The following is a 56,045-nucleotide window of genomic DNA, read 5'->3' on the forward strand; positions in this document are numbered from 1 at the left end:
GGAAGCTAAGCCTCACAGCGCCGATGGTACTGCAGGGGGGACCCTGTGGGAGAGTAGGACGCCGCCGAACAATCATTCAGAAAAGCCCCTGATCCCTACGGATCAGGGGCTTTTCGCATTTCCGTTGACGTATTGTCAGGGCATGGACGATCAGACAGCGGTCATTGCGAGCAACGTGCTCCGCCCCGAGCAGCGCGACGGCGCCCTGCGTGTTCTGGCGGAGGCCCAGGCGGTCGACGGCCGGGCCGCGGTCTCCGAGCAGGGCCGGCTGCGGTTGCGGAACGCCGAGACGCCCCGGCCGGGCGTCACCCACCTGATCCTCGACGAGACCGAGACCGAGACCGAGACCGAGACCGAGACCGGCACCAGCACCGGGAGCGCGACCGTGGTCGGCTACGGCCAGGTCGAGGTGCCGGAGGCCGCGACCGCGAACCCGTCCGCCGAGCTGGTGGTCGACCCGGCCGCCCGCGGCCGCGGCCTGGCCCGCCCGCTGGTGGACGCCGTCCTGGAGCAGGCCCACCTGGCCGGCCGGGACGCGGTGGACTTCTGGGTGCACGGCGGTCACCCGGCGGCCCGGCACCTGGCCGAGGCCTACGGCGCTGAGCTGGTCCGGGAGCTGCGGCAGATGCGCCGCAGCGGTCCGCAGACCGAGGCCGTGGCCGTGCCCGAGGGCATCGAGTTCCGCACCTTCCGCCCGGGCGAGGACGACGCCGAGTGGCTGCGGCTGAACGCCCTGGCCTTCGCCCACCACCCCGAGCAGGGCTCCTGGACGGAGCAGGACCTGGCGGAGCGGATCGCCGAGCCCTGGTTCGACCCGGCGGGCTTCTTCCTCGCGACCCGGGACGGCCAGGTCGTCGGCTTCCACTGGACCAAGGTGCACCCGGCCACCGCCACCGAGCCGGAGCTCGGCGAGGTGTACGTCGTCGGGGTGGACCCGGCCGAGCAGGGCAGCGGCCTCGGCCGCGCGCTGACCGCAGCCGGTCTGCGTCACCTGACCGGGTCAGGAGCCGGCGAGCGTGGACTGGAGACGGTCCTCCTCTACGTCGACGCCGACAACCCGGCCGCCGTCCGGGTCTACGAGCGACTGGGATTCACTGTCCACGAGGTGGACCTCATGTACCGCGCCCGGTACCAGGCGGTCCGGGCAGCCGACCGGTAGGCCGAGACGGAGCGGTCGAGGGCGGTCGTGGGCGGGGGCGGCGAGGCCCGCCGCCCCTTGCTCCGACCGACTCAGCTTTCCTCCTGGCCATGCGGTGTTTACCGTGGATTCAATTGCTGCCGCGAAGATCACAGGATGAAGTCCGTAGTGTCTCGCTCGTGCAGAGTCGACCGCCAATCCCCGGCCGGTCCTGTACGGACCGCGCCCGGTGGGTGGGCGCTGTCCCCGGGGGCGACCCGGGGCGAGGACGACGGCCCGCAGAGCCATTCGCGTCCGGACGCCGTCCTGCTGGAGGAGCTGGAACCCATGAGCATCCCCCGCCCCGTCCCTGCCCCGCTGGCGCCCACGGCGCGGATGTCCAGTGCGCTGGGCGTCCCGCCGGAGCTGCCGGCCACGGACGAGCAGGAGTTCGAAGCACTGCCGCAGGGCCGCTTCCTGGACCGTGAGCGGAGCTGGCTCGCGTTCAACGAACGCGTCCTGGAGCTGGCCGAGGACCCGGGGATCCCGCTGCTGGAGCGGGCGAAGTTCCTGGCGATCTTCGCGAGCAACCTGGACGAGTTCTTCATGGTCCGGGTCGCCGGCCTCAAGCGCCGGATCGCCACCGGCGTGGCCCAGCGCAGCGCGTCCGGCCTCCAGCCGCGCGAGGTGCTGGACCTGATCTGGACCCGCTCGCGCGAGCTGATGGCCCGTCACGCCGCCGCCTTCCAGCAGGAGGTGCTGCCGGACCTCGCCGCCGAGGGCATCGAGGTGGTCCGCTGGCCGGAGCTGGCCGAGAAGGAGCAGGCCCGGCTGCACACCCTGTTCCGGCAGCGGATCTTCCCGGTGCTGACCCCGCTGGCGGTCGACCCGGCGCACCCCTTCCCCTACATATCGGGGCTGTCGCTCAACCTCGCCGTGGTGGTCCGCAACCCGGTGTCCGGCCACAAGCACTTCGCCCGGGTGAAGGTGCCGCAGTCGCTGGCCCGGTTCCTGGAGGCCTCGCCCCAGCGGTACGTCCCGCTGGAGGACGTCATGGGCGCGCACCTGGAGGAGCTCTTCCCGGGGATGGAGGTGCTGGCCCACCACGCCTTCCGGGTCACTCGCAACGAGGACCTGGAGGTGGAGGAGGACGACACCGAGAACATCCTCAAGGCCCTGGAGAAGGAGCTGATGCGGCGGCGCTTCGGCCCGCCGGTCCGGCTGGAGGTCGAGGAGTCGATCGACCCCTACATCCTGGACCTGCTGGTGCGGGAGCTGAACATCACCGAGGCGGAGGTCTTCCCGCTGCCCGGTCCGCTGGACCTGACCGGCCTGTTCGGCATCGCCGAGCTGGACCGGCCGGAGCTCAAGTACCCGAAGTTCGTGGCCGGTACGGCCCGCGGGCTGACCGACGTCGAGTCCGCCTCGCAGCCGGACATCTTCGCCGCGATGCGCGAGCGCGACGTGCTGCTGCACCACCCGTACGACAGCTTCTCCACCTCGGTGCAGGCCTTCCTGGAGCAGGCCGCCGCCGACCCGGACGTGCTGGCGATCAAGCAGACCCTGTACCGCACCTCCGGCGACTCGCCGATCGTGGACGCGCTGATCGACGCCGCCGAGTCCGGCAAGCAGGTGCTGGTGCTGGTCGAGATCAAGGCGCGCTTCGACGAGCAGGCCAACATCAAGTGGGCGCGCAAGCTGGAGGAGGCCGGCTGTCACGTGGTCTACGGCCTGGTCGGGCTCAAGACCCACTGCAAGCTGTCGCTGGTGGTCCGCGAGGAGGGCGACACCCTGCGCCGCTACTCGCACGTCGGCACCGGCAACTACCACCCGAAGACCGCCCGGCTGTACGAGGACCTCGGCCTGCTCACCTCCGACCCGCAGGTCGGCGCGGACCTCTCGGACCTCTTCAACCGGCTGTCCGGCTACTCGCGCCGGGAGTCCTACCGCCGGCTGCTGACCGCCCCGCGCGGCCTGCGCGACGGGCTGGTCTCCCGGATCCACAACGAGATCGCCCACCACCGGGCCGGCCGGCCCGCGTACGTGAAGATCAAGGTCAACTCGATCGTCGACGAGGCCCTGATCGACGCGCTCTACCGGGCCTCGCAGGCCGGGGTGCCGGTGGACGTCTGGGTCCGCGGCATCTGCGCGGTCCGTCCGGGAGTGCCCGGGCTGAGCGAGAACATCCGGGTGCGCAGCATCCTGGGGCGCTTCCTGGAGCACTCCCGGATCTTCGTGTTCGGCAACAACGGCGATCCCGAAGTGTGGATCGGCAGCGCCGACATGATGCACCGCAACCTGGACCGCCGGATCGAGGCGCTGCTCAGGATCACCGATCCGGCGCACCGGGCCGAGCTGTCCGGGCTGATCGACCTCGGGGTGTCGGACGAGACCGAGTCCTGGCACCTGGGCCCGGACGGTGCCTGGGAACGCCGTTCGCAGGACGCCGAGGGCAAGCCGCTGCGGCACGTCCAGGACCTGCTCATCGACTCGCGCCAGCGCCGCCGGGCCGCCACCTCGCGCTGACGCGTCCACTGATGCGAGCCGCCGGAGCAGTCGGGGCCCCCGGGGCCCCGGGGGGAGCTGCTCCGGCGGTCGGCCACCAGCCCCGGGGAAGGGCCCCGGGGGAACGGGGATCTACCACGCCATGACCGAAGCGCCGATGACGGCCCAGGCGGCCTCCACAGCGACCGCCGGGGACATCCTTTCCCGCCAACTCACCGCCCAGGCCGGCGCGTTCCTGCGCGCCCTGCCGCTCGCGGTGGGCGAGGTCGGCGCCAGACCGGGGTCGGCCGCGGCCGTTCCGGCGAGCGGCACCGCCGACCTGCTGCGGGCCGTGCGGCGGATCGGCGGGCTGCTGCACACCTTCGGGGCCGTGTTCGAGCAGTCCTGGGCGCAGGAGTCGCGCACCGAACTGCGCTGGCTGCTCAACCTGTTGGCGCTGGAGCCCGGTTACGTCCGCCGCTCGGCCCGGCTGCTGGACGCGGTGGACTCGCTGAGCGGCACCGACCCGGAGGGGACGGGCATGCTGGCCGGGCACGCGGGCGCCCCCAAGGCGCGGGCGCTGCTGGACCGGCAGCTGACCCTGGCCCGGACCAGGGCGCACTCCACGGTGCTCCAGGAGCTCCGCTCGGCCCGGCTGCACGCGCTGGCGGACCGGATGACCCTGCTGGTCGGCGAGGCGCCGCTGCTGGAGGCGGCCGGGGGCCGGGCGTCGGCGGTGCTGCGGCCGCAGGCGGCGGCCGCGTTCACCGCGCTGGCGGTGAGCGCCCAGCAGCTGCCGCTCCAGCGGGCCGCGACCCCGTACGGCGGGGACGGACTGCGCCGACTGGGCGCGGTGCCGGCGGCGCGCGGGGTGGCGGACGCGGACGCCGCGCTGGCGGCCGACGACGCGCCCTGGTCGCGGCTGCGGATCCTGGTGAAGCGGGCCCGGTACGCGCTGGAGGTGTGCGGTCGGCCGTCCCCCGAGCTGGACGAGCTGGACGCGGTGCTGGCCCGGCACCAGGAGGCCGCGGACGCCGCGATGACCGCCGCGACCGCGGCGCGCACCCCGCGGATCACCCCCGCGACCGCCTATGTGCTGGGCGTGGTGCATGCTGATCAACGACTGGAGGTCGAGGCGGCGCGGTACGCCTTCGGCCGCCGGTGGCCCGAGCTCCCGCCGTCCCCGGACGGCTGGCTGGAGCTCCCCCCTGCCGAGGGCTGGGGGCATTCCCCCGCACCACGGACGGCTTGAATTGCACGATCGCCTGAGCACCGGCCGGGCAGCGGACCCGGCGGTGAACCCGCCGGCGTCTCCCGCAGTGCGCCCTGCGGTGAACCCCGCGGTGGGCCCGGCGGCGGCCGCACCGGTCCGCGGCCCGGTGATCATGGCGGCGGGCGCGGTGCTCTGGCTGCCCGGCCGGCCGAAGCCCAGCGGCCGACTGGGGCGGCCGCGGATCGCGGTGATCCACCGTCCGAAGTACGACGACTGGAGCCTGCCGAAGGGCAAGCTCGACCCGGGCGAGGGCGTGATCGAGGCGGCGCTGCGCGAGGTGCGGGAGGAGACCGGCTTCGACTGCCTGCTCGGCCCGGAGCTGCCGACCCAGCACTACCCGGCGCAGGGCCGCCCCAAGGAGGTCCGGTACTGGGCCGCGGTGCCGACCGCCGGGGCCTTCCGGCCGAACCGCGAGGTCGACCGCCTGGACTGGCTGCCGGCGGGCAAGGCCCGGGCACGGCTGACCCATGACCGCGACCGGTTGCTGATCGACGCGCTGCTGGTGATCCTGGGGGCGAAGCCCGTCCGGACGGGCGGGTCGGCGCCGGTGGAGGAGCGGCGGAGGTGATCTCCCCGCGCCCGCGCCGTGACGCAACCGTTACTACGTGACGTAGTTTCCTGTCATCCGTTCGAGGTTCACTTCCCGTTCACTTGTGACCGGCTGTCGTGTCACCTACCCGGCCTAACTTCGGGACTACCGGCGGGCCGAACGGGCCCCGGACCACAGCAAAACCCATGCTCAGCCGTACTCCTACGGCCTGCGCAGCGGGCAATGCCACAGAAAGGGACACCCCTGTGAAGCTCCAGCGGAACGGCCGCTCCAAGGCCCTCGCCATCGGTGCCATGGCGCTCGTCAGCTCGCTGTCGCTCGCCGCATGCGGGTCGGACAACAACAACACGGCGTCCAGCGGTTCCAGCGGCTCCTCCGCGGCCGGTGCCGCGATCAACTGTGGCAAGGCCGGCACGCTCCTGGGCGCCGGTTCGACCGCGCAGGCCCCGGCGATCGACGTGTGGAAGACCAACTTCGGCGCCGCCTGCTCCGGCACCACGATCAACTACAGCGGCGGCGGCTCCGGTGCCGGCGTCCAGCAGTTCACCCAGGGCAAGGTCGCCTTCGCCGGCACCGACTTCGCCCTCAAGCCGGCCGACGTCGACGCCTCCAAGGCCGTCTGCACCGGCGGCAAGGCGATCGACCTGCCGATGGTGGCCGGTCTGGTCTCGCTGGTCTACAACATCGAGGGCGTCGACAACCTGGTCCTGGACGGCCCGACCGCCGCCAAGATCTTCGACTCGCAGATCACCAAGTGGAACGACCCGGCCATCGTCGCCCTGAACCCGAGCGCCAAGCTGCCGGACGCCGAGATCCAGAGCTTCCACCGCTCGGACGACTCCGGCACCACCTTCAACCTGACCTCCTACTTCGCCAAGACCGGTGGCGGCGCCTGGACCGCCGAGCCGAGCAAGGCGTGGAAGGGCAAGCTCGGCCAGTCCGCGAACGGCAGCGCCGGCGTCGCGGCCCAGATCAAGCAGGTCAAGAACTCGATCGGCTACGCCGAGCTGTCCTACGCCCAGACCAACAACCTCAAGAGCGCCCAGATCGCCACCGGTGCCGCCAAGCCGGTCGAGGCGACCGCCGCCAACGCCGCGCTCACCATCGCCTCCTCCACGGTCACGGGCACCGACGGCGACCTCGCCCTCGCCCTGGACTACGGCACCAAGGCCGACAACGCCTACCCGATCGTCCTGGTGACCTACGAGATCGCCTGCGACAAGGGCAACAAGGCCGAGACGCTGGACACCCTCAAGTCCTTCCTGAACTACACCATCAGCGACGCCGCCCAGAAGTCGATCGGCGACAAGGGCTACGTCCCGATGCCGGCCGCGATCGGCGACAAGGTGAAGGCCGCGGTCGGCACCCTCGCCTGACCCGACAGAACCCCCGGTGGGACGGCCCCGTGAGCGAGGGGGGCCGGGGCCGTCCCGCCGGAACGCACCAACCCAGCACCAACGTCCGGGGCACCGCCGCCATGGTGCCGACCCCCTACCGGGGCGGCACCACCAGACCGGAGTAGACCAATGACTTCATCCTCCCCTGCCGCCCCGCGAGGCAGGGAAAGCCGACGGCGCGACAGCCGCGTCGGCGACAAGATCTTCATGAACCTCGCCCGCGGTGCGGGCGTCCTGCTGCTGGTCATCATGGCCGCGATCGCCGGCTTCCTGGCCTGGCGCTCGGTCTTGGCCCTCGGCAACAACCACGGCAACTTCCTCACCACCTTCGAGTGGACGCCGGACGCCCCGAAGCCGGTCTTCGGCATCGCCGTGCTGGCCTTCGGCACCATCGTCAGCGCCGTCATCGCGATGGCGATCGCCGTCCCGGTGGCCATCGGGATCGCGCTGTTCATCTCGCACTACGCGCCGCGCCGGATCGCCCAGCCGTTCGCCTACCTGGTCGACCTGCTCGCCGCCGTCCCCAGCATCGTCTACGGCCTCTGGGGCGCGCTGTTCCTCGTCCCGCACATGGACGGGCTGACCAGCTGGCTCAACCAGTACCTGGGCTGGACGTACATCTTCGACCAGACCAGGACCGGCACCCCGCGCAACCTGTTCACCGTCGGCATCCTGCTGGCGATCATGATCCTGCCGATCATCACCGCGGTCTCCCGCGAGGTGTTCCGCCAGGTGCCGCGGATGCACGAGGAGGCGGCGCTCGCCCTCGGCGCGACCCGCTGGGAGATGATCCGCACCGCGGTGCTGCCGTTCGGCCGCCCCGGCATCATCTCGGCCTCGATGCTCGGCCTCGGCCGGGCGCTCGGCGAGACCATCGCGGTCGCGGTGGTGCTCTCCGCCAACAGCATCCTGTCGCTGCACATCCTGGACGCCGGCGGCGGCACCTTCGCGCAGAACATCGCGCTGAAGTTCGCCGAGGCCGGCAACAACGGCCGCGACGCCCTGATGGCCTCCGGCCTCGTCCTGTTCGTGATCACCCTGCTGGTGAACGGTGCCGCGCGACTGATCATCGCCCGCCGCAAGGAGTACTCGGGGGCCAACGCATGACCACCGTCACCGTCCCCGAGGACGCCCGGCCGCAGGTCGGCCCGAAGCTCACCGCCAACCGGCTGCCCAAGTGGATGCCGCCCGTCGTCGCCGTCGGCGCGATCGCGGTCGGCTGCGGGATCGGCGCCGCCGCCGGCCTGGAGAGCCACCTCCAGTGGGGCCTGCTCTCCGCCCTGCTGTTCCTGGCCGGCAGCTACCTGATCTCGGCCCAGGTCGAGGGCCGCCGGCAGGCCAAGGACCGCTTCGCCACCTCGGTGGTCTGGGTCGCCTTCATCCTGGCCGTCGTCCCGCTGGCCTCGCTGACCATCTACACGATCCAGCAGGGCATCGGCGTGGTGAACGGGAACTTCCTGAGCCACTCGATGAAGGGCGTGATCCAGAGCGGCCCCGGCGGCGGCATCTACCACGCGCTGCTCGGCACCCTCCAGCAGGTCGGCCTGGCCACCCTGATGGCCGCCCCGCTCGGTCTGCTGACCGCCGTCTACCTGGTGGAGTACGGCCGCGGCCGGCTCGCCAAGGCGGTCACCTTCTTCGTCGACGTCATGACGGGCGTCCCGTCGATCGTCGCCGGTCTGTTCATCCTCTCGCTCTGGAACCTCGCCCTGGGGTTCAGCTACTCCGGCTTCTCGGGCAGCCTCGCGCTGGCGATCCTGATGATCCCGGTCGTGGTCCGGTCGACCGAGGAGATGCTCAAGCTCGTCCCGAACGAGCTGCGCGAGGCCTCGTACGCCCTGGGCGTGCCGAAGTGGAAGACCATCCTGCGGATCGTCATCCCCACCGCGATCGGCGGTATCACCACCGGTGTGATGCTCGCGGTCGCCCGCATCACGGGCGAGACCGCCCCGGTGATGATGCTGGTGTTCGGCGCCGACTACATCAACAGCAACCCGTTCGACGGACCGCAGCAGTCCCTGCCGATGTACATCTGGCAGCAGTACTCGGTGGTCAACAACGACTTCGGCTACGCCCGCGCCTGGGGCGCCGCGCTGGTGCTGATCGCCTTCGTGATGGGGCTCAACCTCATCGCCAGGGGCATCGCACGCTGGCGCTCGCCCAAGGCCGGACACTGAGCGACCGACTGACGTACGAAGACAGACGAGAGAAGCAAACGATCATGGCCAAGCGCATCGACGTCAGCGGACTGTCGGCCTACTACGGCACCACCAAGGCCATCGAGGACATCTCGATGAGCATCGAGCCCCGCTCGGTGACCGCCTTCATCGGCCCCTCCGGCTGCGGCAAGTCCACCTTCCTGCGCACCCTCAACCGGATGCACGAGGTGATCCCCGGCGCCCGGGTCGAGGGCAAGGTCCTCCTGGACGACGAGAACCTGTACGCCTCCAACGTCGACCCGGTCGCCGTGCGCCGCTCGATCGGCATGGTCTTCCAGCGCCCGAACCCGTTCCCGACCATGTCGATCTACGACAACGTGGTCGCCGGGCTCAAGCTCGCCGGCGTGAAGAAGAAGGCCGTCCTGGACGAGGTGGTGGAGCGCTCGTTGAAGGGCGCCAACCTCTGGAACGAGGTCCACACCCGGCTGAACAAGCCGGGCGCCGGCCTCTCCGGCGGTCAGCAGCAGCGCCTGTGCATCGCCCGCGCGATCGCGGTCGAGCCGCAGGTCCTGCTGATGGACGAGCCCTGCTCCGCGCTCGACCCGATCTCCACCCTCGCCATCGAGGACCTGATCGGCGAGCTGAAGTCGCAGTTCACCATCGTCATCGTGACCCACAACATGCAGCAGGCGGCCCGCGTCAGCGACCGCACCGCCTTCTTCAACCTGGCCGGCGTCGGCCAGCCGGGCAAGCTGATCGAGCTGGACGACACCCAGCGGATCTTCTCCAACCCGTCGGTGCAGGCGACCGAGGACTACATCTCCGGCCGCTTCGGCTAGACCGACCCCAGCTGTCCCGTGGTGCTGCATGGCGGTGCCGCCGCGGGACATGAAGAAGGGCCCGCCCCCGAGATGTGGGGGCGGGCCCTGCTTGTTGTTACTCGCCCGCTCGCTGGTACTCGCCCGCTCGCCTCCGGGGCGCTCGGACCCGGCGCCGACGGTGGGCGCTCCGGCGCTCAGGCCGTGGCCGTTCGGGGATCAGCCCCAGAAGAGGTGGACGAACCAGTACATCAGCGCTGCGACGACGGCGGCCGCCGGCATCGTGATGAACCAGCCGAGCACGATGTTCTTGGCGACGCCCCAGCGCACCGCGCGGATCCGCTTGGTGGCCCCCGCGCCCATGATCGCCGCGGTGATCACGTGGGTGGTGGAGATCGGCGCCTTGAAGACGAACGACGTGATGTACATGATCACCGAGGAGGTGGCCTCGGCCGCGAAGCCCTGCGGCGGGTCCAGCTCGATGATCTTGCGGCCGAGGGTCCGCATGATCCGCCAGCCGCCCGCGTAGGTGCCCAGCGAGAGCATGGTCGCGCAGGAGATCTTCACCCAGACCGGGATGTCACCGGTGGTCTGGTGGCCGGAGATGGTGAGCGCCATGACCACGATGCCCATGGTCTTCTGGGCGTCCTGCAGGCCGTGGGCCAGCGCCATCGCGGCGGCCGAGGCGGTCTGGGCGACCCGGAAGTTGCGCTTGGCCTTGTGCGGGTTGGCCCGGCGGAAGATCCACAGGATCGCCAGCATCACGATGAAGCCGCCGACCAGGCCGACCACCGGCGAGACGATCATCGGGACGACGATCTTGTCGATCACGCCGCTCCAGATCACCTCGGTGCCGCCGGCCAGGGCCGCACCCACCAGGCCGCCGAACAGCGCGTGCGAGGAGGAGGACGGCAGACCGAAGTACCAGGTGACCAGGTTCCAGGCGATCGCCCCGACCAGGGCCGCGAACAGGATCGCCATCCCCTGGTTGCCGTGGGGGGTCTCGATGATCCCCTTCGAGACGGTGTGCGCCACCCCGCTGCCCAGGAAGGCACCGGCCAGGTTCATCACGGCGGCCATCGCGAGCGCGGCCTTCGGGGTCAGCGCCCGGGTGGAGACCGACGTGGCGATCGCGTTCGCCGAGTCGTGGAAGCCGTTGGTGTACGTGAAGAAGAACGCAACGCCGATGACGGCGATGAGTGCAGCCATGTCCACGAGGGTCAGGACTCCTTGACGGCGATGGTCTCCACCGTGTTGGCGACGTGCTCGAACGCGTCCGCCGCCTCCTCAAGGACGTCCACGACCTGCTTGAGCTTGAGGACCTCGATGGCGTCGTACTGACCGGAGAACAGGTGGGCGAGCAGCTTGCGGTGGATCTGGTCGGCCTGGTTCTCCAGCCGGTTGACCTCGATCCAGTACTCGGTCAGGTTCGACATGCTGCGCAGGTTCGGCATCGCCTCGGCGGTGAGCTCCGCGGCGCGCGCCAGCACCTCGATCTGCTGCTCGATGCCCTTCGGCAGGGTCTGGATGTCGTAGAGGACGACCAGGTCGACGGCCTCCTCCATGAAGTCCATGATGTCGTCCAGCGACGAGGCGAGGCTGTAGATGTCCTCGCGGTCGAAGGGCGTGATGAAGGAGGAGTTCAGCTGGTGGAAGACGGCATGGGTGGTGTCGTCCCCGGCGTGCTCGGCGGCGCGCATGCGCTCGACGATCTCCGCGCGGGCCGACACGTCTGATCCCAGCAGTTCCAGCAGGAGCTTCGATCCGACGACCAGGTTCTCCGCGGCGGCGGCGAACATGTCGTAGAAACTCGTCTCCTTCGGGGTCAGGCTAAAACGCACGGAATTCTCCGATGTGCGGGGTACGGACTGAACGATGCTAGGTGCAACCGAGCGCGATCGCGCAAACGGGGTGGTGACCGGGGAGGCGGAACCTCCCCTTCCGTTCGGCTGCCGCACCGGCTGTCCCGGACCGCACCGCCAGGTGCGGACGCAAGGACTCAGTCTGACGGAACCTCGACGCGTTTGCCCCGTCCCGCGTGCGGAAGACCGGGGCGCCGCTCAGACGGGTTAACCCCGCCGCGACCCCCACCAGGCCGTTCGGCACATGCCGGGTGGGCCGTCGGAACACCACGCGGGGCCCCGGTGTTGGACACTGGAGGCCGACGCAGCCACCAGGCACTCAGACGAAGGCGGGCCGATGACCACGACGCAAGCGCGCACCGAGCCGGACCACGCGCCCGGGACCGGGCCCGGGGCCGCCACCCCCGCCGCCGCGGGCCACGGCGGACACGGCCCGCACGGCTACAGCGCGCAGAAGGACGCCCACCTCAAGCGGCTGCGCCGGATCGAGGGCCAGATCCGCGGCCTCCAGCGGATGGTGGACGAGGACGTCTACTGCATCGACGTGCTCACCCAGGTCTCGGCCAGCACCAAGGCCCTGCAGTCCTTCGCGCTCTCCCTGCTGGAGGAGCACCTGCGGCACTGCGTCGCCGCGGCCGCCGAGCAGGGCGGCGTCGAGCTGGACGCCAAGGTGGCGGAGGCCACGGCCGCGATCGGCCGACTGCTGCGCAGCTGACCCCCGGGGCCGTCAGTCGGCGCCGTCGGCCGGGGCCGTCAGCCCTCGCCCTCCCGCTCGGCCCGGGCCGGGTCCACCCGGTCCAGCAGCACCTCGTCGATCCGCTCGGTCGGCAGCCGGTCACCGGCGCTGGCCGTCGCGGCGATCATCAGCTCGCCGGCCAGCTCGATCTCGTCGAGGGCCGCGTCGTCGTGGCCGCCGCTGCGGCCGCCCGTGGACGACACCACCTGCACCACCCCTTCAGTGCCTCGCCAGCCCGGGCGGCAGCCACCCGACGTCCAGCCTAGGCACTCCGGGGCCCGTCCACATGGCACGGACGGGCCATCTCGGCGCCGCCGAAACGGGTGGCCGTCGCTCCCCGGACGGCCACCCGCCGCGGCGGCGCCCCGTTCCGCCCCGGCGCCGGGGCGCTACTTCGGGCTCTCCGTCGGCTTCATCTGGTAGATGTCCGAGGCCGGCGGCTCGGCCGCCTCGACCGGCTTGCCGAAGTCCGAGAGGGCGGTGGTCGAGGTGACCTTCACCTGGTCCTTGGCCTCCTTCGAACCGGCCACCCCGGCGAAGGTGAACACCTCCACCACCTTGTGCAGCCGCCCCTGGTCGTCCAGCCAGGCGTCGTACGGGACCTCCTTGACGGTGAAGGTCTGCCCGCCCATCCGCAGGCCGTCCCCGCCCCGGCCGCCGGTGGCGTCGGCCGCCTTGGCCAGGTCCAGGGTGCCGCGGTAGTGGTGCAGCGGGGTGCCGTCCACCGTCTCGGTGCCGACCAGGTCGGCCTTCTGCACCCCGCGCAGCGCCCCCGCCGCCGTGGCCGGGTCGGTGGCGCCGCTGCTGACCAGGTTGCCGTCCGGCAGCTGGCGCACGTCCAGCTTCACCCACTTGCCCTCGGGCACCTTGGCACCGCTGTTCTGCAGGTAGACGGTGCCCGGCAGGACCACCTCGACGATCTTCCCCGTGGTCGCCGCCCCCGGCGGCACCTGGACCTCCAGCCGGCCGATCCGCTTCACGTAGTCGTAGCCACCGGTGCCGGAGAAGGACGCCTTCTTGTCCGCGGACTCCGTGACCAGCTCGGTGGCCGCGTGCGTGGAACCGGTGCGCCCGGTGATGTCCGCCGCGTTGCGCACCGCCGTCACCGGGTCAGTGGCCAGCTGGTCGGGCGCGTTCGACTGCTGGTCGGAGGAGCCGCCACCGGAGTGGGCCGAGCACCCGGCCGCCCCCGCGGCCAGCGCGGCGGCGAGCACGGCGGCGCCGGCCGCCGAGCGCAGGCGCGGCCCCGGACGGCGCGCCGGCCGCCCGGTTCGCTGCTGGTCGGTCATCTTCATCCTCGCGACAACCCCCTCGGGACCGACTGCCCCGCCGACTGCGGCACCGGCTGGGGTGCCGGGAGGGCAGAGCTCTTTCCGGGCAAACGAGTTGGATCGCGAAGGGTTACGGGTCCGGCGGGAACCGGCGGGTGTCGCGTGCCGGTCGCCCGGCGCGTTACGGTGAATCCCGTGCACAGTGAGCTGCCGGTCGCCCCCGGCACCACCCCGATGCCCGAGCACCGCGTCGCGCTCAGGGAACGCGGTTCCTTCGCCTTCGCGACCTGCAGCTGCGGCTGGTACTCCGCCGCCCGCCGCTCCCGGGACCTCGCCCGCCGCGAGGGGGCCGACCACCTCGCCGAGTACGGAGCCGACGCGTCGGCCTAGGGCGTGTCTGACAATTCCCGCCGGGCGCGCGACGCCGGGGCACGCACCTCGCCGCGTTGTCGTCAGTCGCCGATGCTCCGCATGGACTCCCTCCTCCGCCTTGCGATGCACGCACCCCAACGCCGCGCGCTGATCCGACGCGAATTGTCAGACACGCCCTACTGGCGCCCGGACCGACCCTTCGGTGCGTTCGGTGCGTGTTCGGTGCGGTGGGCCGCCCCCGGGCCTCAGGCCGCGAGGTCGGACTCCGGCGGCCGCTCCTCCCGGCGCGCCGCTCCCCGTCCGCTTCGGCGGCCGCGCCGCTCGGCGCCCCGGCCGGCGGCGGCGCCGCGCTCCGGTGCCCGGACCAGCGGGGCCACCGCCGTCCGGGTCAGCGCGTGGCAGAACGGGACCAGCACCGCCATCGCGATCGGCGCCAGCAGCAGCACCACGGCGACCGCCAGCGCGAAGCCGCCGATCACGTCCGTCGGGTAGTGGACGCCCATGAACATCCGGCAGAAGCCCTGGAGCAGGGCCAGGCCCCCGGCGATCCAGCCCAGCCTCCGGTTCACCAGGAACAGCGCCACCGCCACGGCCATCGTCATGGTCGAGTGGTCGCTGACGAAGGAGTGGGTGCCGGCCTTGCCGTCCACCAGCACCAGCAGCCCCGGGTGGTCGACGAAGGGCCGGGGCCGGTCCACGATCGCGGCGATCGGCAGGTTGGCCAGCTCGGCGACGGCCACCGAGAGCGGCACCCAGAGCAGCCCGGCGATCGCCACCGGCGCGTCCGGCCGGCGTCTGGCCTGCAGCCAGCCCACCAGCCCGAGCAGCGCGAGGCCGATCAGGATGCCGTACTCGCCGATCCACGACACCGCGTGGTCGAGCCACTGCGGGGAGCGCTTGGCCAGGCCGTTGACGGCGTAGAGCAGACCGAGGTCGGGGTTGGTCGTGTCGGCAAGCGGCGTCGACACGCCGCACCTCCTTCTGGTCCGCTGCACCTGTTCGATCCCGCCGGGGCCCGCCCGGCGCGCGAAGCTGACGAGGGGCCACCGGACCCAACGTCACCGCCGGGACCCAGCGTTCCACGGAAACGCGCGGTTATGGAAACTTGACTCAGCGTCCACAGGCCGCACACAGATCGGTGGACGACTCAGCCGGTCCCACCGGTTCCGGCGGCCCCGTTGACCCGCCCCGCGGCCGTCGGGGCGGGCGGGGCGGCGGCCGCGGGCCGGCTTCCGGGGGCGGTCGGGGTCGGCGCCGTCGTGCCCGGGCGGCTCGGGGCGTTGACCGCGCCGTTGCCGCCGCCACCGCGCGTCGGCAGCGCCTGGGCGCCGTCCGAGGTGACCCGGGTCGCCCCGATGTACTCCCTGGTGTCGATCTTGTCGTAGCGGATCACCGCCCCGGTGTGCGGCGCGTTGAGCATGTAGCCGCCGCCGACGTAGATCCCCACGTGGTGGATGGTGCGCGGGTCGCCCAGGTCCGTCGCGAAGAACACCAGGTCCCCCGGCCGCAACTGATCGCGCGACGGGTGCGGACCGGCGTACCACTGGTCGTTGGCCACCCGGGGGAGCTCGATCCCCACGGTCTCGAACGCGGCCTTGGTCAGCCCGGAACAGTCGAACTGCCCGTTCTGCGAGGCCAGCCCCTCGCCGCCCCACAGGTACGGCGTGCCGAGCTTGGTCTGCGCGAAGTAGATCGCGGCGGCCGACTGCGCGGACACCTCCACCGGCGCGGTCGGTGCCGCGAAGCTCCGGGCCATCGCCTGAATGTTCCGCACGTACCCCTGGGTCTCCCGGTACGGCGGGATGCCCCGGTTCGTCGTCACCGCGTACGGGCCGGCGTTGTAGGCGGCCAGCATGTTGGCCTGCGGATCGCCCGGCACACCGGCCACGTCCTTGGCGAGCGCGCAGTCGTAGACCGCCGCGGTGGCGATCGCGTCGTACGGGTTCCAGACGTCCTTCCTGCCGTCCCCGTCGCCGTCCGTGGCGTACATCGGCCAGGTGCCCGGCATGAACTGCGCCATTCCCTGTGCCCCGACGCCGGATTGGGCCTTGGGGTCGAAACCGCTTTCCTGGTACAGCTGCGCCGCGAGCATCGGCGGGGAGATCTCCGAGCAGAGCGAGCCCCACTTCTGGATCGCGTCCTGGTAGGCCGCCGGAACGGTGCCGGGGGAGAGGGCGGAACGATTCGCCGCCAGCTGTGGTGTCCCACCCGCCGCATACGTCCCCATCGTCACCAGACCGAGGAACCCGAACGCGACAACTCCCGCCGCAGCGGCGGCCGTACCGGCCTTCCGGAGTACCATCAGCACCATCCCGACGAATCGTCAGTCGAAGTGTCCCGGAAGGCGTTGCTCACCGCAATCATCAGAGATACAAAGAGTGAGCGCTATCCTTCGTACGGTGGACATCCTCGCGTACGTGTCCGATGCCTCACGACCAATCCGCGAGAAGTAGCCAAGTCGACATCAGATCTGGCCAAGAATAGGCACCGACCCTTCGCGCGGGCGGGGTCCGGGCCCTTGAATTTGCCTGATCGGGCGGTGAGATGGAAATGAACGTGAGCAGCGTGCACACCTATGCGGTCGGCCACCTGGCCGAGGACCCTCCCAAGAAGCCGAACATCGACACCATCATCGGCGGGATCGCCCCCGACTGGGGCCCCTTCGCCAGCCTCGGGTCGGAGGCCCGGGTGATGGTCGAGGTCATCATGGCCGTCGCCATCCTCGTCTGCCTCGGCATCGCGGTGTGGGGTGCGGCCAAACAGCGGATCGGCGCGACCGCGATGCGGGACAGCTTCGGCGCCGAACAGGGCAAGGGGCTGATCATCGCCGGGCTGACCGGCGTGTTCATCATTGGATCACTCGGCACTCTGTTCACCATTGTCTACGGCATGGCTATCTGACGATCGGACAGCAGTGACCCGGCCCGCCTGAGGACAGGTTCCCGCCCGGACCTCCCCAGCGGGCCGACCCGCCAGGAGTCCACCCCCGTTCCCACCCCCCGTCCGCGCCCGCCCTCGGACGGAGGGCCCCCGGAGCCGCCCGGCTCCCCGCACCAGGAGGGCCGCCGTGCCGTTGTCCGACGACCAGCCGCACACCCGTACGCGGCTGCCGGTCGACGAACAGCCCTCCGCACCGCCGACCTCCCGTCAGTCCAGGCCGCTGCGCACCCTGCTGACCGTGCTCGTCGTCGTCACCCTGCTCGTCGTCGCCATCTCCATCGCCAACCGCGGCAAACCGGGCTCCGGCAGCGGCGGCAGCTCCGCCGACCGGGCGGCCCCCAGCGCCGGCTCCGGCGCCGGCCCCGCGCCCAGCGGCGACCAGCCCGTCGGCACCACCGTCAACGGCATCGCCTCCGGCTACCCGCACAGCGACCAGGGCGCCCAGTCCGCTGCCGCCAACTACGCGGTGGCGATCGGCTCCGCGGACATGTTCCGCGCCGACAGCCGCCACACCATCGTCGCCACTATCGCCGACCCGGGCTCCGCCGCGGCCCTGCAGAGCCGGCTGGACCAGGGCTTCGGCGGCGACACCGTCGCCCGCTACGGCCTCGATGCCCAGGGCCGCGCGCCCAAGGGCCTCACCTTCGTCAGCCGCACCGTCCCCGTCGGTACCAAGTCGACGGCCTATGCCGACCAGGACGCCAAGGTCGAGGTGTGGTGCACCGGCCTCACCGGCCTCGCCGGCGAACGCTCCGTCCAACCGGTGACCGCCAACTGGTTCACCCTCGCGCTCTCGCTCCACTGGACGGGGAGCGACTGGAAGCTGACCGACTTCACCAGCAGGCAGGGCCCCGCGCCGATGCCCGGAGACCAGCAGGCCGCCACCGCCGAGGAGATCTCCGGCGCCGTCCAGCAGTTCGGGGGGTTCCGCTATGCCCGTTGACCAGAGCACGCGCCGAACGACCGCACGTCGTACGACCGCACGCAGAGCGGGGACGCTGGCCGGCGTCCTCGCTGCCGTGCAGTTGACGGCGATGCTGGCGGCCCAGCGGGTGTTCGCCGAGCCGTCGCCGTCGCCGACACCAACCGGGACGCAGAACCCCAACTGCCCCGATCTGCCGATCTCCGGGAGCGGCATCCTCTGCGTGGACAAGCCCGGCGCCCTCCCCGGCGGCGGCGCCGTCAACAACGTGACCGATCCGCTCGGGTCGCTCGCCAAGGGGTGTGCCCAGGCGGCGGCGTGGGTGGTGCGGAACCTGTCGGGGGCGATCGACGGGACGACGTCGGTGGACTTCACCAACCAGTCGTTCCTGCAGCAGTACGCCGTGGTGTTCGCCGTGTCGACGGTGATCACGCTGGTGCTGTGGCTGCTGGCGGTGACCAAGCGGGCGGTGCGCGGGGCGCCGTTGACGACGGCGATCTCGGAGGCGGTCGGCTTCCTGTGGCTGACGGTGGTGGCCTCCGCGTTCACGCCGTTGATCCTGTTCACCGTGGTGAGCGTGACGGACGGGCTGACGAAGGCGATCGCGGTCGGGACGAAGTCGGACACCGGGACGTACCTGGGCGGGTTCGCCGACACCCTGGAGAAGGGGAACGTCGGCGGCGGCCCGCTGATCCTGGTGCTGGTGTCGCTGGTCGCGGTGCTGGCGGCGGCGGTGCTCTGGATCGAGCTGGTGATCCGGGCGGCGATGCTCTACGTGGGGGCGCTGCTGGGGACGGCGGTGTACGCGGGGCTGGTGGACCGGCAGTTGTGGAAGCACGTCCGCCGGTGGGCCGGGATGATGCTGGCGGTGGACCTGGCGAAGCCGATCATCGTGATCATCCTGGGTCTGGCGGGCGCGGTGGCGACCGGCGCCGGGGCCAACGACGACTTCGCCCGGGTGCTGTCCGGGCTGGCGATCCTGTTCCTGTCGATCTTCGCGAGCGCCGCGGTGTACCGCTTCGTCCCGACCTTCGGTGACGAGATGCTGAACATGCGCCGGGCCCGGGCCAGCGCGGTGCAGGCCGGTTCGGCGATGATCAACGGGACGGCGAACCTGATGAAGCAGGGCATCTCCACCCACGGCGACCGCGGTCCGCAGGCGGCCGGGGGCGGCGGGGGCGCGGGCGGCGGCTCGGTCGCGCCCGGCATCGCCGCGCACGCCGGCCGGACGCCGGCCCCGCCGCCGCAGGCCGGGCCGCCGCCGCAGGCCTCGGTTCCGAACCGCGACAGCAATCCAGCGAAGGGAGGGTGACGGGAAGTGAGCAGCGAACCGCTCGGCCAGTACGGGGCCCAGTACGCCCAGCCGTACGTGCACCAGCGCCGCACCTACCTGATCGGCAAGGCCCGCCCGAACGCGGTGATCGGCCGCAACCGGGAGTCCGGGGAGATCCTGCTGATCATCTTCGGGGCGTTCCTCGGGATGCTCTGGGGTCTGCTGATGCCCGTCCTGGCGCTGCGGATCGCCGGTCTGATCGGCCTGCCGCTGCTGGCCATCGCGGCGGTCTACGTGCCGTACCGCAAGCGGACGTTCTACCGGTGGGTGGAGATCAACCGCACCTACCGGCGGACGGTCCGCAGCGGGCGCGGGCTGTGGCGTTCGGACGCGATGGACGCGGGCACCCGGATGGACGGCCGGGAGGTGGAGATCGGTCCGCCGCCCGGGGTGGGGCGGCTGCGCTGGCTGACCGCGCCGTTCGGGCCGGACGAGGTCGGGGTGCTGATGCACCTGGAGCGGCGGACGGTGACGGCCGCGATCGAGATCGAGGGCCCGGGCGTCGGGCTGCGCGACTCGGAGGACCAGGAGGCGCTGGTCGACCGCTTCGGCACACTGTTGAAGCACGTCGCCAACGGGGACGGCTTCGTGACCCGGCTGCAGATCCTGGCCCGTACTCTGCCCGCCGACCCGGACGCCCATGCCAAGGACGTCGAGCGCCGCGGTGACCACGACGCGCCGCGCTGGCTGCAGGACTCGTACGACCAGTTGCAGTCGATGGTGTCGACCTCCTCGGAGCAGCACCGGGCGTACCTGGTGGCGTGCATGCACTACACCCGGGACCTGGCCGCCGAGGCGCACGCGATGGGCCGCACCGCGACCGGCGGGCGGGCCCGGGACGACGACGGGCTGGCGGCCGTGATGGCCCGCGAGCTGACCGACATCTGCGCCCGGCTGGCCGAGGCGGACATCCGGGTGCGCCAGCCGCTGGGCCAGGCCCGGCTGTCCTCGCTGCTGCACTCGATGTACGACCCGGACCACCCGATCGACCACATCCAGGCGATGTCCCGGCGCAACGCCTGGCCGGCCGAGCTGGACGCGACCCACCCGCAGTACCTGACGGCGAAGACCAGGGAGTCGGCGACCCGGGAGCCGTGGTGCCACGCCACCGCCTGGATCAAGGAGTGGCCGCTCACCCCGGTGGGCGTCAACTTCCTGGCGCCGCTGCTGGTGCACACCCCGGACGTGATCCGGACGGTGGCGGTGACGATGGACCTGGAACCCACCGACGTCGCGATCGAGCGGATGCTGACCGAGAAGACCAACGACGAGGCGGAGGCCAGTCGTGCGGCCAAGATGAACCGCACGGTCGACCCGCGCGACCTGGCCCACACCGGCCGGGTGGACCAGCGCGGTGACGACCTGGCCTCCGGCGCGGCCGGGGTGAACCTGGTCGGCTACATCACGGTCTCCTCGCGCAACCCCGAGGCGCTGGCCCGCGACAAGCGGACCATCCGGGCCTCGGCCGGCAAGAGCTACCTCAAGCTGGAGTGGTGCGACCGCGAGCACCACCGGGCCTTCGTCAACACCCTGCCGTTCGCCACCGGCATCCGCCGCTGACCCCCGCGCCGGTCCTCCGGGACCGGGCCCGTCCCCCCACCGCGCCCGACCACCTACCCCGCCCGACCACCCACCGCACCCGACCACCCCTAGCCGGCACCAGGAGGCCACCCATGGCGATCGGCAACCTCACCGACGCGTTCACCAGCCTGATGTTCGGCAAGGTGGAGACCACCCGGCTGCCGGTGCGCACCTCCACCGGCCAGGCGCAGGCGGTCTACCTGCCCACCGCCGCACCGGGCCTGGGCGACTCGGGCGTGATCATCGGGCGCGAGGTGTACAGCGGCAAGGGGTACGTCTACGACCCCTTCCAGCTGTACGGGCAGCAGCTGCCCGCGCCGCACTGGCTGGTGCTGGGGGAGTCCGGCAACGGCAAGTCGGCGCTGGAGAAGACGTACGTGCTGCGGCAGTTGAGGTTCCGGGACCGGCAGGTCGTGGTGCTGGACGCGCAGGGCGAGGACGGCGTCGGCGAGTGGAACCTGATCGCCAACGCGCTGGGCATAAAGTCGATCCGGCTGGACCCGATGGCGGCCCGGGACGGCGGGGTGAAGCTCAACCCGCTGGATCCGGCGATCACCCAGACCGGCCAGCTGTCGCTGCTGCGCACCATCATCGAGGTGGCGATGGGGCGCGGCCTGGAGGAGCGGGCGGGCTTCGCGTTGAAGGCGGCGCACGCCCATGTGGTCGCCTCGGTGACGGACCGCCAGCCCGTCCTGGACGACATCATCGACACCCTGCGCAGCCCCGAGCTGTCCTCGGTGGAGTCGCTGGGCGTGGCGGTGGACGAGGTGCAGTCCTGGGGCCTGGACGTGGCGCTGGTGCTGGACCGGCTGGTCGACGGCGACCTGCGCGGCATGTTCGACGGACCGACCACCGACGGCATCGACCTGGACGCGCCGCTGATCGTCTTCGACCTCTCGCACATCGACCGCAACTCGATCGCGATGCCGATCCTGATGGCGATCGTCGGCGTGTGGCTGGAGCACACCTGGATCCGGCCGGACCGGAAGAAGCGCATCTTCCTGGTCGAGGAGGCCTGGCACATCATCAACAGCCCGTTCGTGGCCCAGCTGTTCCAGCGGCTGTTGAAGTTCGGCCGCCGGCTCGGGCTCTCCTTCGTGGCGGTGGTGCACCACCTGTCGGACGTGGTGGACGGTGCGGCGGCCAAGGAGGCGTCGGCGATCCTCAAGATGGCCTCCACCCGGACGATCTACATGCAGAAGGCCGAGGAGGCGCGGGCCACCGGCCGGGTGCTGGGCCTGCCGCGCTGGGCGGTGGAGATCATCCCGACCCTGTCGCCGGGCATCGCGGTCTGGGACGTCAACGGCAATGTGCAGGTGGTGAAGCACATCATCACCGACACCGAGCGGCCGCTGGTGTACACCGACCGCGCGATGACCGAGGACGCGGTGGCCGAACGGGTGCGGGCCGAGCGGCAGTTGGCGTCCGAGCCGGGGGTCTGAACGCCGGCCCCTGCCTGAGGCCGGGGGATCGTCCGCAGGCGGTCCGTCCCGGCCTGACGGTGGTGGTTCGTCAGCAGGTAATCCTCTCGTTACGTTCGACATCCTGACAGCTACGCGCGTTGACCCTAGGCTGCACTCGCGCAACACATTGCGCACGCGCCGGCGCGCTCCGCCGCCCGCGTGCTCCTCCGAGGTGCAGGGGATCCCTCATGCTCACCGTCAGATCCCGACGGGCGGCGTTCGCCGTCGTCGCCGCCGCAGGTCTGTTCGGCACGGTGGTCGTGCCGACGGCCGCTCAGGCCGCCGACGCCAACGCCAAGCGTCACAAGACCGTCAACCTCCAGCTGCTGGCGATCAACGACTTCCACGGCAACCTGGAGCCCCCGGCGGGCTCCTCCGGTACGGTCAAGGAGATCGACCCGGCCACCGGCAAGGAGGTCTCGACCCCGGCCGGCGGCATCGAGTACCTGGCCACCGAGCTGCGCAAGGCGCGGATCCCGGCCGACGACTCGATCACCGTCGCGGCCGGCGACATCGTCGGCGCCAGCCCCCTCACCTCGGCGCTGTTCCACGACGAGCCGACCATCGAGGCGATGGACAAGCTCGGACTGGACGTCACCTCGGTCGGCAACCACGAGTTCGACCAGGGCGCGGCGGAGCTGCTGCGCAAGCAGGAGGGCGGCTGCCACCCGACCGACGGCTGCTACGAGCCCGGCCGGACCTTCAAGGGCGCCAACTTCAACTACCTGTCGGCCAACGTCACCGACGAGAAGTCCGGCAAGCCGCTGCTGCCGCCGTACTGGGTGACCAAGTCGCAGGGCGTCAAGATCGGCTTCATCGGCGTCACCCTGGAGGGCACGCCGAACATCGTCACCGCCGAGGGCGTCAAGGGCCTCAAGTTCGCCAACGAGGTCACCACGATCAACAAGTACGCCGCGGAGCTCAAGGCCAAGGGCGTCAACTCGATCGTCGCGCTGGTCCACGAGGGCGGCTACCCGGCCAGCAGCGTCTACAACTACGACTGCGGCGCGGCCGGCCAGGGCATCTCCGGCCCGATCGTCGACATCGCGAAGAAGATCGACCCGGCGGTCGGCGCCATCGTCACCGGCCACACCCACAACGCGTACGCCTGCAGCATCCCCGACCCCAACGGTGTGCCGCGCTCGGTGACCAGTGCCGCCTCCTTCGGCCGGCTGTTCACCGAGATCGACATGAAGCTGGACAAGACCACCGGCGAGATCGTCCGCCCGTCGGTCAAGGCCGAGAACCACGTGGTGCGGCGCACGGTCGAGAAGGCCCCGGACATGACGGCGCTGATCGACCACTACGCCAAGCTGGCCGCCCCGAAGGCCAACCGGCCGATCGGCTACATCTCCGCGGACATCAACGGCCGCGGCAGCAGCGACCTGGAGAAGCCGCTCGGCGACGTGATCGCCGACGGGCAGCTGGAGGGCCTCGCCCCGGCCGACAAGGGCGGCGCCCAGGTGGCCTTCATGAACCCGGGCGGGCTGCGCTCCGACCTGGTCTACAAGGCCTCTGGCAGTGAGGGCGACGGCGTGGTGACCTACGGCGAGGCGTTCACCGTCCAGCCGTTCACCAACATGATGCAGGTCAAGACGCTGACCGGCGCCCAGCTGGTCCAGCTGCTGCAGCAGCAGGTGAGCGGCCCCAACGACGCGGCGCCGAAGATCCTCCAGGTGTCCTCGAACCTCCACTACACCCTGGACATGCGCAGGACCGGCGCGGACCGGGTGGTCCTGGACTCGATCCGGCTGAACGGCGCACCGGTCGACCCGGCCGCCAAGTACCGGGTCGCCGCCAACGAGTTCCTGGCCGGTGGCGGCGACGGCTTCCCGGCCTTCGCGGCCGGTACCGACAAGCTCGTCGGCGCCTCCGACCTGGACGTCTTCACGGCCTACCTGGCGGCCCACAGCTCGGCGGCCTCGCCGTTGAAGCCGCCGGCGCAGGACCGGATCAAGGTCCTCGGCCCGGGCAGCGACATCGACTGACCGAGAGCCGGACACCGGCCCCGGTGACGGGGCCGTCGGACGGGCGGGGCGCTGTCGGGGCGCCCCGCCCGTCCTGCTGTTCCGGGCGGCTACTCGGGGGCGGGGCCGCCGGGAAGTCGTACGGTGGCCAGCGCGCCGGGGCCGCCGTCCTGGGCCGGGCCGAGGGTGACCTCCCCGCCCGCCTCCCGGACGCTCTGCGCGACGATCGACAACCCCAGCCCCGAGCCGGGCAGTTGGCGCGAGGACGGGGAGCGCCAGAACCGGTCGAAGACGTACTGGAGCTCGTCCGGCGGGATGCCGGGGCCGTGGTCGCGGACGGTCAACACGCCGTGCTGGAGCCGGACCTCGATGGTGCCGCCGGGCGGGCTGTACTTCACCGCGTTGTCCAGCAGGTTGATCACGGCCCGTTCCAGGCCCGCCGCGTCGCCGTGCGCGTACCAGGGCTCGACGGTCGTCTCGAAGACCAGCCCGGGACCACGGAGCTTCGCCCGCTCGACCGCCCGTCCGGCGATCTCGTGCAGGGCGACCACCGTCAGGTTCGGGCCGGTCTTGGGGGTGTCGGGGCGGGAGAGCTGGAGCAGGTCGCCGATCAGCACGGTGAGTTCCTGCATCTGGGCCTTCATGTTGCCCAGCAGCTTGGTCTTGGTCGCCGGGGGCAGCGGGCGGCCGGTGTCGTTGCTGCGGATCAGCAGGTCGACGTTGGTGCGCAGCGAGGTGAGCGGCGTGCGCAGCTCGTGGCCCGCGTCGGCGATCAGCCGGGTCTGGCGCTCGCGGGAGTTGGCGAGGGCGGTGCTCATCGAGTTGAAGGACGTGGACAGCCGGGCGATCTCGTCGTCCCCGTGCACCGGGATGGTGGTGCCGACCTCCTCGGTGCGGGCGATGTGCTCGACGGCGTCGGTGAGTTGGTCGACGGGCTTGAGGGAGGAGTGGGCGACGAGGCGGCCGGCGACGGCGGCCAGCAGGATGCCGCCGAGGGAGACGGCGCCGAGGAGGATGGCGAGGCCCTGGAGGGATTCCTCGATGGACTTGGTGGGGGTTGCCACCATCGCCAGGACCGGGCCGAGGTTGTGGCTCTGGAGGGCGGAGATGCGGATGACCGCCGGATCGCCGTTGGCGTAGGTGCCGTCACGGATGATCGACTGGCCGGGCTTGAGGTGGTAGGCCTGGGTGTCCTTCGGTTCGGCCAGGACCGCTCGGCCGGTGCGTTCGAGGAAGCAGACCTGTCCGGTGTCGGCGATGACGAACTGGACGTCCCGGAGCGGATTGCTGCCCTCGGACGGCGGGTTTCCCTGTGATGTCGGCGTCTCCTGCGGGGAGGAGGCGCAGTACAGGACGGACGGGACACCGCGGGGCTGCGGCGCGTTGAGCAGTTCCGTCCGGACCTGGCCGTACAGCTGCTTCTCCACGATGAACCAGCACGCCAGTGCCGACAGGGCGATGGCCACCGCCACCGCGGCCGCGCTCAGGAAGGTGAGACGGCCGCGCAGCGAGCGGGAGCGGTACCACTGGACGACGCGCCGGCGCCTGCTGGGCACCACGCGCGGTGGGGCCAGCGGCGGGGGCGGAACAGCGCTCACGCGTTGGTGCCGGCGGCCGGGCGCAGGGCGTAGCCGACGCCTCGGACGGTCTGGATGAGGCGCGGCATGCCGCCCTGCTCGGTCTTGCGGCGCAGGTACATCACGTACACGTCCAGGGAGTTGGAGGAGGGCTCGAAGTCGAAGCCCCAGACCGCCTTGAGGATCTGCTCGCGGGTGAGGACCTGGCGGGGGTGGGAGAGGAACATCTCCAGCAGCATGAACTCGGTGCGGGTGAGTTCGACCGGCTTGCCGGCCCGGGTGACCTCGCGGGTGGCGGTGTTCATCCGCAGGTCGGCGAAGGCGAGGACCTCGCTGTCGTCCTCGGCGGCGGCGCGGGCGGCGGCCTCGGTGGCGAGGGCGTTGCGGCGCAGCAGGGCGCGGACGCGGGCGAGGAGTTCGTCGAGTTCGAAGGGCTTGGCGAGGTAGTCGTCGGCGCCGACGTCGAGCCCGGTGACGCGGTCGCCGACGGCGTCGCGGGCGGTGAGCATCAGGACGGGGACGGTGTCGCCGCGGGAGCGCATCCGGCGGACGGCGGTGAGGCCGTCCATCCGGGGCATCATGATGTCCAGCAGGACGAGATCGGGCTTGTCGCGCTCGACGGACTCCAGGGCCTCGTAGCCGTCGGTGGCGGTGGCGACCTCGTAGCCCTCGAAGGCGAGGCTGCTCTCCAGGGCGTCCCGGAGGGCGGGTTCGTCGTCGACCACGAGGAGCCGGGCGGAGGGGTGGCCGGCCTCGGCGGGGGTGCGGTCGTCGGCGGACGGGGTCATGGGCTGCTGCCCTTTCTCGTCGGGTGGAGGGCTCGCTGTCGGGTCTGCTGGGTCTGCTGCTGGTGGCAATTGTCCGCCTCGCGGACGTTCACCGGTTGCTACGGATTGTGGCTCACAGGCTCTGGCCGGATTCCAGCTTCGGCAGGACCTGCTTGATGTCGTTGATCGGGATGGCGAAGCCGAGGCCGACGCTGCCGGCGCTGCTGCTGCCCGAGGAGCCGGAGCCGCTGGGCGCGTACATCGCGGAGTTGATGGCGATGACCTGGCCGTTGGCGTTGATCAGCGGGCCGCCGGAGTTGCCGGGGTTGAGGGCGGCGTCGGTCTGGAAGGCCTTGTAGGTGGTGCTGCTGCCGCTGTTCTGCTGCTGGGCCGCGCCGCCGCGCAGGCCGGGCACGCCGGGCAGGAACGGGAGGCCGAAGCCGCCGTTGCCGCTGGTGGAGCCCTCGTCGAGCTGGACGGTGACGTCGCGGTTCTCGGCGCTGATGATGCCGGAGGTGACGGTGCCGGTGAGGCCGTCGGGGTTGCCGATGGCGACGACCGGGTCGCCGATGGCGACGGTGGAGGAGTCGCCGAGGACGGCGGGGGTGAGGTTCTTGGCGCCGCTCGCGGTGATCACGGCGACGTCGAGGTTCTTGTCGGTGCCGGTCACGGTGGCGGGGGCGGTGGAGCCGTCCTTGAAGGTGACGGTGATCCGGCCGCCGTTCGACGCGCCGTCGATCACGTGGTAGTTGGTGAGGATCCGACCGTCGGCGTCCAGGACGACGCCGGTGCCGGTGGCGGTGCCGTTGCTCTCCTTGACGGTGATCTGGACGACGCTGGGCGAGACGGCGGCGGCGATGGCGGGCACGTTGGCGGTGCCGTCGGTGCGGGCGGAGACGGGGCTGGCGATCGTTCCGACCCGGGTGTCGGAGGACTGCCGGTCGGCGGCGATGACCCCGCCGGTGACCCCGCCGATGACGGCGGCGATCGCGGCGACGGCGGTCACCAGGGCGAGCCGTCCGCGCAGCAGTCCGCGCCGGGCCCGGCCGCCGTGGTGGCCGGGGCCCTCGGGGCCGGAGGGGTGGCCGAGCAGCGTGGGCGGCTCGGGCGGCATCGGCGGGGGAGGCGGCGTCGCGCCGAAGGCGGCACCGTGGTGGTCCTCGTGGTGGCCGTACCCGGGGTACGGGTCGGTGCCGTCCTGGTGGTGGCCGTACCCGGTGCGCGGGTCGGTGCGCGGGTCGGTGCGCGGGTCGGTGCCGCCGGTGTCGGAGCCCAGCACGGTGCCCTCGATGACGCGGGGCTCGTACGGACCGTACTGCTCGCTGGGGTTGTGCCGCTGTTCGCTCATGCCGACCAAGCTCCGCCCGGTGGATGAGGACCGGATGAGAAGCGGCTCAGAACGGGGCGAGAAGCCCGTTGACTTCTCATAAAGCCTGGTCAGGCAGCTCTTGGGGCGGAACGGGAAGTTCCGCTCCGGCTAGTCCAGCGGGGCCCGGTCGGGCGCGGCCCCGTCGCAGCCGCAGGAACGGCGGATGACCAGGCGGGACGGGAACTTGCGGACCCGCTCGGTGTCCGAGCCGGGCACCATCAGCGAGTCGTCCAGCACCAGGTCCACGGCGGCCCGGGCCATCGCGTCGCGGTCGGAGGCGACGGTGGTCAGCGGCGGGTCGGCGAGCGCGGCCTCGGGCACGTCGTCGAAGCCGGCCACCGCGAGGTCCTCGGGGACCCGCAGGCCGACCTCGCGGGCGGCCCGCAGCACGCCGATCGCCTGGTCGTCGGTGGAGCAGAAGACGGCCCGCGGCCGGTCGGGCGAGCGCAGCAGCCGGAGCGCGACGTCGTACGCGCCGTAGCGGTGGAAGGGGGCGTCGATCAGGTGCGGCTCGGTGGGGATGCCGTGGGCGTCCATGGCGCGCTGCCAGCCCTCGACGTGGTCGATGACCGGGTCGCCGGGGGCGGGGGACTCCACCGGGCCGCCGAAGCAGGCCACGTACGGGTGCCCGTGCACCTCCAGCAGGTGGCGGACGACGGCCTCGGCGCCGCCCACGTCGTCGGTGACCACGGCGACGTCGTCGATCGCCTCGGGGCGGCGGTGCAGCAGCACCACCTTCGCGCCCTCCATCGCGGCGAACTCCTCGGCGGCGCGCTGCGAGGGGCCCTGGCTGACCAGGATCAGGCCGGAGACCCGCATGCCGAGGAAGGCGCGGACGTAGTGGACCTCGCGGTCGTCGACGTAGTCGGAGTTGCCGATCAGGACGAGCTTGCCGCGCTCGGAGGCGGCCCGTTCGACGGCGTGGGCCATCTCGGCGAAGAAGGGCTGGCGGGCGTCCGGGACGACCATGCCGATCAGGTTGGTCCGGCGGGAGGCCATCGCCTGGGCGACGCTGTTCGGCCGGTAGCCGAGCTGTTCGATCGCCGCGAGGACCTTCTCCCGGGTCGCGGGCGCGACCGGGCGCGGACCGTTGTTGATCACGTAGCTGACGACCGCGGTCGAGGTCCCAGCCAGTCGGGCTACATCGTCGCGCGTCACCTTGGCCACGGATGGAGTCTACGCGTGTGGTCCCCGGGACGGCAGTGGGAGCCGGGGCCGCTCCCGGGCGGGACCGGGAGCAATCCGGACGAGCCGGACGGGCCGACGGCCCGCCCGACCCGCCCGGCTCCTCCGGGCGGGCCCGTCAGGCCTCCAGCGGGGCCGAGGGGCGCTGGGCGAGGTCCGGGCGCTCGCTCTTGTCGGTCTTCTCCGGGACGACGAAGCGGTAGCCGACGTTGCGCACGGTGCCGATCAGCTGCTCGTTCTCCACGCCGAGCTTGGCGCGCAGCCGCCGGACGTGCACGTCCACCGTGCGGGTGCCGCCGAAGTAGTCGTAGCCCCAGACCTCCTGGAGCAGCTGGGCCCGGGTGAAGACCCGGCCGGGGTGCTGGGCGAGGTACTTGAGCAGCTCGAACTCCTTGAAGGTGAGGTCGAGCGCCCGGCCCTTGAGCTTGGCGGAGTAGGTGGCCTCGTCGACCGAGAGGTCGCCGTTGCGGATCTCCATCGGGCTGTCGTCGGTGGCGACCTGGAGGCGGCCGAGCGCGAGCCGCAGCCGGGCCTCGACCTCGGCCGGGCCGGCGGTGTCCAGCAGGACGTCGTCGATGCCCCACTCGGCGGTCACGGCGGCCAGGCCGCCCTCGGTGACCACCAGGATCAGCGGGGAGCCGATGCCGGTGGAGCGCAGCAGCTGGCACAGGCTGCGGACCTGCGGCAGGTCGCGGCGCCCGTCGACCAGGATGACGTCCGCGCTGGGGGTGTCGACCAGGGCCGACCCCTCGGCGGGGGCCACCCGGACGTTGTGCAGCAGCAGGCCGAGGGCCGGTAGCACTTCGGCGGACGGTTGCAGTGCGTTGGTGAGGAGGAGGAGTGAACTCATACCCGGGGGTCCCCTTTCCGGGTCGTCGCGGTCGCGCCCCGGCTGCCGCCGCAGTCGGTGGGCGCAGGTGCTGAGGGCAGGGGGGAGGACGCCCGGGGGGTACCGCGGGAGCACTCGACGCACCGGGGGTCCCGCAACCCGCGGCGCACCGTTTCTGCCCTGTTCATCCCGCGAACCCTCCGGTCTGGTCCGGTCCCGGGTGGCGGCCCGGCGCCGGGGTGGCGACACCCCGTCGGCCCGGCACGTCCTTGTGCCGAGAGAGCGGGGCGGTTCCCACGAAGCGTCGGGGGTGGGCCGACGAATCGCACGAACGTCCGTACTGGCGTCCTGAAAGCACAAAAGGACCCGGGGGCGACTCTGCCCGGATCCCTCTTGGAGGTCGAGGATAGCCGACCGCTCTGCGCGCCGGGAGTGCGTGAATCCGACGGTTCGCCCAATCCGGGCGTGCGCCGGGTGAGCCTGGCCACAGCTTCGAGCCCCGCTCCGGGCCGGTCGGGCCAGGGCGATTGCCGCTCGCACCGGCGGACACGCCATCATGGGACGCACATCGGCGGCGCTGCCCGGGTCCATCGTTCGGGTGGTCGGGGCACGCTCCGGTGGCGAGCCGGACCGGGTCACCGGGGCCGGGCGAGGACGAACGGAATGGGGTGGCCCGATGGGCGCGACCACCGAGCCCGCGAGCGGCGCCCGGGCGCGCGGGACGATCCGCTACTGGGCGGCGGCGAAGTCCGAGGCCGGGCTGGCCGAGGAGCCGTACGAGGCGGCGACCCTGGCGGAGGCGCTGGCGGCGGCCAGGGCGCGGCACGCCGACCGGCCGAAGCTCGTCCAGTTGCTCGGGCACTGCTCGTACCTGGTCGACGGCGCGCAGGTCGGCGGCCGGGACCACGCGACGGTGGCCCTGACCGAGGGCGGGACGGTCGAGGTCCTCCCGCCGTTCGCGGGAGGCTGAGCGGCGTGACGGACATGAACGACCCGAACAACCCGAACCACGGCGGCTACGGCAACTGGCCGCCGCCGCAGCAGCCGCAGCAGCCCTATCCGCAGCCGCAGCAGTACCGGCCGCAGCACGCGCCGCAGCCGCCGCAGCACCCGTACGGCTATCCGGTGGACGACGCCGACGCCACCGCCGTGCTGCCGCCGGTGCCCGCGCTGGACGACGCGGCCGCCACCACCCTGCTGCCGCCGGTGCCCCCGCTGGACGACGCGGCGACCACGCTGCTCCCGCCCGTCCCGCCGCTGGACGACGCGGCGGCCACCACGCTGCTGCCGCCGGTGACGGTCTCCGGCGCGATGCCGGTCGCCCCGCCGCCGCGGAACGGCCGACCGCCGCAGCACGGCCGGCCGCCGGTGCACCAGCCCCCGGCGGCGCAGCCGTACCCGCCGCAGGGGCCGGCCCAGTCGTACCCGCAGCAGCCTCCGGCGGCGCAGCCGTACCCGCCGCAGGGGCCGGCCCAGTCGTACCCGCAGCAGCCTCCGGCGGCGCAGCCCTACCCGCCGCAGGCGCCGTCGGCTCAGTCGTACGGGCAGCAGGCTCCGCAGCAGGCCCCGCCGCCGCCCTCCCGGGCGCGGCACGCGGCCCCGGCCGGGGCGCCCGCTCCGGCGCCGCGGACCGCCCCGCAGCAGGGCGCCCCGCAGGGCGCGCCGCTCGGGCACCCCGCGGCCGCGGCGCCGCCCGTGGGCGCGCCGCCCGTGGGGGCGCCCGGTGCCGGGCCCGGCCTCGACCAGCCGACCATGACGCTCAAGCGCCCGGACGCGCCCGCGGCCCCGCCGTACGGCGCCGTCCCGGTGCAGCCGGTGCCGGGCGGCCCGTTCCCGGGGGCCCCGTCCCCGGCTGCGGCCCCGGCCCCGTCCCCGGGCGGCCGGACCGGTTCGCCGATCATCGACCCGGGCCTCCAGCCCGCCCTGATCACCGCCGCCGTGGCCGCGCTGCTGGCCGGCGGTGCCGCGCTGGGGCAGGTGGCGCTGGCCCTGGTGGTGGCGGCGCTGCAGCTGCTCACGGCGGCCGGCTGGTTCCGGCTGAACGGCATGTGGCCGGCCCGGCAGGGCATCCTGCTGGCCGCGCTGGCCGGGCTCACCGCCGACGTGGCGGTGCTGCTGGCGGACGCCGGCAGCGGCGTGGCGGCCGTGGTGGGCGCCCTGGGCGGGTTCTTCCTGCTGGTGCTGGTGCTCCAGACGTTCCGTCCGTCGGACCCGAAGGAGCGGTTCTACGCGCTGACCGTGCTGGGTTCGGCCACCGTGGTGACGGCGCTGTGCACCACGCTGCTGCTGGCCGACTGGGTGCCGGCGGGGGTGGGCGCGGTCGCGCTGGCGACCCTGCTGGCGGCGGCTCCGCTGCCCGGGCCGAAGCAGCTGGGCCCGGTACTGGGCCTGGTCGCTGCGGTGCTGCTGGGCCTGCTGGTGGGCGCGCCGGTGGCGCTGGGTGCGCTGGCCGGGCTGGGTGCGCTGGTCGGCCGCCGGGTCGCGGCGTACGACTTCCCGTCCCGCTTCGTGCACATGACGGCGGGCGTGGCGCTGCCGCTGGCGGTGGCCGCGCCGCTGATCTGGATGGCCACCGGCCTGCTGGCCGGCTGAGTCGGGTACGTCACGACCGCGTCCCGCCCCGGAACCACCTTCCGGGGCGGGACGTCGTACGGTCGTGCGGGAGGGCCGCGCCCGGCGCGGCTCCGGGACGGACGACGGCGACCGGCGACGACGGGGGACACGATGCGCGGATGGCTGAAGGCGACGATCGGCCTGGTGGTGCTCTCCGGGCTGCTGGTGGGCGCGGACCGGATCGCGGTCGGCGTGGCCGAGGACGAGGCCGCCGACCAGCTGGTGAAGAACGGCCGGATGAGCCAGCGCCCGGACGTCACGATCGAGGGCTTCCCGTTCCTCACCCAGGTGGTCTCGAAGAAGCTGGACGACGTCCGGATCTCCTCGGACGGACTGACCGTCCAGAACAACGGGCAGCAGGTGGCGCTGCACTCCTTCAAGGCGAAGCTGTCCGGGGTCGAGGTGAGCGACAGCCTGAACAGCGCGACCGTGGACAGCGGCGCCGGCAGCGGCGTGATCAGCTACCAGGACCTCGCCCAGCTGCTGCCCCCGGCCTCCCAGCTGATGGGCGGCCCGCTGCCGGTCGGCGGCAACGCCCGGCTGAGCCTGTCGTACGGCGGCCCGGGCAAGGTCAAGGCCTCGCTGGGGCCGGTCTCGGTGGGTGAGGCCACCGTGCACAACACGGGCAACACCATTACCGTGGACGGCCTCAAGCTGAGCTCGCTGGCCGAGATGGTCGCCGGGCTGGGCAACCGGAAGATCGAGCCGGCCGCCTTCACCCTGGACTCGATGCCGGCCGGCCTCCAGCTGGCCGCCAAGGACGGCGTGGCGCCGCTGCCGGAGGGCCTCCAGCTGTCCTTCGAGGGCAAGGGCGTCAAGCTGCTGGGCTGACCGCCCTCCTCCTTCGCCCTCCTTCGCCCTCCTTCGCCCTCCTCCGCCCTCCTCCGGCCGGCCCGAAGAGGCACCCGCCGTTCCGCTCCGCGAGACGCGCTGTCCAGCGCGGCCCGCGGAGCGGTGTCGTTTCCGCCCGTTGTGCGCCGCCGGCGGGGGCCCGCCCGCCGCCCGGCGGGCCGCACCGAGGGCAAATCCCAGCATTCGGTCGTTCTGGTCTCGACATTCGATACGCTGATGACAGCGGGCCTCCGGTGTCCCTAGCATCGTCGGCATGAAGCGACAGACGGATCTCACGAAGCGGCGGGCGGTCGACCTGTGCCGCGTGGCCGCCTGTCTGTGTCGAATGCGCTGAGTCGGCATTCCGGCAGGGCAGTTCGTGCCCGCCGCCGACCTTCCGGTGACCTCGTCCGGCCCTCGGGGCCGATGGTCCCCCGTACTCCGCAGTCCCCCGCCCGATCGCCCCGGCTTCCCTCCTCCGTCCCATCATTCGGACAGGATTTCGGACCGCCTCCGTTCGGGTACCCCCGGCACCACCCCGGCAGCACCCCCGCTGAGCAGCTGAGCAGCACCTTCCGCAAACCGCCCTCGGATGGAGAACACCACCATGAGCCGCAGCGACGTCCTGGTCGACGCCGACTGGGTCCAGGCCCACCTGGACGACCCGAAGGTCGTCATCGTCGAGGTCGACGAGGACACCTCCGCGTACGACAAGAACCACATCCGCAACGCCGTCCGGATCGACTGGAAGCAGGACCTCCAGGACCCGGTCCGCCGCGACTTCATCGACCGGGCCGGCTTCGAGGCGCTGCTCAGCGCCAAGGGCATCGCCAACGACGACACCGTCGTCCTGTACGGCGGCAACAACAACTGGTTCGCCTCGTACGCCTACTGGTACTTCAAGCTGTACGGCCACGGCGACGTCCGCCTGCTGGACGGCGGCCGCAAGAAGTGGGAGCTGGACTCCCGCGACCTGGTCGCCGAGGTCCCGGCCCGCCCGGCCACCGAGTACAAGGCGCAGGCCGCCGACTCCTCGATCCGCGCCTTCCGCGACGACGTGATCGCCGCCATCGGCACCCTCAACCTGGTCGACGTCCGCTCGCCCGACGAGTTCTCCGGCAAGCTGCTCGCCCCGGCCCACCTCCCGCAGGAGCAGTCGCAGCGTCCCGGCCACGTGCCGAGCGCCCGCAACATCCCGTGGGCGAAGAACGCCAACGACGACGGCACCTTCAAGAGCGACGACGAGCTCAAGGCCCTCTACGAGGCCGAGGGCATCGACCTGGCGAAGGACACCATCGCCTACTGCCGGATCGGCGAGCGCTCCGCGCTCACCTGGTTCGTGCTGCACGAGCTCCTCGGCCAGGAGAACGTGAAGAACTACGACGGCTCGTGGACCGAGTACGGCAGCCTGGTCGGCGTGCCGATCGAGCTCGGCAGCAACTGAGCCCCCGGCTCGACCCGTAAGTCAGAAGGAGACAGACATGTGCGGTGCGAAGGCCGGCGGGCCGGACCTGGCAGGAGTTGACGTGGCGAACGAGACGATCATCCAGGGTTCGGTGACCCGCGACGGTGAGCCGGTCAACGGCTACGTCCGGCTGCTGGACGAGAACAACGAGTTCACGGCCGAGGTGCCCACCTCGGCGACCGGCCAGTTCCGGTTCTTCGCCCGCCCGGGCAAGTGGACCCTGCGGGCGCTGGTCCCGGGCCAGACCGTGGACCGTCAGGTGGTGGCCTCCCAGGGCGCCGCCGTCGAGGTCGCGATCGCGGTCTGACCGGCACGGACGATCACGCCGAGGGCCCCTGCCGTGCGGGGGCCCTCGGTCGTACCGTGGAAGACGTGCAGACGAGGCGCCGGCGGCGCTACTACTACGCCATGATGGGCGTGTGCCTGGGCCTGTTCGTGCTGGCCTGGGCCGTGGTGCGGTTCTTCTCGGTGGGCGCGGCGATCGGCCTGTGCCTGGTGGCGATGGTCATCCCGCCGGCCGCCGCGGTGTTCGCCAACAAGCGGGACCCGGACGACGACTGGTGGAACGACCCGCGCTGGGAGGACCCGAAGTGGGACGAGCCCGGCCACGACCGGGACCGCCCCGACCACGAGGAACGCCCGTAGGGCGTCAGTAGACCAGCGCCTGGACGCCGTCCGCCATGATCTCGCTGACGAAGACCTGCGCGCCCGCGATCCGGACGCCCTCGACGGTGTCCTTCTGCTCGATCCCGCGCCGGGCCGCGCACTGGGTGCACAGCGTCACCGAGCCGGCCGCCAGGATCGACTCCAGCAGGTCCGGCAGCGGTGCGGCGTGCGGCAGCTCGAACTCCGCCGCCTTCCCCGGCAGGGCGAACCAGGAGGACTCCCCGGTCAGCCACAGCGAGACCTCGATCCCGCTGGCGACGGCCACGGCCGCCACCGTGAAGGCCTGCGAGCACCGCTCCGGCGCGTCCGCACCGGCGGTCACCTTGATGACGAGCTTCTTCGACATGGCGCCACCTTAGAGGTCCCGCCGCCCCCGTCCGCCGTCATCGTGGAATCCCATGGGCAAACCTTGAACGGCGCCCCGGGGAGGCGGTGCGGCGCCTGACGCTGCGGCGCGGAAGCCGACGTGGTGGGGCTCACCGCGACCGACCGTAGCCCTCCGGATAGAGTGAGCGCGAGCAAAATCCACCACACTGTCGCCGCCTGGGAGCCCCCCGTGTCCGGTCTGGAAATCTTCTTCGACGGTCTGCTGGCCCTGATGGCCGTGCTGATCACCTGGTTCGCCATCTTCTCGGTGATGAAGCTGTACCAGGGCCAGCGCTGACCCTGCCGTACGGTTGAGGCAGACCGCACCGACCACGACAGCGACCAGGAACATGATCGAGATCCCTTCTGACCTCCACAGGGACGTCGTCCCGCTCGCCTTCCTCCTCGGTACCTGGGAGGGCGCGGGCGTGTACGACTTCCCCGGCACGGAGAAGTGCAACTTCGGCCAGGAGATCGTGATCCGCCACGACGGCCGTCCCTTCCTGGAGTTCCGCTCCCGCACCTGGGTGCTGAACGAGGAGGGTGAGAAGGTCCGCCCGCTGGAGAACGAGCACGCCTTCTGGCGCATCACCAGCAACCACGACGGCACCAGCGGTGTCCGCGGGATCGAGATCTCCTCCGTCCGCGACGACGGCACGGTCGAGATCTGGTACGGCGAACTGGCCGACGGCAAGCCGCAGGTCGACGTCTCCACCGACGCGGTGGCCCGGATCGAGGGCTCCCCGGAGTACACCGGCGGCAAGCGGCTGTTCGGCTTCGTCAACGGCGAGCTGCTCTGGGTCGGCGAGAAGGCCGCCCCGAACGTGCCGCTGCGCCCGTACATGTCCGCGCAGCTCAAGAAGGTGCTCAGCCCGGCCCAGCTGATCAAGGACATCAACGACCTGCCGGACGACGGCATCGCCTTCTTCAAGTAGGCACGGCCCGGGCCGGCACAGCCCGAGCGGCCGCGGCGAGCAGCCACGGTTCAAGACGTTCCGTGCACGAGTAGGGACCGGCCCGCGGCCGGTCCCTACACTTGCCACAGGACCCCCGACCTTGGCAGGGACAGAAACCGTGGCGGACACCGGCACCACCGACTGGCAGCTCTCCGGCGACTGGAAGGCCGACCTGCGCGAGCGCGGCTACCGCCTCACGCCGCAGCGGCAGCTCGTGCTGGAGGCCGTGGACGCCCTCGACCACGCCACCCCCGACGACATCCTCTGCCACGTCCGCAAGACCGCCAGCGGCGTCAACATCTCCACCGTCTACCGGACCCTGGAGCTGCTGGAGGAGCTGGGCCTGGTCTCGCACGCCCACCTCGGCCACGGCGCCCCGACCTACCACCTGGCCGGCCGCCACCACCACCTCCACCTGGTCTGCCGGGACTGCGAGAAGGTCACCGAGACCGACACCGAGATCGCCCAGCCGCTGATCGACCGGCTGCGCGAGCAGCACGGCTTCGACACCGACCTCAAGCATTTCGCCATCTTCGGCCGCTGCGCCGACTGCGCCGCCGGGCCGGCCGCCGAGCGGTCGTAAGCTGGCCGGTATGACCGGTGTGAAGAGCCCGCTGCTTGCCCTGCCCGGAGCCGTCCCCGCCGAGGGGGCCGACGAGGGCGTCGCCGCCCACTACGGCGACATCTTCCGCGAGCAACGGAACCTGTCCCGGGGCACCGGCTTCGTCGACCTCTCGCACCGCGGCGTGGTCACCGTCACCGGCGCGGACCGGCTCGCCTGGCTGCACCTGCTGCTCACCCAGCACGTCAGCGGGCTGGAGCCGCAGCACGCCACCGAGGCGCTGGTGCTCTCCCCGAACGGGCACGTCGAGCACGCCCTCTACCTGGTCGACGACGGCACCACCACCTGGGCGCACGTCGAGCCCGGCACCCAGGAGGCGCTGGTCGGCTACCTGGAGAGCATGAAGTTCTTCTACCGGGTGGAGGTCGCCGACGCGACCGCCGACTACGCAGTCGTCCACCTGCCGGCCGGCTCCACCGGCTCCGTCGAGGGCGCCGCCGCCGTCCGCGAACTCCCGTACGGCCGCGACCTGTTCGTGCCGCGCGCCGAGCTGGCGGAGCGCGCCGCCGGGTACGGCCCGGCGGCCGGCGTCTGGGCCTACGAGGCGCTGCGGATCGAGGGCCACCGGCCCCGGCTCGGCTTCGAGACCGACCACCGGACCATCCCGCACGAGGTGGACTGGCTGCGCACCGCCGTCCACCTGCAGAAGGGCTGCTACCGCGGCCAGGAGACCGTCGCCCGGGTGCACAACCTGGGCCGCCCGCCGCGCCGGCTGGTCTTCCTGCACCTGGACGGCACCGAGGAGACGCTGCCCCCGCACGGCACCGAGGTGCGGCTGGCCTCCGACCCGGACGGGCGGGCGCTGGGCGTCGTGACCTCCTCGGCCCGGCACCACGAGCTGGGGCCGATCGCGCTGGCGGTCGTCAAGCGGAACGTCCCGGTGGACGCGGTGCTGCTGGCCGGCACGGTGCCGGGCACCCAGGACGTGATCGTCCCGCAGTAGGCGCCGGGCAGAGGGCCGGGGCCTCAGGGGTCCGGCCCTCGGGTCCGCCGGGGCCTCAGACCTCGACGAGGACGGTGAACGGGCCGTCGTTCACCAGCGCCACCTGCATGTCGGCGCCGAACCGGCCGGTCTCCACCTTGGCGCCCAGCGCGCGCAGTTGGGCCACGACCTCGTCCACCAGCGGCTCGGCGACCGGCCCGGGGGCGGCGGCGGTCCAGGTGGGCCGGCGGCCCTTGCGGGCGTCGCCGTAGAGGGTGAACTGGCTGATCACCAGCAGCGGGCCGCCGATGTCCGAGCAACTCTGCTCCACGCCCTCGCCGTTGACCGGCAGGATTCGCAGCGTCCAGAGCTTGCGGGCCAGTTGGGCCGCCTTGGCCGGGGTGTCCTCGTGGGTCACGCCGACCAGGACGCAGAGCCCGGGCCCCTCGATCGCGCCGACGGTCTCTCCGGCCACGGTCACCCGGGCCTCGGTCACTCGCTGCACCACTGCTCGCATGCCGCCATTGTGCCGGAGCGCCGGAGCGCCCCGTGGGGTCTCGGGGGAATCCGGGGGGGCGTACACCCGGGGCGCGCGCAAGGGTGGCGCACGCCGTGCAGTGCGCGCCTGCGCAGGTTCGGGCGCTGCTCCTGCTGCGGAAAGGCCCGGTCATATCAGCCACCCCCGTTCGCCAGGGGGCCGTTCGGGTGCACGGGCGGTGCGCGCGCGCCGGGTGGGGTGGCACGCTGGGGGACCGCACGAAGGGCCCGGCGCGCCTGGAGGTCCGCCGCACCGGGCCGGGTTCGGCCGGGCGGTCGAGCCGGTAGGTCAGGCGTTCTGTCGGGGTCGCCCCGGCGGGTGGTCCCGGCCGGGGAGTGGAACCCTTCGGGGCCCCCGGGCGTGCCAACGGACGGGACGCACGAGCCCGTCGGGGGACGGGCCGGGCCGGCGGCAGGGACGGAGTGCCGCGAGCGGGCGGGATCGGACGACGGCAGGTGGGTTGGATGATGGACGCGAGCAGCGCGGCGTGGAGCCGTTCCGGACCGGTGGCGCAGGCCGCCGGGGACCGGCCCTGGACGGCCGTCCAGGACGGTGAGCCGGACCTGGAGGCGCTGGGCCTGGACCAGCTGCGGATCCTGCGCCGGGAGACCCTGGCCCAGGAGGCCGACCTGTCCTACCTGCGGCGGCTGCTGCACGGACGGATGGACATCCTGCGCGCCGAGCTCGACCGGCGCCCCGGCGGCGGCCCCGCCCACCCGGCCCCGGCGGCCGGCGAGGGGCCCGGCGGCGACCTGCTGGACCGGCTGCCGGCCATCCTGACCGACGCGCCCTCCACGGTGCGGCGCTCGGCCCGGCACGTCACCCTCGGCCCGCCGCGCACCCAGGAGTCCCAGCTGGAGGCGGACGCGCTGATGGGCGACGTCCAGCTCGCCGACCTGGCGGCCCACCCGGCGGAGGAACTGCTGGCCGCCCTGGAACGGCTGCGCGCCCACGAGCGCGAGGTGTCCGGCCGGCGCCAGCGGCTGCTGCGGACGGCGGACGGTTGCAATGCCGAGATCACCCGCAGGTACCGTGATGGGGAAGCACGGGTCGACGACCTGCTCTCGGAGAGGCCGCTCTAGACCGGGTGAGTCGTCGTGGGGCGGGTGGGTCCGGCTTCCTCCCGGCCCACCCTCGCCCCCGGAAGGCTCCGCGATGTCCCAGTCCGCCACCCCGCCCGTGCTCGCCGAGGTCATACGCTCGGGCTTCACCGAGGGCAGGCACCACGGCTCCCTGGTTCTGCTGGCCGCCGACGGTTCGGTGGAGTTCGCGCTCGGCGATCCCGAGGCGCCGGTCTTCCCGCGCTCGACGGCCAAGCCGTTCCAGGCGATGGCGACCCTGCGGGCCGGGCTGGCGATCGAGGGCGAGCTGCTGGCCCTGGCGGCCTCCAGCCACTCCGCAGAATCGTTCCACCTCGACGGCGTACGGGCCATCCTGGGCTCCGCCGGCCTCGACGAGTCGGCCCTGCGCACCCCGGCCGACCTGCCCCTGGACGAGACCGAGGCGGAGCTGCTGCTCGCCGCCGGCGGACGGCGCGCCCCGATCCTGATGGACTGCTCCGGCAAGCACGCCGGCTGGCTGGCCGCCTGCGTCGCCAACGGCTGGGACACCGAGGCGTACCTCGTCCCGGCGCACCCGATCCAGGAGCTCGCCCGCGAGGCCCTGGCCGAGAGCACCGGCGAGACCCCGGTGCACACCGGGGTGGACGGCTGCGGCGCCCCGCTGCTCGCCGTCACGCTGACCGGCCTGGCCCGCGGCTACCGCAGCCTGGTGCTCGCCGGGGAGGGCACCGCGCAGCGGCGGGTGGCCGACGCGATGCGCGCCCACCCCGAGTACGTGGCCGGCACCCGCCGGGCCGACACCCTGCTGATGCGGTCCGTTCCGGGCGCGCTGTCCAAGATGGGCGCCGAGGCCGTCCAGGTGGTCGCGCTGGCGGACGGCCGGGCGCTCGCCTTCAAGATCGACGACGGCTCCGAGCGGGCCCGCGGCCCGGTGCTGGCGGCGGCGCTGCGCCGGCTCGGGGTGGTCGGCGCGGACGACGTGGTCGAGCGGATCGGCGCGGCCCCGCTGTTCGGCGGCGGCGTCCCGGTCGGCGAGGTCCGCGCGGCGTTCTAGCCCTGGCGGCCCTGACCTTCGGTCGGCCTTCGGTCTGCCTTCGGTCGGCCGTCGTCGGGGTGCGGGCGGGGCGGGGGCGGTGCACGGTGGACGGGGGCCGTCGTACAGCTGAGGGAGTCCGCCATGACCGACCACGTGTACCGGGTGACCGAGATCGTCGGGTCCTCGACCGAGAGCGTCGCCTCGGCCATCCGCAACGGGGTGGAGCGGGCCTCCCGGACGCTGCGCAACCTCGACTGGTTCGAGGTCACGGAGATCCGCGGCCACATCGAGGACGGCCAGGTGAAGCACTACCAGGTCGGGTTGAAGGTCGGCTTCCGGCTGGAGGACTGAGTCCTTCGGAGCGCCTCCCGGAGCGCCTCCCGGAACGCCTCCCGGAACGGCAGGGGCCGGGGCCCGCGGATCGGTCCGCGGGCCCCGGCCCCCTGGCTGTCCCGACCTAGATCGGAACGACGGATCAGTGGCCGCCCTGCTCCGCGAGACGCTTGATCGAAGCGGTGACCTCGGCCTCGGCCTCGACCCGGCCGACCCAGTTGGCGCCCTCGACCGACTTGCCCGGCTCCAGGTCCTTGTAGACCTCGAAGAAGTGCTGGATCTCCAGGCGGTCGAACTCCGACACGTGGTGGATGTCCCGCAGGTGCTCCCAGCGCGGGTCGGTCGCCGGGACGCACAGCAGCTTGTCGTCGCCGCCGGCCTCGTCGGTCATGTGGAACATGCCGATGGCGCGGCACTTGATGAGGCAGCCGGGGAAGGTCGGCTCGTCCAGGATGACCAGGGCGTCCAGCGGGTCGCCGTCCTCGCCGAGCGTGCCCTCGACGTAGCCGTAGTCGGCCGGGTAACGGGTCGACGTGAAGAGCATCCGGTCGAGCCGCAGACGGCCGGTCTCGTGGTCGACCTCGTACTTGTTACGAGAGCCCTTCGGGATTTCGATAAGGACGTCGAATTCCAACGGTTCCTCCAAGGTAGGGACTGACAGAATCCAAGTGTCTCCTACGGGAGTGAGTGCTGGGGAAAGGGGCCGGTCGGTGGGAGCTGGGGCGGGGGCGGCGCGACGTCGCGGGGGTAGGGCCGCGGGGCTGTTCGGAGCGGCCCTCCTGGTCGCCGGGACGGTGCTGGGAGCGGGCGGTGCGTACGCGCAGCCGTCCCCGTCGCCGGGCGGGCACAGCGCGGGGCGGGGCGAGGACGACAACGGCCGTGGCGACCAGGGCGAGCAGGGTGACCAGGGCGGCCGCGACGGACGCGACGGACGCAAGGGCGAGCAGGGGAGGACCGGGCCGACGCCGGACCGGAGCCCCGCCCGCCGGGCCGAGCCGCCCGCCGCCACGCCCGGTGGCAGCGGTGCCGGCGGTGGCAGCGGATCGCCGGTCGCGCGCCCGGTGCCCGCGGCGGGCGCCGTCCTGGCCGTCGCCGGGGACGGCCAGGAGGCGGCCGTCCCCACCACCCAGGGCCTCCAGCAGGCGCTGGCCCCCGCCCTCGCCGACAAGAGCCTGGGCACCGTGGCCCTCGCCGTCGCGGACGCGGCCGGCGGTCAACTCCTGTACGGCTCCAACGAGAACACCCCGGCCACCCCGGCCTCCACCACCAAGCTGGCCACCTCGGTCGCGGCCCTGTCGCTGATCCCCGCCGACACCCGGCTCACCACCCGGGTGGTCCGCGGCGCGGACCCGGGCAGCGTCACCCTGGTCGGCGGCGGGGACCCGACCCTCACCGTGCTGCCCGCCGACCAGGTGCAGATCGGCGGTCAGCCCGCCGACGCCGACACCGCGCCGGCCTCGCTGGAGTCGCTGGCCCGGCAGACCGCCACCGCCCTCAAGGCGGCCGGCACCACGACCGTCCGGCTGGACTACGACCTGTCGCTGTACCCCGACAGCACGCAGCAGCGGAAGCCCGACAACGAGAACCTCGCCCTGGTCGTCCCGCTGATGGTGGACGAGGGCAGGGTCGACCCGAAGAGCAAGGACGATGCCCCGGCCCGGGTCACCGACCCGGCCGGCGCGGCCGCCACGGCCTTCGCCACGATGCTGGCCGCCCAGGGCGTCACCGTGGAGGGCAGGCCCAAGCCGGCCGCGGCCCCGGCCGCCGCCGACGCCCCCGTCCTCGGCAAGGTCGACTCGCCGACCCTCGCCCGGCTGGTCGAGCGCCTGCTCACCACCTCGGACAACCAGCTCGCCGAGGCGGTCGCCCGCCAGGTCGCCCTCGCCGGGCACCAGCCGGCCAGTTACGAGGGCGCGGCGACTGCCGTCAGCAAGGAACTCGGCAGGCTCGGCGTGCCGATGACCGGCGTGGTCCTCAACGACGGCAGCGGCCTGAACACGGACAACCGGATCCCGCCCGCCGTCCTGGTCCGGCTGCTCGCGCTGGCCGCCTCCGACCAGCACCCCGCGCTGCGCCCGGTCCTCACCGGCCTCCCGGTCGCCGGGTTCACCGGCACCCTCGCCAAGCGCTACGGCTCGGGCTCCGGCGCCGCCGACGCGGCCGGCCTGATCCGCGCCAAGACCGGCACCATCAGCGGGGTCAACACCCTCGCGGGCACCGTGGTGGACGCCGACGGCCGGCTGCTGGCCTTCGCCGTGATGACCCGCACCACCGCGTCGGCGGACACCGCCCGCGCCGCCGTGGACCGGATCGCCGCCCGCCTCGCCTCCTGCGGCTGCCACTGACCCCGCTCCCCGCCGCCCGCGGCCGCGTCGACCGCCGCGGCGTCCGTCGCGGTGTCCGGCCCCGGCGGGATCAGAGGGCGTCGGGATCCGGGGCGGCGGCCGGGTTCGAGCGGGCGGGCCCACGGGCAGGCTGCCCGGAGAGCGGGCGGCCCTCGCGTCGACCTCGCCCGAGCCGGTGCCGGCGGCCCACGCCGCGGCCCGGACGGGGCGCGGCGGGCGGGGGAACGGACCGTCCCCGGCCGCCGCCACGGCCGCCCCGGAGGGGGCGGAGGTGTTCGTGGCGGGTGGCTGCCGTTGACGGTGGGGAGCACGTACGGTGAGGGCATGACGAGCGCGAGCGGCGGGGCTGACATGGTCGACTGGAATCTCGCGGTCGCTACTGCGACCAGGTTGGTGCGGCCGGGGCCGGAGGTGAGCCGGGCCGAGGCGGCGGCGGTCGTCGCCGAGCTGCGCCGGCACGCGCTGGAGGCCGAGGAGCACGTGCGGGCGTTCACCGGGATGCGGTCGAGCAGTCTGGCCGCGGCCGCCGCGACGCCGGTGCTGGTGGTGGACCGCCCGGGCTGGGTCCGGGCGAACGTGGCGGGCTTCCGCACGGTGGTCCAGCCGTTGGTGGAGAAGCTCCAGGCGCGGCGGGCCAACAGTGCGGCGGCGGGCGTCTTCGGGGCGGTGGGGGAGAAGGCCACCGGGATCGAGGTCGGCGCGCTGCTGGCGTTCCTGGCCACCAAGGTGCTGGGCCAGTACGAGACCTTCGCCCCGGCCGAGCCCTCGCTGGAGGCGCCGGACAGCCCGGCGGCGCTGTTCGACAAGCCGCGGCTGGGCCCCGAGGGCGCGGGGCCGGGACGGCTGCTGCTGGTGGCGCCGAACATCGTGCACGTCGAGCGCGAGCTGGACGTCGACCCGTCCGACTTCCGGCTCTGGGTCTGCCTGCACGAGGAGACCCACCGCACCCAGTTCACCGCGGTGCCGTGGCTGCGCGACCACATCCAGTCCGAGGTGCAGTCCTTCCTGGCCGAGACGGACGTGGACCCGGGCGCGCTGCTGGAGCGGCTGCGCGACGCGGCGGGCTCGCTCGGCGCCGGCCTGCCGGGCACCGGCACCCGGGAGGGCCGGGACAGTGCCCCCGGCGGGAACCTGCTGGAGATCGTCCAGTCGCCCGCCCAGCGCGAGATCCTCGGTCGGCTGACGGCGGTGATGTCGCTGCTGGAGGGCCACGCGGACGTGGTGATGGACGGCGTCGGCCCGGCCGTGGTGCCGACGGTGGCGGAGATCCGGGAGAAGTTCCAGCAGCGCCGCGACCGCGGGGCGAACCGGCTGGACCTGATGCTGCGCCGGCTGCTGGGCATGGACGCCAAGCTGCGGCAGTACCAGGACGGCGCGGTGTTCGTCCGGGCCGTGGTGGAGCAGGTCGGCATGGAGGGCTTCAACCGGGTGTGGACGTCCCCGAACACCCTGCCGACCAAGGACGAGATCCACGACCCGGCGGCCTGGGTCGCCCGGGTCGGCCGCTGAGGCTCCCCGGAAGAGCCCGGAAGAGCCCGGAAGGGCCCCGGGAAGGCCCGGATCGGGCATTCCCGTGCCGGGGGACCGCCGGCGGTCGGCGGCGGTCAAACCCGCTCGTACGAGTGGTCCAATCGGGCAGGTGATGGGTGAAGATACGTTTCTCCATTCACCCGTACGTGGGACGGTGGTCGTACTGGTGGCGCGGGTGGCGTAGCGGCCCGCCACTTTCTGCCACCATCTGTGAGCGCCCGGTAACGCGGCGCTATGCAGCTGCGCGGCTCCGGCCGCCCGCCGCAGTCCTGTCCCCTCCGTCGAGGAGTCGTCCGCCGTGGGCCCTCACCCCGCCGTCGCCGCGATACGCCTGGCCGTTCGCCGTACGCTCACCGACCTCGCCGCCGAGGCCGGTACCACCTTCACCGCGCCCGTGCGCGAACCCCGTGAGCGCCCTGCCGGGGCGCCGCTGGTCGGTGCCGCCGTCGGCACCACCCTGATCGGCAACGCCGCCCGCCACCCCTCCGGGCTGCCGCGCACCCCGGCCGCCCCCGGCTCGCCGCTGGTCCTGGTCGCTGTCAGTGGCGGCGCGGACTCGATGGCGCTGGCCATCGCCGCCGCCTTCGAGGCCCCCAAGATCGGCCTGCGGGTCGGCGCCGTCACCGTCGACCACGGCCTCCAGGACGGCTCCGCCGACCGCGCCGCCCAGGTTGCCGAGCGCCTGCGCTCGTTGGGCCTGGACCCGGTCGAGGCCGTCCCGGTGCGGGTCGGCCGGGCCGGCGGCCCCGAGGCCGCCGCCCGGGACGCCCGCTACGCCGCCCTGGACGAGGCCGCCGAGCGCCACGGCGCGATCGCGGTGCTGCTCGGCCACACCCGGGACGACCAGGCCGAGACCGTGCTGCTGGGCCTGGCCCGCGGCTCCGGCTCCCGCTCGCTGGCCGGGATGCCGGCCCAGAAGGGCCGCTACCGCCGCCCGCTGCTGGAGCTGGACCGGGCGGCCACCCGACAGGCCTGCTCCGCCCAGGCGATCCCGGTCTGGGACGACCCGCACAACTGTGATCCCGCCTACACCCGCTCCCGGGTCCGCCACGAGGTGCTGCCGGTGCTGGAGAAGCACCTGGGCGGCGGCGTGGTCGAGGCGCTGGCCCGCACCGCCCGGCTGTTCCGGGACGACGCCGACGCCCTCGACCAGTGGGCCTCGCTGGCCGAGCGCGACCTCCGTACGGGCGAGGGCACCCTGGACGCCGTGAAACTGGCCGAACTGCCGTCAGCCGTCCGGCGCCGGGTGCTGCGGCGGGCGGCGCTGCGGGCGGGCTGCCCGGCCGGGGACCTCTTCGCCCGGCACCTGGAGACGGTGGACCTGCTGGTCACCGGATGGCGCGGCCAGGGGCCGCTGCACCTACCCGGGGGCGTCGAGGCCACCCGTAGGTGTGGCACGCTGGTCTTTCGGCGGCAGGGCGACTGAGGGCGAGGCACGTCCCGGGGGAGCCGGCCGCCGGCCACACAGACCCCGAACGTTTGAGGACGTATCCCCGGTGGACCAGAACGACATGGGCGCTGACCTCGCGAAGGTGCTCATCAGCAAGGACGAGATCGACGCCAAGCTCCAGGAGCTGGCCGAGCGGATCGACCGGGACTACGCAGGCAAGGACCTGCTGATCGTCGGTGTCCTCAAGGGGGCCGTCATGGTGATGGCCGACCTGGCCCGGGCCCTGCACTCGCAGGTCACGATGGACTGGATGGCCGTCTCCTCCTACGGCATGGGGACCAAGTCCTCCGGTGTGGTGCGCATCCTTAAGGACCTGGACACCGACATCGCCGGTCGGGACGTCCTGATCGTCGAGGACATCATCGACTCCGGTCTGACGCTGTCCTGGCTGCTGGGCAACCTGGGCTCGCGCGGCCCGGCCTCGCTGGAGGTCTGCACCCTGCTGCGCAAGCCGGACGCGGCCAAGGTCGAGATCGACGTGAAGTACGTCGGTTTCGACATCCCCAACGAGTTCGTGGTCGGCTACGGCCTGGACTACGCGGAGAAGCTGCGTAACCTCCCCTTCATCGGGACCCTCGCCCCGCACGTTTACGGCGGCTGAGGGCTCCGTTCGGGCTATGGGCGGGAACAGAGGGTTGTTCCCGCCCGTTGGACCGGGGGACAAAGAAGCTAAGCCGTGTCGCCGTGCTCCCGCCATGGGTGGGTCGGACTGCGGTACGGTCCAATAAACCGCTCTTCACATGAGCATCGATTCGGATTGCGCCGCGGCCCAAAGCCTCCCGGCGCCGCTGAGTGGCAGGAGGGACGGGGCGGCAACGCCCCGCATGGATGGACGTCAAGCGATACTTCCGTGCGCCGATCATGTGGATCGTGCTGGCCGTCCTCGCCGTCATCGTACTGATGCAGGTCGTTTCGGACTCGAACGGCTACAAGACGGTGGACACCGGGCAGGTCGTCGCAGCGATCGATGCGCACAACGTCAAGTCGGCGCAGATCACCACCGGTGACTCGAACACGATCAAGATCCAGTTGAAGGACGGCGCCACGCTGTCCAACGCCGGCACGGGCAAGGTCCCGTCCGGCAACAAGTTCCAGGCCTCGTACATCGGCGACCAGGGTGTCGCCCTGGCCGACAAGCTGCAGGCCCAGATCAACGACAAGGACCCGAGCACCCTCGCCGAGGGCTACACGGTCAGTCCCGAGAAGCAGAGCACCTTCGTCAGCCTGCTGCTGTCGATGCTGCCGATCGTGATCATCGTCCTGGTCTTCCTGTTCCTGATGAACCAGATGCAGGGCGGCGGCTCGCGCGTCATGCAGTTCGGCAAGTCCAAGGCCAAGCTGCTCACCAAGGACACCCCGAAGACCACCTTCGCGGACGTCGCCGGTGCCGACGAGGCGGTCGAGGAACTCCACGAGATCAAGGAGTTCCTCCAGGAGCCGGCCAAGTTCCAGGCCGTCGGCGCCAAGATCCCCAAGGGTGTGCTGCTCTACGGCCCGCCCGGGACCGGCAAGACCCTGCTGGCGCGTGCCGTCGCGGGCGAGGCCGGGGTGCCGTTCTACTCGATCTCCGGCTCCGACTTCGTCGAGATGTTCGTGGGTGTCGGCGCCAGCCGCGTCCGCGACCTCTTCGAGCAGGCCAAGGCGAACGCCCCGGCGATCATCTTCGTCGACGAGATCGACGCCGTCGGCCGGCACCGCGGTGCGGGCCTCGGCGGTGGCCACGACGAGCGCGAGCAGACCCTCAACCAGCTGCTGGTCGAGATGGACGGCTTCGACGTCAAGGGCGGCGTGATCCTGATCGCGGCGACCAACCGCCCCGACATCCTGGACCCGGCGCTGCTGCGCCCGGGCCGCTTCGACCGCCAGATCGCGGTCGAGCGCCCCGACCTCCAGGGCCGTCTGGACATCCTCAAGGTGCACCAGAAGGGCAAGCCGATCGCGCCCGACGTCGACATGTCGGCCGTCGCCAAGCGCACCCCCGGCTTCACCGGCGCCGACCTCTCGAACGTGCTCAACGAGGCTGCGCTGCTGACCGCCCGCTCGGACAAGAAGCTGATCGACAACGGCATCCTGGACGAGGCGATCGACCGCGTCGTGGCCGGTCCGCAGAAGCGCACGCGGATCATGTCCGACAAGGAGAAGAAGATCACCGCGTACCACGAGGGCGGTCACGCCCTGGTCGCGGCGGCCTGCCAGTACAGCGACCCGGTGCACAAGATCACCATCCTGTCCCGCGGTCGGGCCCTCGGCTACACCATGGTGCTGCCGGAGGAGGACAAGTACTCCACCACCCGCAACGAGATGCTCGACCAGCTGGCCTACATGCTGGGCGGGCGCGCGGCGGAGGAACTGGTCTTCCACGACCCGACCACCGGCGCCTCGAACGACATCGAGAAGGCCACCGCCACGGCGCGGGCCATGGTCACCCAGTACGGCATGACCGAGCGCCTGGGCGCGATCAAGTTCGGCAACGACAACTCGGAGCCCTTCCTGGGCCGCGAGATGGGCCACCAGCGCGACTACTCGGAAGAGGTCGCCGGGCTGGTCGACGAAGAGGTCAAGAAGCTCATCGAGAGCGCGCACAACGAGGCCTGGGAGATCCTGGTCGAGAACCGTGACGTGCTCGACAACCTGGTCCTGGAACTCCTGGAGAAGGAGACCCTGAACAAGGAGCAGATCGCCGAGATCTTCGCCCCGATCGTCAAGCGCCCGGCCCGGCCGGCCTGGACGGGCTCCGCCCGCCGCACGCCGTCCACCCGGCCGCCGGTGCAGTCGCCGAAGGAGCTGGCGCTCACCAACGGCGCCGCCGCCTCCGACACCGCTCCGGTCGACGTCGTGAAGCTCCCGCCGCTGCCGGCGGCCGAGCCGCCGACCGAGGGCTGAGCCGGACTCCGGTCGGAATGGATGCCGCGTCACCAGGGTTTGTACCCTGGAGGCGCGGCATCCGTGCTGTTCAGCCACAGTCTTCCCACGAGTAAGCGAGGCCCGCATGATCGACCCGGTGACGCTCGACGGTCCGCCCGCCGTCGGTGTTTTCGACCAGAAGCGGGCCGAGAACGCGATCCGCGAGCTGCTGCTCGCCGTGGGGGAGGACCCCGACCGCGAGGGCCTGCTGGAGACTCCGGCCCGGGTCGCGCGGGCCTACAAGGAGATATTCGCGGGCCTGTGGCAGGAGCCCGAGGACGTCCTGACCACCACCTTCGACCTCGGCCACGACGAGATGGTGCTGGTCAAGGACATCGAGCTGACCTCGGTCTGCGAGCACCACCTGGTGCCGTTCCGCGGCGTCGCGCACGTCGGGTACATCCCGTCCGCCAGCGGCAAGATCACCGGGCTGTCCAAGCTGGCCCGGCTGGTCGACGTCTACGCCCGCCGGCCCCAGGTGCAGGAGCGGCTGACCAGCCAGGTGGCCGACGCGCTGATGCGGATCCTGGAGCCGCGCGGGGCGATCGTGGTGGTCGAGTGCGAGCACATGTGCATGTCGATGCGCGGGATCCGCAAGCCCGGCGCCAAGACCATCACCTCCTGCGTGCGCGGCCAGCTGCGCGACCCGGCCACCCGGGCCGAGGCGATGAGCCTCATCATCGGCCGCTAGTCGGCGAAGGGCTCCGGCTCAGGGCGCCGGCTCAGGGCTCAGACGCAGGGCTCAGACTCAGGGCACCTCGTGCTCCGCGTGCGGCGGAGCCGGGGTGCCCAGTGCGTTGCGGCGCTCCGGCATCCGCAGCGTGACCATCCGGCGCCAGCCGAAGGCCCGGTCGTACAGGTAGAGGGCGTGCACCCCGAGGGTGACCACGGCCAGCTGCCAGCGGGGCCAGCGCAGGATCCGCGCCATCCGGGCGGTGACGGCGAGGCCGACGTCCCGGTGGGTGCGGATCTCGCCGCGGGCGCAGGTCTCCAGGGTGTGCCGGACGTACGGCCCGTGGCCCTCGGCGACCAGCCGCAGCAGCTCCTCGTGGCAGTAGGCGAGGTGGTCGTCCTCGTCGGCGGAGATCATCCGCATCGCCCGGCCGAGCTCGGGGTTGTCCCCGTACACCTTGACCAGCTGGCGCATCTGCTCGGAGGCGCGCTGCTCGGTGACCCGGCTGTGCGCGAGGTAGGTGATGATCTCGCGCTCGGTCAGCGGGGTGTCGCCGCGCAGCCGCTCGTGGGACAGGCCGACGCCCTGGCGCTCCAGCAGCATGCAGTAGTCGGCCTCGTCCGGGACGGGCACCTTGGGCAGTCCGCGCTTGTTCAGCAGCTGGGTGAAGATCCGGCCGTGCTTGCGCTCGTCCGCGCCGTGCCGGGCGATCTTCGGGGCGAGCACCGGGTCCGGGGTGAGGGCGGTGATCCGCTCGTTCTCCCAGCCGCCCTGGTCCTCGCCGCCGGCCGCGATGCTGCAGAACAGCTGGTAGGCCTGGTCGTTCCGGTAGATCTCGTTGAAGAGCGATCTGGTGCTCAGCACGGCGCCTCCTGCGCGGATCCGGGGCGGCGCCCGCCGGTGGTCGGGCGGGCGGCCGCGATACGTCCCCCCGGACCGCCGGTCGGACGGCCCGACCGGCGGGTAATCACCCGCACGCCTCAGCCCAGGTGGGAGCCCAGCCACTCCAGCGAGGCGGGCAGCTCCCTCGTCCAGCTGTCGAAGTTGTGGCCGCCGTCGTCCAGGTACAGCGACTCCACCTTGAACTGCGGATTGGCCGCCGCGACCTGGGTGGCCTGGTCGACGAACTGGACGGTCTGCGGGTAGTCCGACTCCTTTCGGGTGGAGACCACCAGCAGGTTGAGCGGCGGGGCCGGGAGGTTCTGCAGCCGCCAGCCGAGGTCGTGCTGCTGGGTCAGGGCCTTGTCGCCGTTGAAGAGGTCGCCGCCGGTGTACTGGTCCTGGCGCACCGAGAAGTCGCCGTGCAGGCCCGCGGCGCTGCCGTAGACGTTCGGGAAGCGCATCGACAGCCGCATCGCGCAGCTGCCGCCGGTGGAGTAGCCGAACAGGCCCCAGGAGGCGGCGGAGCGGCCGAGCCGGTAGGCGCTCTGCAGGGCCCCGGGCACGTCCTTGACGAACCAGGTCTCGCTGCGCGGTCCGCCGGGGACGTCCACGCACTCGGTGTCCCGGGCCGGGACCACCGACGGGCGGGCCAGCACCAGCACGGTCGGCGGCATCTTGCCGGAGCGCTGCAGCTCCACCGCGGACTGCACCAGCGGCAGCTCCTTGAGCAGGTTCAGGGTGGTGCCCGGGAAGCCGGACAGGGCCAGCAGGACGGGGAAGCGGACCAGGGCGAACTTCGGGTCGAAGTACTCGGGCGGCAGGTAGACGAACATCTGGTCGGAGAAACCGGTCTCCTTGCCGTTGACCCGGACCGACTCGATCTTCCCGACCTCCTCCGGCGGGCCCTTGGGGAGGTTGGGGGCGCTCTCCATGCCGCCCTCGTTGGTCGGCTGGACCAGCTGGTCGGAGACCGGGGTGCCGCCCTTGTGGTTCTCGTTGCTGGTCAGCGCGAGCTTGGCGCCGCCGGGGTTGAGCAGGTCGTCCCAGGAGGTGTAGAAGCCGAAGGAGTTGTTCACCGACAGCGCCAGCACCGCCAGGATCGAGACCTGAACGACGGTCAGCAGCCCGATCCTGCCGAGCACCGGGAGCGGGCGCTGCCGGGCCAGCCGGGGCCAGATCCACAAGGTGGTGACCAGGGCCGCGGCCCCGAGTGCGAGCAGCGCGTTCACCAGCACGTCGCTGGTCAGTTCCATGCCGTCGGCCTTCCGGTGGGACACTGTCGATGCAGGCTTCATCGTCTGGCGGGCCGTCAGGCCGGGCCACCGCAGCTAGGCTGTCCGGACGTCCCGGCACGGTCGGGAGGGTGGGGGGAGGTCCGGGGCAACCGGCGCCCTAGAATGCGGCGTCCACCGTACGTACGAGGTACCGGGCGGTCGTGCCCCGCCACGCGGCGGCGGACCCACGGCTCCCACCCCCGGCTCAACCCGCAGCGCGCCCACGGCACCGGATTACCGTCCGTTTCCGGATCCTTGGTATGCGCATTGCCCGATGAAGGAATACGCATGAAGGTCCATCACACGTGCTCCCCCGGAGTGGACGGACACCGCACCGCAGCCTCTACGCTGAGCTTCCATGAGCGTTCCCGTGTCCGTTGAGCCGAGCCCCGAGCAGCCGCCGCGCCGTCCGCGCGGCCTGCAGACGCTGCGCAACCAGGCTGCTGCCGTCCCGAGGGCCTGGCTCCCCGGTGCCGTCGGCTACGCCTGTCTGCTGATCGGGCTGGTGGACATCGCCAGCGCGGTGTTCCCCAAGCTCCGGCACACCAAGATGCACACCTTCGCCGGGCAGCTGCCGGGCGGCACCACCAGCCTGGCCGCGGTCGGCACGCTGATGGTCGGCATCCTGCTGGTGCCGCTGGCGCACGCGCTGCGCCGGCGCAAGCGGCGGGCCTGGCGGGCGGTCTGCGTGCTGCTGCCGGTCAGCGCCGCGCTGCACATCGTGCGCTGGCACCAGATCGGCCCGGCGGTCGTCTCGCTGCTGGTCCTCGCCGTGATGCTGGTGCACCAGCGCGAGTTCTACGCCAAGGCCGACCCGCGCACCCGCTGGGGCGCGGTGGTCAACCTGGTGGTCATGGGCGTCCTCAGCGTGCTGCTCGGCCTGCTGATCGTGAGCACCCGCACCAAGTACGAGGTCGGGCACCCGGCCCTGGTGGAACGGCTGCAGCACGTCGGGTACGGGCTGTTCGGTTTCGAGGGCCCGGTCCGCTACAACAACGCGCGGATGTCCGACCTGGTCGCCTACCTGCTCGGCGGCCTCGGCCTGCTGACCGCCTTCACCACCGCCTACCTGGCGCTGCGCCCGGGCAAGCCCAAGCCGGAGCTCACCGCCGAGGACGAGGAGAAGGTCCGCGAGCTGCTCAAGCGGCACGGCGAGCGCGACTCGCTCGGCTACTTCGCGCTGCGCCGCGACAAGAGCGTGCTGTTCTCGCCCACCGGCAAGGCCGCGATCTCCTACCGGGTGGTCTCCGGCGTGATGCTCGCCTCCGGCGACCCGGTCGGTGACGTCGAGGCCTGGCCGGGCGCGATCAAGGTGTTCATGGCCGAGGCCCGCGAGCACGCCTGGGTGCCGGCCGTGATGGGCTGCAGCGAGGTCGGCGGCGAGGTCTGGACCCGCGAGGCGGGCCTGGACGCGCTGGAGCTGGGCGACGAGGCGATCGTCGACACCGCCACCTTCTCGCTCTCCGGCCGGGCCATGCGCAACGTCCGCCAGATGGTCAAGCGGATCGAGCGCAACGGCTACTCCTGCAAGGTGCGCAGGGTCTCCGACCTCACCGCCGAGGAGAAGTACCGGATCGCCGACGCCGCCGCCCGCTGGCGCGGCACCGACACCGAGCGCGGCTTCTCGATGGCCCTGGGCCGCTTCGGCGACCCGCTGGACGACGACTGCGTGGTGGTCACCGCCCACAAGGCCCCCGAGGAGGGCGAGAGCGGCGACGACCTCAAGGCCGTGCTGCACTTCGTGCCCTGGGGGCCGGACGGCATCTCGCTGGAGCTGATGCGCCGCGACCGCGCCGCCGACCCGGGCCTGAACGAACTGCTGATCGTCGCCGCCCTCCAGGAGGTGGGCGCCCTGGGCATCCGCCGGGTGTCGCTCAACTTCGCGATGTTCCGCTCCGCGCTCGCCCGCGGCGAGCGGATCGGCGCCGGCCCGGTGCTGCGCGCCTGGCGCGGACTGCTGGTGTTCCTGTCGCGCTGGTTCCAGATCGAGTCGCTGTACAAGTTCAACGCCAAGTTCCAGCCCGAGTGGGAGCCGCGCTTCCTGGTCTTCCCGAACACCCGGGACCTGCCGCGGATCGGCTTCGCCGCGATGCAGGCGGAGGCCTTCATCACCCTCGGGATGCCGCGCTTCGGCCGCAAGCGCCAGCGCGAGGGCCTGATGCCCGTCCCGTCGACCCGCGAGGTCGGCGAGGCGGCCTGAGGCAGCTCGCACCCTTCGGGGCCCCCGCCGGGAATCACCGGCGGGGGCCCCGTTCGATAATGGGGGCATGAGCGAGCGCAGCGAGCGGGTCATCGTCAGGCGCGCGTGGGCGAATGCCCTCGCCGAGCGGAGCGGGGCGGGCGCATGAGCGATTCGCCGTCCTTCTCGTTGCCGGCCGGACTGCCGCGGCTCGACCGCTGCGCCGTGATGGGCGTGGTCAACGTCACGCCCGACTCCTTCTCGGACGGCGGGCTCTGGTTCGACGCCGCCAAGGCGATCGCGCACGGGCTGGCCCTGCGGGCCCGCGGCGCGGACCTGGTGGACGTCGGCGGCGAGTCCACCCGGCCCGGCACCCAGCGGGTGCCCGAGGACGAGGAGCTGCGCCGGGTGCTGCCGGTGGTGCGCGAGCTGGCCGCCGCCGGGGTGGTGGTGTCGGTCGACACCATGCGGGCCTCGGTCGCCGAGCGGGCCGTGGAGGCCGGCGCCGCGATCGTCAACGACGTCTCCGGCGGGCTCGCCGACCCGGCGATGGCCCGGGTGGTCGCCGAGACCGGCGCGCCCTTCGTGGTCATGCACTGGCGCGGGCAGTCCGCCGACATGGACCGGCTGGCCGTCTACCAGGACGTCGTGCGGGACGTGGTCGGGGAACTGACCGGGCGGATGGACGCGCTGCTGGCCGCCGGGGTCAAGGAGGACCAGCTGATCCTCGACCCGGGGCTGGGCTTCGCCAAGACCACCGAGCACAACTGGGCGCTGCTCGGGAGGCTGGACGCCCTGACCGCGCTCGGCCGTCCCGTCCTCGTCGCGGCTTCACGCAAGCGGTTCCTGGGTACGCTGCTCGCCGACCCGGAAACCGGGGAACTGCGCCCGGCCCGCCGGCGGGACGACGCGACCGCCGCGGTGTCGGTGCTGTCGGCCCAGGCCGGGGCCTGGGCGGTCCGGGTGCACGACGTGTCCGGTACGGCGGACGCCGTCCGCGTGGTCGCGGCCTGGCAGCGCGCGGCGCGGCTGGGGTGAGGGAGGGTCTGTGACAGGTGACGGCAGGTTGAGCGGCGGGACGGCCGGGAAGGCCCGGGAGGTGGACCTGGAGGCGGTGCTCGCGGCGAACCGGGCGTTCTACGAGGCGCTGGAGCGGGGGGACGTCGAGGCGGTCGAGGAGGCCTGGCTGGGGCCCGAGCACGCCGACGACAAGGGCGGCGTGGTCTGCGTCCACCCCGGCTGGCCGGTGCTGCGCGGGCGGGCCCAGGTGACCCGCTCGTACATGCTGATCATGATGAACACGGAGTACATCCAGTTCTTCCTGACCGATGTCGAGGCCGAGGTGCACGGGGATGTGGCCCTTGTCACGTGCACCGAGAACATCCTCTCCGGCGGTGAGGCCGAGGAGGAGGGGGAACTCGGACCGC

At 72.4% G+C, this 56,045-nt stretch carries 54 protein-coding genes (1 of these 54 running past the window's edge); 38 read left to right on the forward strand and 16 right to left on the reverse strand.

What is annotated here, in order from left to right:
• The first annotated feature begins 142 nt into the window (after window positions 1–142).
• The 8 genes from mshD to pstB all read left to right on the forward strand — a co-directional run bounded on the left by mshD (window position 143) and on the right by pstB (window position 9,819).
• A complete protein-coding gene (gene mshD, locus ACIQWA_RS37740) occupies window positions 143–1,159 on the forward strand; it encodes a mycothiol synthase (protein WP_402490869.1) in 1,017 nt (338 codons plus the stop codon).
• 306 nt (window positions 1,160–1,465) lie between these two features.
• Window positions 1,466–3,643, forward strand: coding sequence for an RNA degradosome polyphosphate kinase (locus ACIQWA_RS37745; protein WP_360241613.1), 2,178 nt, complete (start codon window positions 1,466–1,468; stop codon window positions 3,641–3,643).
• A gap of 121 nt (window positions 3,644–3,764) precedes the next feature.
• Window positions 3,765–4,853 carry a CHAD domain-containing protein gene (locus ACIQWA_RS37750; protein WP_402490872.1) on the forward strand — a complete coding sequence of 363 codons (1,089 nt, stop codon included), beginning with the start codon at window positions 3,765–3,767 and terminating at the stop codon, window positions 4,851–4,853.
• 133 nt (window positions 4,854–4,986) lie between these two features.
• The gene (locus ACIQWA_RS37755; protein WP_402490962.1) at window positions 4,987–5,442 is read left to right on the forward strand and encodes an NUDIX hydrolase; all 456 of its coding nucleotides are present in this window, start codon (window positions 4,987–4,989) and stop codon (window positions 5,440–5,442) included.
• A gap of 227 nt (window positions 5,443–5,669) precedes the next feature.
• Window positions 5,670–6,800, forward strand: coding sequence for a phosphate ABC transporter substrate-binding protein PstS (gene pstS, locus ACIQWA_RS37760; RefSeq protein ID WP_402490875.1), 1,131 nt, complete (start codon window positions 5,670–5,672; stop codon window positions 6,798–6,800).
• 150 nt (window positions 6,801–6,950) lie between these two features.
• Window positions 6,951–7,928, forward strand: coding sequence for a phosphate ABC transporter permease subunit PstC (gene pstC, locus ACIQWA_RS37765; protein ID WP_360241604.1), 978 nt, complete (start codon window positions 6,951–6,953; stop codon window positions 7,926–7,928).
• Window positions 7,925–8,998: a phosphate ABC transporter permease PstA gene (gene pstA / locus ACIQWA_RS37770; protein ID WP_402490878.1), complete on the forward strand. Its 1,074-nt coding sequence runs from the start codon at window positions 7,925–7,927 to the stop codon at window positions 8,996–8,998. Before pstC ends, pstA begins: the two co-directional genes overlap by 4 nt.
• A 44-nt stretch (window positions 8,999–9,042) precedes the next feature.
• Entirely contained in the window at window positions 9,043–9,819 is a 777-nt protein-coding gene (gene pstB / locus ACIQWA_RS37775) for a phosphate ABC transporter ATP-binding protein PstB (RefSeq protein ID WP_350517196.1), read from the forward strand.
• A gap of 198 nt (window positions 9,820–10,017) precedes the next feature.
• Here the strand turns inward: pstB and ACIQWA_RS37780 are convergent, their stop codons facing one another.
• Together ACIQWA_RS37780 and ACIQWA_RS37785 are read right to left on the reverse strand one after the other, a co-directional pair.
• Window positions 10,018–11,013, reverse strand: a complete 996-nt coding sequence (locus ACIQWA_RS37780; RefSeq protein ID WP_360241595.1) for an inorganic phosphate transporter — start codon at window positions 11,011–11,013, stop codon at window positions 10,018–10,020.
• A 5-nt stretch (window positions 11,014–11,018) separates the two neighbouring features.
• On the reverse strand, window positions 11,019–11,639 hold the full coding sequence (locus ACIQWA_RS37785; RefSeq protein WP_030059626.1) for a DUF47 domain-containing protein: 621 nt from the start codon (window positions 11,637–11,639) through the stop codon (window positions 11,019–11,021).
• 358 nt (window positions 11,640–11,997) lie between these two features.
• On the opposite strand from ACIQWA_RS37785, the gene ACIQWA_RS37790 reads away from it, so the two are divergent.
• A complete protein-coding gene (locus ACIQWA_RS37790) occupies window positions 11,998–12,375 on the forward strand; it encodes a metal-sensitive transcriptional regulator (RefSeq protein WP_360241592.1) in 378 nt (125 codons plus the stop codon).
• Window positions 12,376–12,413: 38 nt separating this feature from the next.
• On the opposite strand, the gene ACIQWA_RS37795 is transcribed toward ACIQWA_RS37790, so the two are convergent.
• Both ACIQWA_RS37795 and ACIQWA_RS37800 read right to left on the reverse strand, forming a co-directional pair.
• Complete coding sequence (locus tag ACIQWA_RS37795; RefSeq protein ID WP_402490884.1) at window positions 12,414–12,602, reverse strand: hypothetical protein; 189 nt, start codon at window positions 12,600–12,602, stop codon at window positions 12,414–12,416.
• Between the two features lie 183 nt (window positions 12,603–12,785).
• Window positions 12,786–13,685, reverse strand: a complete 900-nt coding sequence (locus tag ACIQWA_RS37800; RefSeq protein ID WP_402490886.1) for a hypothetical protein — start codon at window positions 13,683–13,685, stop codon at window positions 12,786–12,788.
• A gap of 177 nt (window positions 13,686–13,862) precedes the next feature.
• Between ACIQWA_RS37800 and ACIQWA_RS37805 the strand changes: the two genes are divergently transcribed.
• Window positions 13,863–14,057, forward strand: a complete 195-nt coding sequence (locus ACIQWA_RS37805; RefSeq protein WP_402490889.1) for a hypothetical protein — start codon at window positions 13,863–13,865, stop codon at window positions 14,055–14,057.
• A gap of 227 nt (window positions 14,058–14,284) precedes the next feature.
• Here ACIQWA_RS37805 and ACIQWA_RS37810 read toward each other — a convergent pair whose 3' ends face one another.
• Window positions 14,285–15,007: a phosphatase PAP2 family protein gene (locus tag ACIQWA_RS37810; RefSeq protein ID WP_360241583.1), complete on the reverse strand. Its 723-nt coding sequence runs from the start codon at window positions 15,005–15,007 to the stop codon at window positions 14,285–14,287.
• A gap of 179 nt (window positions 15,008–15,186) precedes the next feature.
• Window positions 15,187–16,341 carry an NlpC/P60 family protein gene (locus tag ACIQWA_RS37815; RefSeq protein WP_402490892.1) on the reverse strand — a complete coding sequence of 385 codons (1,155 nt, stop codon included), beginning with the start codon at window positions 16,339–16,341 and terminating at the stop codon, window positions 15,187–15,189.
• Window positions 16,342–16,589: 248 nt separating this feature from the next.
• On the opposite strand from ACIQWA_RS37815, the gene ACIQWA_RS37820 reads away from it, so the two are divergent.
• The 6 genes from ACIQWA_RS37820 (at window position 16,590) to ACIQWA_RS37845 (ending at window position 24,266) form a co-directional block, all read left to right on the forward strand.
• The gene (locus ACIQWA_RS37820; protein ID WP_360241577.1) at window positions 16,590–16,940 is read left to right on the forward strand and encodes a hypothetical protein; all 351 of its coding nucleotides are present in this window, start codon (window positions 16,590–16,592) and stop codon (window positions 16,938–16,940) included.
• Window positions 16,941–17,106: 166 nt separating this feature from the next.
• Window positions 17,107–17,922, forward strand: a complete 816-nt coding sequence (locus ACIQWA_RS37825) for a hypothetical protein (RefSeq protein WP_402490896.1) — start codon at window positions 17,107–17,109, stop codon at window positions 17,920–17,922.
• A 76-nt stretch (window positions 17,923–17,998) separates the two neighbouring features.
• On the forward strand, window positions 17,999–19,213 hold the full coding sequence (locus ACIQWA_RS37830) for a hypothetical protein (protein ID WP_402490898.1): 1,215 nt from the start codon (window positions 17,999–18,001) through the stop codon (window positions 19,211–19,213).
• A gap of 6 nt (window positions 19,214–19,219) precedes the next feature.
• The gene (locus tag ACIQWA_RS37835; RefSeq protein ID WP_402490901.1) at window positions 19,220–20,794 is read left to right on the forward strand and encodes an SCO6880 family protein; all 1,575 of its coding nucleotides are present in this window, start codon (window positions 19,220–19,222) and stop codon (window positions 20,792–20,794) included.
• Window positions 20,795–20,907: 113 nt separating this feature from the next.
• Window positions 20,908–22,257 carry an ATP-binding protein gene (locus ACIQWA_RS37840; RefSeq protein WP_360241565.1) on the forward strand — a complete coding sequence of 450 codons (1,350 nt, stop codon included), beginning with the start codon at window positions 20,908–20,910 and terminating at the stop codon, window positions 22,255–22,257.
• A gap of 209 nt (window positions 22,258–22,466) precedes the next feature.
• Window positions 22,467–24,266, forward strand: coding sequence for a bifunctional metallophosphatase/5'-nucleotidase (locus tag ACIQWA_RS37845; RefSeq protein WP_402490903.1), 1,800 nt, complete (start codon window positions 22,467–22,469; stop codon window positions 24,264–24,266).
• 89 nt (window positions 24,267–24,355) lie between these two features.
• Here ACIQWA_RS37845 and ACIQWA_RS37850 read toward each other — a convergent pair whose 3' ends face one another.
• The 5 genes from ACIQWA_RS37850 to ACIQWA_RS37870 form a co-directional block, all read right to left on the reverse strand.
• Window positions 24,356–25,801, reverse strand: a complete 1,446-nt coding sequence (locus ACIQWA_RS37850; protein WP_402490906.1) for a sensor histidine kinase — start codon at window positions 25,799–25,801, stop codon at window positions 24,356–24,358.
• A 38-nt stretch (window positions 25,802–25,839) separates the two neighbouring features.
• Window positions 25,840–26,610 (reverse strand): response regulator transcription factor, encoded by a 771-nt coding sequence (locus ACIQWA_RS37855; protein WP_360241557.1) that lies wholly within the window; start codon window positions 26,608–26,610, stop codon window positions 25,840–25,842.
• A 112-nt stretch (window positions 26,611–26,722) separates the two neighbouring features.
• Complete coding sequence (locus tag ACIQWA_RS37860) at window positions 26,723–27,937, reverse strand: S1C family serine protease (RefSeq protein ID WP_402490909.1); 1,215 nt, start codon at window positions 27,935–27,937, stop codon at window positions 26,723–26,725.
• A gap of 129 nt (window positions 27,938–28,066) precedes the next feature.
• Entirely contained in the window at window positions 28,067–29,125 is a 1,059-nt protein-coding gene (locus tag ACIQWA_RS37865) for a LacI family DNA-binding transcriptional regulator (RefSeq protein ID WP_360241551.1), read from the reverse strand.
• A gap of 136 nt (window positions 29,126–29,261) precedes the next feature.
• Window positions 29,262–29,993 (reverse strand): response regulator transcription factor, encoded by a 732-nt coding sequence (locus tag ACIQWA_RS37870; RefSeq protein ID WP_360241548.1) that lies wholly within the window; start codon window positions 29,991–29,993, stop codon window positions 29,262–29,264.
• 655 nt (window positions 29,994–30,648) lie between these two features.
• Between ACIQWA_RS37870 and ACIQWA_RS37875 the strand changes: the two genes are divergently transcribed.
• From ACIQWA_RS37875 to ACIQWA_RS37905, 7 genes are all read left to right on the forward strand, one after another.
• Window positions 30,649–30,942, forward strand: coding sequence for a MoaD/ThiS family protein (locus ACIQWA_RS37875; RefSeq protein WP_360241545.1), 294 nt, complete (start codon window positions 30,649–30,651; stop codon window positions 30,940–30,942).
• Window positions 30,943–30,947: 5 nt separating this feature from the next.
• Window positions 30,948–32,564, forward strand: a complete 1,617-nt coding sequence (locus ACIQWA_RS37880) for a hypothetical protein (RefSeq protein ID WP_402490913.1) — start codon at window positions 30,948–30,950, stop codon at window positions 32,562–32,564.
• Window positions 32,565–32,696: 132 nt separating this feature from the next.
• The gene (locus tag ACIQWA_RS37885; protein ID WP_402490915.1) at window positions 32,697–33,416 is read left to right on the forward strand and encodes a DUF2993 domain-containing protein; all 720 of its coding nucleotides are present in this window, start codon (window positions 32,697–32,699) and stop codon (window positions 33,414–33,416) included.
• Between the two features lie 274 nt (window positions 33,417–33,690).
• The gene (locus tag ACIQWA_RS37890) at window positions 33,691–33,771 is read left to right on the forward strand and encodes an Ms5788A family Cys-rich leader peptide (RefSeq protein ID WP_350517234.1); all 81 of its coding nucleotides are present in this window, start codon (window positions 33,691–33,693) and stop codon (window positions 33,769–33,771) included.
• A 252-nt stretch (window positions 33,772–34,023) separates the two neighbouring features.
• Window positions 34,024–34,860 (forward strand): sulfurtransferase, encoded by an 837-nt coding sequence (locus ACIQWA_RS37895; RefSeq protein ID WP_360241537.1) that lies wholly within the window; start codon window positions 34,024–34,026, stop codon window positions 34,858–34,860.
• A gap of 37 nt (window positions 34,861–34,897) precedes the next feature.
• Window positions 34,898–35,188, forward strand: coding sequence for a DUF1416 domain-containing protein (locus ACIQWA_RS37900; RefSeq protein ID WP_045692289.1), 291 nt, complete (start codon window positions 34,898–34,900; stop codon window positions 35,186–35,188).
• A 65-nt stretch (window positions 35,189–35,253) separates the two neighbouring features.
• Window positions 35,254–35,526, forward strand: a complete 273-nt coding sequence (locus ACIQWA_RS37905; RefSeq protein WP_402490920.1) for a DUF3099 domain-containing protein — start codon at window positions 35,254–35,256, stop codon at window positions 35,524–35,526.
• Between the two features lie 4 nt (window positions 35,527–35,530).
• On the opposite strand, the gene ACIQWA_RS37910 is transcribed toward ACIQWA_RS37905, so the two are convergent.
• The gene (locus tag ACIQWA_RS37910; RefSeq protein WP_360241533.1) at window positions 35,531–35,893 is read right to left on the reverse strand and encodes a DsrE family protein; all 363 of its coding nucleotides are present in this window, start codon (window positions 35,891–35,893) and stop codon (window positions 35,531–35,533) included.
• A gap of 370 nt (window positions 35,894–36,263) precedes the next feature.
• Between ACIQWA_RS37910 and ACIQWA_RS37915 the strand changes: the two genes are divergently transcribed.
• The 3 genes from ACIQWA_RS37915 (at window position 36,264) to ACIQWA_RS37925 (ending at window position 38,434) form a co-directional block, all read left to right on the forward strand.
• On the forward strand, window positions 36,264–36,848 hold the full coding sequence (locus ACIQWA_RS37915) for an FABP family protein (protein WP_360241531.1): 585 nt from the start codon (window positions 36,264–36,266) through the stop codon (window positions 36,846–36,848).
• Window positions 36,849–36,969: 121 nt separating this feature from the next.
• A complete protein-coding gene (locus ACIQWA_RS37920) occupies window positions 36,970–37,452 on the forward strand; it encodes a Fur family transcriptional regulator (protein WP_402490925.1) in 483 nt (160 codons plus the stop codon).
• 19 nt (window positions 37,453–37,471) lie between these two features.
• Complete coding sequence (locus tag ACIQWA_RS37925) at window positions 37,472–38,434, forward strand: YgfZ/GcvT domain-containing protein (protein ID WP_402490965.1); 963 nt, start codon at window positions 37,472–37,474, stop codon at window positions 38,432–38,434.
• A gap of 55 nt (window positions 38,435–38,489) precedes the next feature.
• Here the strand turns inward: ACIQWA_RS37925 and dtd are convergent, their stop codons facing one another.
• On the reverse strand, window positions 38,490–38,930 hold the full coding sequence (gene dtd / locus ACIQWA_RS37930) for a D-aminoacyl-tRNA deacylase (RefSeq protein ID WP_350509234.1): 441 nt from the start codon (window positions 38,928–38,930) through the stop codon (window positions 38,490–38,492).
• 485 nt (window positions 38,931–39,415) lie between these two features.
• Here dtd and ACIQWA_RS37935 point away from each other — a divergent pair, with 485 nt between their 5' ends.
• The 3 genes from ACIQWA_RS37935 to ACIQWA_RS37945 all read left to right on the forward strand — a co-directional run bounded on the left by ACIQWA_RS37935 (window position 39,416) and on the right by ACIQWA_RS37945 (window position 41,399).
• A complete protein-coding gene (locus ACIQWA_RS37935) occupies window positions 39,416–40,033 on the forward strand; it encodes an ABC transporter substrate-binding protein (RefSeq protein WP_360241525.1) in 618 nt (205 codons plus the stop codon).
• Window positions 40,034–40,106: 73 nt separating this feature from the next.
• Window positions 40,107–41,066 (forward strand): asparaginase, encoded by a 960-nt coding sequence (locus ACIQWA_RS37940; protein ID WP_402490928.1) that lies wholly within the window; start codon window positions 40,107–40,109, stop codon window positions 41,064–41,066.
• A gap of 123 nt (window positions 41,067–41,189) precedes the next feature.
• Window positions 41,190–41,399 carry a dodecin gene (locus ACIQWA_RS37945; protein WP_360241519.1) on the forward strand — a complete coding sequence of 70 codons (210 nt, stop codon included), beginning with the start codon at window positions 41,190–41,192 and terminating at the stop codon, window positions 41,397–41,399.
• Window positions 41,400–41,523: 124 nt separating this feature from the next.
• Here ACIQWA_RS37945 and ACIQWA_RS37950 read toward each other — a convergent pair whose 3' ends face one another.
• Window positions 41,524–42,015, reverse strand: a complete 492-nt coding sequence (locus ACIQWA_RS37950) for an inorganic diphosphatase (protein ID WP_189924907.1) — start codon at window positions 42,013–42,015, stop codon at window positions 41,524–41,526.
• A 160-nt stretch (window positions 42,016–42,175) separates the two neighbouring features.
• On the opposite strand from ACIQWA_RS37950, the gene dacB reads away from it, so the two are divergent.
• The 6 genes from dacB to folE all read left to right on the forward strand — a co-directional run bounded on the left by dacB (window position 42,176) and on the right by folE (window position 50,301).
• Window positions 42,176–43,726: a D-alanyl-D-alanine carboxypeptidase/D-alanyl-D-alanine-endopeptidase gene (gene dacB, locus ACIQWA_RS37955; RefSeq protein WP_402490931.1), complete on the forward strand. Its 1,551-nt coding sequence runs from the start codon at window positions 42,176–42,178 to the stop codon at window positions 43,724–43,726.
• 324 nt (window positions 43,727–44,050) lie between these two features.
• The gene (locus ACIQWA_RS37960; RefSeq protein ID WP_360241512.1) at window positions 44,051–45,235 is read left to right on the forward strand and encodes a zinc-dependent metalloprotease; all 1,185 of its coding nucleotides are present in this window, start codon (window positions 44,051–44,053) and stop codon (window positions 45,233–45,235) included.
• Window positions 45,236–45,554: 319 nt separating this feature from the next.
• Window positions 45,555–46,682: a tRNA lysidine(34) synthetase TilS gene (tilS, locus tag ACIQWA_RS37965; RefSeq protein WP_360241509.1), complete on the forward strand. Its 1,128-nt coding sequence runs from the start codon at window positions 45,555–45,557 to the stop codon at window positions 46,680–46,682.
• Between the two features lie 70 nt (window positions 46,683–46,752).
• Entirely contained in the window at window positions 46,753–47,307 is a 555-nt protein-coding gene (gene hpt, locus ACIQWA_RS37970) for a hypoxanthine phosphoribosyltransferase (protein WP_045692298.1), read from the forward strand.
• Window positions 47,308–47,534: 227 nt separating this feature from the next.
• Entirely contained in the window at window positions 47,535–49,589 is a 2,055-nt protein-coding gene (gene ftsH / locus ACIQWA_RS37975; protein ID WP_402490934.1) for an ATP-dependent zinc metalloprotease FtsH, read from the forward strand.
• 106 nt (window positions 49,590–49,695) lie between these two features.
• On the forward strand, window positions 49,696–50,301 hold the full coding sequence (folE, locus tag ACIQWA_RS37980; protein WP_360241502.1) for a GTP cyclohydrolase I FolE: 606 nt from the start codon (window positions 49,696–49,698) through the stop codon (window positions 50,299–50,301).
• Window positions 50,302–50,358: 57 nt separating this feature from the next.
• On the opposite strand, the gene ACIQWA_RS37985 is transcribed toward folE, so the two are convergent.
• Window positions 50,359–51,147 (reverse strand): ferritin-like domain-containing protein, encoded by a 789-nt coding sequence (locus ACIQWA_RS37985; RefSeq protein ID WP_402490937.1) that lies wholly within the window; start codon window positions 51,145–51,147, stop codon window positions 50,359–50,361.
• 116 nt (window positions 51,148–51,263) lie between these two features.
• Window positions 51,264–52,418 (reverse strand): alpha/beta hydrolase-fold protein, encoded by a 1,155-nt coding sequence (locus tag ACIQWA_RS37990; protein WP_360241496.1) that lies wholly within the window; start codon window positions 52,416–52,418, stop codon window positions 51,264–51,266.
• A gap of 379 nt (window positions 52,419–52,797) precedes the next feature.
• Here ACIQWA_RS37990 and ACIQWA_RS37995 point away from each other — a divergent pair, with 379 nt between their 5' ends.
• The 3 genes from ACIQWA_RS37995 to ACIQWA_RS38005 all read left to right on the forward strand — a co-directional run.
• On the forward strand, window positions 52,798–54,639 hold the full coding sequence (locus ACIQWA_RS37995) for a phosphatidylglycerol lysyltransferase domain-containing protein (RefSeq protein WP_402490940.1): 1,842 nt from the start codon (window positions 52,798–52,800) through the stop codon (window positions 54,637–54,639).
• Window positions 54,640–54,783: 144 nt separating this feature from the next.
• On the forward strand, window positions 54,784–55,656 hold the full coding sequence (folP, locus tag ACIQWA_RS38000) for a dihydropteroate synthase (RefSeq protein ID WP_402490942.1): 873 nt from the start codon (window positions 54,784–54,786) through the stop codon (window positions 55,654–55,656).
• Between the two features lie 10 nt (window positions 55,657–55,666).
• Window positions 55,667–56,045, forward strand: the 5' portion of a protein-coding gene (locus ACIQWA_RS38005) for a nuclear transport factor 2 family protein (RefSeq protein WP_350509220.1). It continues 119 nt past the right edge of the window; 379 of the gene's 498 nt are visible here — the first part of the coding sequence; its start codon is at window positions 55,667–55,669; its stop codon lies beyond the right edge, outside the window.

Origin of the sequence: Kitasatospora sp. NPDC098652, from assembly GCF_044760155.1 — a bacterium.
GTDB lineage: Bacteria > Actinomycetota > Actinomycetes > Streptomycetales > Streptomycetaceae > Kitasatospora.

Excerpts from the sequence above, each read along its gene's own strand:
- ACIQWA_RS37815 (WP_402490892.1), bottom strand. The coding sequence starts at position 16,341 with ATGGTACTCCGGAAGGCCGGTACGGCCGCCGCTGCGGCGGGAGTTGTC.
- ACIQWA_RS37940 (WP_402490928.1), top strand. The coding sequence starts at position 40,107 with ATGTCCCAGTCCGCCACCCCGCCCGTGCTCGCCGAGGTCATACGCTCG.
- ACIQWA_RS37860 (WP_402490909.1), bottom strand. The coding sequence starts at position 27,937 with ATGAGCGAACAGCGGCACAACCCCAGCGAGCAGTACGGTCCGTACGAG.
- ACIQWA_RS37960 (WP_360241512.1), top strand. The coding sequence starts at position 44,051 with ATGACGAGCGCGAGCGGCGGGGCTGACATGGTCGACTGGAATCTCGCG.
- ACIQWA_RS37890 (WP_350517234.1), top strand. The coding sequence starts at position 33,691 with ATGAAGCGACAGACGGATCTCACGAAGCGGCGGGCGGTCGACCTGTGC.
- ACIQWA_RS37750 (WP_402490872.1), top strand. The coding sequence starts at position 3,765 with ATGACCGAAGCGCCGATGACGGCCCAGGCGGCCTCCACAGCGACCGCC.
- ACIQWA_RS37870 (WP_360241548.1), bottom strand. The coding sequence starts at position 29,993 with ATGAGTTCACTCCTCCTCCTCACCAACGCACTGCAACCGTCCGCCGAA.
- pstC (WP_360241604.1), top strand. The coding sequence starts at position 6,951 with ATGACTTCATCCTCCCCTGCCGCCCCGCGAGGCAGGGAAAGCCGACGG.
- ACIQWA_RS37895 (WP_360241537.1), top strand. The coding sequence starts at position 34,024 with ATGAGCCGCAGCGACGTCCTGGTCGACGCCGACTGGGTCCAGGCCCAC.
- ACIQWA_RS37900 (WP_045692289.1), top strand. The coding sequence starts at position 34,898 with ATGTGCGGTGCGAAGGCCGGCGGGCCGGACCTGGCAGGAGTTGACGTG.
- mshD (WP_402490869.1), top strand. The coding sequence starts at position 143 with ATGGACGATCAGACAGCGGTCATTGCGAGCAACGTGCTCCGCCCCGAG.
- pstB (WP_350517196.1), top strand. The coding sequence starts at position 9,043 with ATGGCCAAGCGCATCGACGTCAGCGGACTGTCGGCCTACTACGGCACC.
- ACIQWA_RS37745 (WP_360241613.1), top strand. The coding sequence starts at position 1,466 with ATGAGCATCCCCCGCCCCGTCCCTGCCCCGCTGGCGCCCACGGCGCGG.
- ACIQWA_RS37990 (WP_360241496.1), bottom strand. The coding sequence starts at position 52,418 with ATGGAACTGACCAGCGACGTGCTGGTGAACGCGCTGCTCGCACTCGGG.
- ACIQWA_RS37995 (WP_402490940.1), top strand. The coding sequence starts at position 52,798 with ATGAGCGTTCCCGTGTCCGTTGAGCCGAGCCCCGAGCAGCCGCCGCGC.
- ACIQWA_RS37755 (WP_402490962.1), top strand. The coding sequence starts at position 4,987 with ATGGCGGCGGGCGCGGTGCTCTGGCTGCCCGGCCGGCCGAAGCCCAGC.
- ftsH (WP_402490934.1), top strand. The coding sequence starts at position 47,535 with ATGGACGTCAAGCGATACTTCCGTGCGCCGATCATGTGGATCGTGCTG.
- folE (WP_360241502.1), top strand. The coding sequence starts at position 49,696 with ATGATCGACCCGGTGACGCTCGACGGTCCGCCCGCCGTCGGTGTTTTC.
- folP (WP_402490942.1), top strand. The coding sequence starts at position 54,784 with ATGAGCGATTCGCCGTCCTTCTCGTTGCCGGCCGGACTGCCGCGGCTC.
- ACIQWA_RS37855 (WP_360241557.1), bottom strand. The coding sequence starts at position 26,610 with ATGACCCCGTCCGCCGACGACCGCACCCCCGCCGAGGCCGGCCACCCC.
- ACIQWA_RS37790 (WP_360241592.1), top strand. The coding sequence starts at position 11,998 with ATGACCACGACGCAAGCGCGCACCGAGCCGGACCACGCGCCCGGGACC.
- ACIQWA_RS37915 (WP_360241531.1), top strand. The coding sequence starts at position 36,264 with ATGATCGAGATCCCTTCTGACCTCCACAGGGACGTCGTCCCGCTCGCC.
- ACIQWA_RS37840 (WP_360241565.1), top strand. The coding sequence starts at position 20,908 with ATGGCGATCGGCAACCTCACCGACGCGTTCACCAGCCTGATGTTCGGC.
- ACIQWA_RS37800 (WP_402490886.1), bottom strand. The coding sequence starts at position 13,685 with ATGACCGACCAGCAGCGAACCGGGCGGCCGGCGCGCCGTCCGGGGCCG.
- ACIQWA_RS37935 (WP_360241525.1), top strand. The coding sequence starts at position 39,416 with ATGATGGACGCGAGCAGCGCGGCGTGGAGCCGTTCCGGACCGGTGGCG.
- ACIQWA_RS37845 (WP_402490903.1), top strand. The coding sequence starts at position 22,467 with ATGCTCACCGTCAGATCCCGACGGGCGGCGTTCGCCGTCGTCGCCGCC.
- pstA (WP_402490878.1), top strand. The coding sequence starts at position 7,925 with ATGACCACCGTCACCGTCCCCGAGGACGCCCGGCCGCAGGTCGGCCCG.
- ACIQWA_RS37910 (WP_360241533.1), bottom strand. The coding sequence starts at position 35,893 with ATGTCGAAGAAGCTCGTCATCAAGGTGACCGCCGGTGCGGACGCGCCG.
- ACIQWA_RS37885 (WP_402490915.1), top strand. The coding sequence starts at position 32,697 with ATGCGCGGATGGCTGAAGGCGACGATCGGCCTGGTGGTGCTCTCCGGG.
- ACIQWA_RS37820 (WP_360241577.1), top strand. The coding sequence starts at position 16,590 with ATGAACGTGAGCAGCGTGCACACCTATGCGGTCGGCCACCTGGCCGAG.
- ACIQWA_RS37875 (WP_360241545.1), top strand. The coding sequence starts at position 30,649 with ATGGGCGCGACCACCGAGCCCGCGAGCGGCGCCCGGGCGCGCGGGACG.
- dtd (WP_350509234.1), bottom strand. The coding sequence starts at position 38,930 with ATGCGAGCAGTGGTGCAGCGAGTGACCGAGGCCCGGGTGACCGTGGCC.
- ACIQWA_RS37945 (WP_360241519.1), top strand. The coding sequence starts at position 41,190 with ATGACCGACCACGTGTACCGGGTGACCGAGATCGTCGGGTCCTCGACC.